Below are 46546 nucleotides of genomic sequence, written 5' to 3'. Positions count from 1 at the left end.
CAGCGCGTGGCTTTCAACGATGCGGGCCCGTCACCTCGGGACACCCCACAGGTACAGGAAGGAACGCATCGTGGCCGCACATCGCCCTGCTCAGCCCAGGGGCCGCGAACCCGCGGCGCCGGCCGCCGTCAATACTGACCGCGCAGGTGGCTCACGTCGCCCGCCGAGACGGCCCGCTCGCCGATGATCAGCCTGCCGCTGTCGTCGACGCCGGTGGCCGTGCCGGTGACCACGTCACCGCCGGGCAGTTCCGCGCGCACGTCGAGGCCGATGGTGGTGCAGCGGGTGCGATAGGCGTCGGCGAGGTCGGTGGTGTCCCAGCCGGCGTCCTGCCAGGCGGTGACCCGGCGGGCGAACTCGGTGAGGATCGCCGCGGCCAGCGCGGTGCGGTCGGCCTCGGGCAGCCCGGCCAGGCGCAGCGAGGTGGCGTGCGGGACGGGCAGTTCGTCTTCGGTGAGATCGACATTGAGGCCGATCCCGGTCACCACGCCGGGGGTGTCACCGGCCGCGACGAGCTCGGCCAGGATGCCGGCCAGCTTGCGCCCGTCCAGCAGCACGTCGTTGGGCCATTTCAGCTCGGGCTCCAGCCCGGTCGCCGAGCGCAGCGCGTCGACCACCGCCACGCCGGCCAGCAGTGGCAGCCAGCCCAGGATCGCGGGCACCACACCGGGCAGCCGGACCAGGATCGACATCGACAGCTGCGCGCGCGGCGGGCTCACCCATTCGCGCAGGTGCCTGCCCCGTCCGCTCACCTGCTCCTCGGCCAGCAGCGCCTGACGGTCGATGGAACGATCGACGGCGCGCAGGACCAGATCGGCATTGGTGGATCCGGTCGAGTCCACCACGTCGACGCGGTCGTAGAACGACGGTGCCGTCGCGGCGACGGAGCTGCGCAGACGCGGGGTATCGATCGGTGCCCTGTTCATTCCCGGCACGCTACTAGGCCCCGGCCGTGAACGATCACCACCGCCGCTAGCTGCGGTTTTCTCTACTGACCGGTAGCCGAGACTGCCGTAGTGCGCGGACGTGTCGGTGGCTACACTCGCAACCCATGACGAGTGTCCAGCAGCAGCCCGCCTCGGAATCGGCGGGCGCCCCCGATATCCACACCACCGCCGGGAAGCTGGCTGACCTGCGGAATCGGCTGGAAGAAGCGCAACACCCGATGGGTGAGGCCGCGGTCGACAAGGTGCATGCCAAGGGCAAGATGACCGCCCGCGAACGCATCCTGGCCCTGCTCGACGAAGGCTCCTTCGTCGAACTCGACGCCCTCGCCAAGCATCGCAGCGTGAATTTCGGCCTGGAGAACAACCGCCCGCTCGGTGACGGCGTGGTGACCGGTTACGGCACCATCGACGGCCGTGACGTCTGCATCTTCTCCCAGGACGTCACCGTGTTCGGTGGCTCCCTCGGCGAGGTCTACGGCGAGAAGATCGTCAAGGTCATGGACCTGGCGCTCAAGACGGGCCGTCCGCTGGTCGGCATCAACGAGGGCGCGGGCGCGCGCATCCAGGAGGGTGTCGTCTCCCTGGGCCTCTACGGCGAGATCTTCCACCGCAATGTGCAGGCCTCCGGCGTGATCCCGCAGATCTCGCTGATCATGGGCCCCGCCGCCGGTGGCCACGTGTACTCCCCCGCGCTCACCGACTTCGTGGTGATGGTCGACCAGACCTCGCAGATGTTCGTCACCGGTCCCGACGTGATCAAGACCGTCACCGGTGAAGAGGTCACCATGGAGGACCTGGGTGGCGCGCACACCCACATGACCAAGTCCGGTGTGGCCCACTACGTGGCCTCCGGCGAGCAGGACGCCCTCGACTACGTCAAGGACCTGCTCGGCTACCTGCCCAGCAACAACCGCGCCGAGGCGCCGCGGCACGAGCCCAGCGACCCGATCACCGGCGCGATCGAGGAATCCCTCACCGACGAGGACCTCGAGCTCGACACGATCATCCCGGACTCGCCCAACCAGCCCTACGACATGCACGAGGTCATCCGCCGTCTGCTCGACGACGACGAGTTCCTCGAGGTGCAGGCCGAGCGCGCGATGAACATCATCTGCGGTTTCGGTCGCGTCGACGGCCGCAGCGTCGGCATCGTGGCCAACCAGCCGACCCAGTTCGCCGGCTGCCTCGACATCGACGCCTCGGAGAAGGCCGCGCGCTTCGTGCGCACCTGCGACGCCTTCAACGTCCCGATCATCACCCTGGTGGACGTGCCCGGCTTCCTGCCCGGCACCGGCCAGGAATACAACGGCATCATCCGCCGCGGCGCGAAGCTGCTCTACGCCTACGGTGAGGCCACTGTGGGCAAGATCACCATCATCACCCGCAAGGCGTACGGCGGGGCCTACGACGTGATGGGTTCCAAGCACATGGGTGCCGATGTGAACCTCGCGTGGCCCACCGCGCAGATCGCCGTCATGGGTGCGTCCGGAGCCGTCGGTTTCGTCTACCGCAAGCAGCTCAAGGAAGCCGCCGCCAACGGCGCCGATGTCGACGCTCTGCGCCTCGAGCTGCAGAACGAGTACGAGGACACCCTCGTGAACCCGTACGTCGCCGCCGAGCGCGGATACGTCGACGCGGTCATCCCGCCCTCGCACACCCGGGGCCAGATCGTGTCGGCGCTGCGACTGCTCGAACGCAAGATGGTGAGCCTGCCGCCGAAGAAACACGGCAACATTCCGCTCTGAAAACGCGATATCCCGGATAGGCCGCGCACACTGGTTGCCAGGACGCAACTATTGATCGGCGCGCGCCTACCGGGAATGATCGCGGTTACCGCGCTGTGACATCGAAGCATCACGCTTCGTCCCGGGGCAGATCTCCCGGACGAGGCAGGAAGGATCTGGCACTGTGACAACTGTGGCAGAAGAGGACGTGTTGACCGCCGCCGAGCTGGAGCTCGCCGTCGAACCGCTCGTCGAAGAGGTCGAACTGTCTGTGAGCGCGGTGGCCGAGGTTCCCGCGGACGCCGTCGGCGAGCCGATGTTCCGCATCCTCAAGGGCGCCCCCACCGACCAGGACATCGCCGCGCTCGTGGCGGTGCTCGCCGCGGCCGCCGCCTCGGCGCCCGCGGGTGGCCAGGACGGCCCGCGCGACAGCTGGGGCACCGCGACGCTGATGCACCGGGGTACCTCCCCGTTCTCGCCGTACGCGTATCCGATGCTGTCGCACCTGCGCTGACGCGGGTGACCCGACTGGTTCTGGCGTCGGCGTCCCCCGCCCGGCTCGGAGTACTGCGCACGGCGGGCATCGATCCCGTCGTGCGGGTCTCCGGGGTGGACGAGGACGCCGTCGCCGCGGCGCTGCCCGCCGGTACGTCACCGGAGGGCATCGTCGTCGCCCTGGCCCGTGCCAAGGCGCTCGACGTCGCCGCCACGATTCCCGAACTCGCCGAGGACTGCGTGGTCGTCGGCTGTGATTCCATGCTGCTCGTCGACGGGCAGCTCCAGGGCAAACCGCACACCCCCGAGGTGGCGCGGGCGCGCTGGAAGGGCATGGCCGGACGCAGTGCCGACCTGCTCACCGGGCACTGCGTGCTACGCCTGCGCGCGGGCGAGATCGTCGCCGAGGCGGCCGAGTGCAGCGGTACCACCGTGCATTTCGCCGAGCCGGGCCCCGACGAGCTCGACGCCTACATCGCCACCGGCGAACCATTGCAGGTCGCCGGCGCGTTCACCCTCGACGGGCTGGGCGGCTGGTTCGTCGACCGCATCGACGGCGATCCCTCCAGCGTGATCGGGATCGGCCTACCGCTGCTGCGCAGGCTGCTCGAAGACGTCGGCGTCGGTGTCACACAGCTGTGGCGGGACGCGCGGGCCTGAGGGCGCGATCATCCGTTCTTCCCCAGCCGGTTGCGCGGCCCCGGCGGGCTGCGCGGCCACTTCCTCGCCGTAGGTGAGTTCCAGCCGGGCCGTGCACAGTTCCGGCTCGGTGAACGGGTGCAGCTGCACCCCGATCCGGCCGCGGGCGCCGTTGCGCTCGAGCACTTCGCGCATGAGTCCCAGATGCACGCCGCACACCACCTCGGAGTGCGAGCGGGCCAGTTCGCGCAGCGGGCAGGCGGTGAGGGTGATTCCCACGTGTTCGGCGGTCTCCCCGACCGGGTCCTTCTCCGGCGCGAAGCCCAGTTCCGACATCAGCGACATGGTGATGTCGCGCGCGTCGGCCAGCGATTCCACCGGCTGGGCGCCGATGTCCATCCGCGCGCCCCAGGCGCGGCCCGCCTCGACGGCGGCCGCCGAGCGGGTGATCGGATCGGGGCCGAGATGGTCGGCCAGCACCTGGGCCAGTTCCTGGTATCCCACCGATCGCTGGACCGCGCGATAGCCGATGCGCGGACGGCCGCGACCGCGGGGCGGCTGCTGGAACTGGCGCACCAGCGATTCGCGGGTGAGGACGTCGAGGTGGAAGCGCACGGTGGTGACGTGCTGTCCGGTGATCCTGGCCAGTTCCTGGGCGTCGAGGGGCTCGGTGGCGCCACGTAGGATCGCGAGCAGTCGCCGCCGCGGCCAAGAATCGGACATAGCTCACCCCTCCTCTCCAGAGACTTTATCGGACGCAAGTGCGCTTTATTCGTCCATTGTGTCGATTCGTGATGCGCCACCACACACTTACCATCGGCTGCGACCCAGCTACAGCCGCACCCACCCAACTCGCGTGAAGGACCACACCGTGCCCGTCGCCCCGGATCCGCACCCCGCCTTCGGTTCCTACGCAGCCCCGCATCGATTGGTAACCACAGAATGGCTGTCCGCAAACATCGGCGTGCCGGGTTTGAAGATCATCGAGTCCAACGATGACATCCTGCTCTATGACATCGGGCATGTCCCCGGCGCGGTCAAGATCGACTGGCGTGGCGATCTCAGCGACCCCGTGACCCGCGATTACATCGACGGACCGCGTTTCACGGCGCTGATGCGCGCCAAGGGCATCGCCCGCGACGACACCGTGGTGATCTACGGCGACCGCGGCAACGCCCAGGCCGCGCACACCGCCTGGATCTTCACCCTGTTCGGGCACGAGGACGTGCGCCTGCTCGACGGCGGCCGCGACGCGTGGATCTCCGAGGAACGCGACACCACGTTCGACCTGCCCCACCTGGTCGCGGGCGACTATCCCGAGGTCGAACGCGACGACAGCACCGCGCGCGCCTTCCGCCAGGAGGTGCTCGACCGGCTCGGCGCCCCGCTGGTGGACGTGCGCTCGGTCCAGGAGTACTCCGGCGAGCTCGAGGACAAGCCGCTGAAGCAGGAGTACGCGACGCTGCGCGGCGGTCACGTGCCGACCGCGGTCAACATCCCCTGGACATCGGCCGCGACTTCGGACGGAAGATTCCGCTCGCGCGCCGAGCTCGACGAGGTCTACGGGGAGCTGGCCGCGGCGGATCTGGTGGTCTACAGCCGGGTCGGCGAGCGGTCCAGCCACACCTGGTTCGTCCTGACCTTCCTGCTCGGCCGCAGGTCAGTGCGCAATTACGACGGGTCGTGGATCGAGTGGGGCAACTCGGTCGGACTACCCGTGACCCAGGGCGCCGAGCCGGGCGTGGCGAACCAGATGATTTGAAACATGTTCACATCACAGCCCGGCGCGTAGTGTGACCTGCGACCTACTCGACGGTAGGGCTAGCCGAGTTCGAGCTGGGTTGGCACACTGCCTACACTCGCCCGAGACGAAAGTTGTCGATCCCGGGCACGGGGCCTGTACGGCGACCCGTCCCCCGAAGCGACCAAAGAATGCACACAGGAGGCTCAGTGCCCAGCCATGCCAGCGCACGGATCACGAAGGTACTCGTAGCTAACCGCGGCGAGATCGCGGTCCGCGTGATCCGGGCTGCCAAAGACGCGGGAATCACCAGTGTCGCGGTCTACGCCGAGCCCGATGCCGACGCTCCCTTCGTGAAGCTCGCCGACGAGGCGTTCGCCCTCGGCGGTCAGACCTCGGCCGAGTCGTACCTCGTGTTCGACAAGATCCTCGACGCCGCGGCCAAGTCCGGCGCCGACGCGATCCACCCGGGTTACGGCTTCCTCTCCGAGAACGCCGACTTCGCCCAGGCCGTCCTCGACGCCGGGCTCATCTGGATCGGCCCCTCGCCGCAGTCCATCCGCGACCTCGGCGACAAGGTCACCGCGCGCCACATCGCCGAGCGCGCCAAGGCGCCGATGGCCGCCGGTACCAAGGACCCGGTCAAGAACGCCGACGAGGTCGTCGCGTTCGCACAGGAATACGGCGTTCCGGTCGCCATCAAGGCGGCGTTCGGTGGCGGTGGCCGCGGCATGAAGGTCGCGCACACCATCGAGGAGATCCCCGAGCTGTTCGAGTCGGCCACCCGTGAGGCCATCGCCGCCTTCGGCCGCGGCGAGTGCTTCGTCGAGCAGTACCTGGACAAGGCCCGCCACGTCGAGGCCCAGGTCATCGCCGACCAGCACGGCAATGTCGTCGTCGCCGGTACCCGCGACTGCTCGCTGCAGCGCCGCTTCCAGAAGCTCGTCGAGGAGGCGCCCGCGCCGTTCCTGTCCGACGACGTGCGCGCCAAGATCCACGACTCCGCCAAGCGCATCTGCCGCGAGGCCGGCTACTACGGCGCGGGCACCGTGGAGTACCTGGTGCAGGGCGAGACCGTGTCGTTCCTCGAGGTGAACACCCGTCTGCAGGTGGAGCACCCGGTCACCGAGGAGACCGCGGGCATCGACCTGGTGCGTCAGCAGTTCGCCATCGCCAACGGCGAAGAGCTCTCGATCAAGGAAGACCCCACTCCGCGCGGTCACTCCTTCGAGTTCCGGATCAACGGTGAGGACGCCGGTCGCGGCTTCCTGCCCGCCCCCGGCCCGGTCACCGTCTACTCCGAGCCCACCGGCCCCGGCGTGCGTGTCGACTCCGGCGTGGTCGCGGGCAGCGTCATCGGCGGTCAGTTCGACTCCATGCTGGCCAAGCTGATCGTCACCGGCGAGAACCGCATGCAGGCACTGCAGCGGGCCCGCCGCGCGCTGGCTGAGTTCCAGGTCGACGGTCTGGCCACGGTCATCCCGTTCCACCGCGCGATCGTCGAGGATCCGGCCTTCGTCGGCAACGGTGAAACCTTCGAGGTCTACACCAAGTGGATCGAGAACGAGTGGAAGAACACCGTCGAGCCGTTCACCCCCGGTGGCGCGCCCGCCGAGGACGACGAGGATCTGCCCCGGCAGAAGGTCGTCGTCGAGGTCGGTGGCCGTCGCGTCGAGGTGTCGCTGCCCGGTCAGTTCACCCTCGGTGGTGGCGCCGCCGGTTCGGCCGGTAACGGTGTCGTCCGCAAGAAGCCGAAGGCGCGCAAGCGCGGCGGCGCGGGCGGCGGCGCGGCCTCCGGTGACGCGGTCACCGCGCCCATGCAGGGCACCGTGGTCAAGGTCGCCGTCGAAGAGGGTCAGTCCGTCGAGGCGGGCGATCTGATCGTGGTGCTCGAGGCCATGAAGATGGAGAACCCGGTCAACGCGCACAAGGCCGGTGTGGTCACCGGGCTGTCCGTCGAGGCGGGTGCCGCGATCACCCAGGGCACCGTCCTGGCGGAGATCAAGTAGAACGTGGTCACGCGAAGGGCGCCGGTTTCCGACCGGCGCCCTTCGCTGTTTCCGGCCACGCCGGGATCGGTCCCGCTACCCGGCGTTGCGCTGGGGTCGCGCGGATGAACGGCGGTTGAAGACCACCGCCCCGCCAGCGCGTCCACCCGGTTCGGGCCTATCGTGAACGAGTGTCCAGCGCTGTCTCGAACGATCAGGATTCATCGACGCCCCCGGCCACCGTCGCCGAGGTGATCCAGGCGCGGCGCGCGTCGGGTCTGCGCGCGGACGGCCATCGGCTCGCCCTGGTGATCGAGGGTGGCGGCAGTCGCGGGGTGTACTCCAGCGGCATGGTGCAGGCGCTCGAGGAACTCGGGCTCGCGGGGATCTTCGACGCGGTCTACGGCACCTCGGCGGGTGCGATCAACGGTGCCTGGCTGCTGTGCGGGCGCGCGGCGACGGGGATGCGGTCGTGGACCGATCCGGCGATCATGCGCCGGGTGGTCGACCCCGTGCGGGTGCTGCGCGGACGGCCGGTCTTCGATCTGCACTACCTCGTGCACCGGGTCTACGACGGCATCGAGCCGATGGACTTCCCGGCGATCCTGGCCAACCCCACCACCCTGCACCCGATCGCGACGGATATCCGGACCGGGCAGTCGGTGGACCTCGCACCCCACATCGTCGACAAAACCACCCTGCTGACCGCGCTACGGGCCTCCGCGGGCCTGCCCCTGCTCGCCGGTCCACCCGTCCCCCTCGGCGACAGCAGCTACTTCGACGGCGGCCTCACCGAAACCGTCCCGATCCGCACGGCGGTCCGCGCGGGCGCCACCCACGCCCTGGTCCTGCGCACCCGCCGCACCGACGAACTCCGCCCACCCGCACCCCTGCTGCACCGCGTGGTCGGCGGCGGCTACATGCGCGCCGTCGCGCCCGGCGCCTACCGGGCCTGGTCGCAGCGCCCCGGCCAGCAGGCCGTCGAGGACCGCTTCCTGGCCGACCTCGGCGACCGCGTCCTCCAGATCCACCCGCCCGCCGCCGCCCCACCCGTCGACAGCGCCGCCCGCGACACCGACCTCCTGGCCCGCGCCCTCGACCTCGGCCGCACCGCCGTCCACACCCTCCTCGGCACCACCATCGACCCGACCCCGGCTCTGGACGCCTGAGAAGTCACCGCCGCCAGAGCAGGGTGATCCGCCTCCGGGACGGGGACGGGCGTCGTCGCGCGGAGCTCGGCCCTCTAGGCTGCTGGGCGTGGAACCGATCGAGATCAACGCGGGCGCCTGGTATCTGCGCGCCCTGCGGGCCGACGAGCGCATCGACGACCGGCCCGCCCTGGCCGACGGCGGCATCACCGATCCGGACTACGTGACGACCCGCTCGGCGCAGTGGGCCGACGAGACGCACTTCTCCTGGGCGGTGTGCGTGCCGACGACCGCCGAACTGGTCGCCGAGATCGGCGTGACTCCCGGCCCCGACGACACCGCGACCGTCACCGGCTGGGCCCGGCCGGGCGAGGACGAGGCCCTCGCGGCCGGACTCACCTCGGTCCACCGCTTCGTCGCGGGCGCCCTGGGACTCACACCCACCAGCTGAGGTCTACCCCTTCTCCCGCAGCAGCACCGCGTCCAGCGCGTCCACCGCGCGCTCCAGCTCCTCCTCGGTGACCGTCAGCGGCGGCCGGAACCGGATTCCGCGATCACCGGAACCGAGCAGCAGCACATGCTGACGTTCCCGCATCGCCGTCACCACCCGCTCCCGCAGGTCGTGGTCGGCCAGCGTGATCGCGCACATCAGCCCGCGGCCGCGCACCTCGCTCACCTTGTCCGGATGCGCGGCGGCGAGCTGGCCCAGCTGGTCGAGCAGGAACGCGCCGAGCGGGCCGACCCGCTGGATCACCCGGTACTGTTCCAGCACTTCGAGAATGCGTCGCGTGCGCACCATGTCGGTGAGATTGCCACCCCAGGTGGAGTTGAGCCGCGAGCTCACCCGGAAGACATTGTCGACGATCTCGTCCACGCGCCCACCGGCCATGATCCCGCAGACCTGGGTCTTCTTCCCGAACGCGACCACGTCGGGTTCCACCCCGAGCTGCTGGTAGGCCCAGGTCGTGCCGGTCATCCCGACCCCGGTCTGCACCTCGTCGAGGACGAACAGCGCGTCGTTGGCGTGACACAGCCGCTGCATCGCGCCGAGGAACTGCGGGCGCAGATGCCGGTCGCCACCCTCGCCCTGGATCGGTTCGGCGATGAAGCAGGCGATGTCGTGCGGATGCGCGGCGAAGGCCCGCTCGGCCTGGGCCAGCGATGCGGCCTCGAGCGCCGCGATATCGGGTCCGGCGAAGGTGTGCGGGGTGTCGATGCGCGGCCAGTCGAACTTCGGGAAGCGCGCGGTCTTGACCGGATCGGTGTTGGTGAGCGACATCGTGTAGCCGCTGCGGCCGTGGAAGGCGCCGGTCAGGTGCAGCACCTTGGTACCGAGTTCAGGTGCGCGACCGTGCAGTTCGTTGTGCCGCGACTTCCAGTCGAAGGCCACCTTCAGCGCGTTCTCCACCGCCAGCGCACCGCCGTCGACGAAGAACAGATGTGGCAGCCGGGGATCGCCGACGACGCGGGCGAAAGTCTCCACGAAGCGGGCCATCGCGACGGTGTAGATGTCGGAGTTGCTGGGTTTGTTCATGGCGGCCGTGGCCAGCTCGGCGCGGAAACGCTCGTCGCCGGCCAGCGCGGGATGGTTCATCCCCAGGGCATTGGAGGCGAAGAAGCCGAACATGTCCAGATAGGCGGTGCCGTCGCGTTCGTCGATGAGCGTGCGGCCATGCGACTTGTGCAGGTCGAGCACAAGATCGAAGCCGTCCGCGAGGATGTGCGAGGACAGGATTTCACTGACCCGGTTGGCGGGGGTGACCGCCGCGCCGGGGCGCTCCAGTTCGATGGTCACACTGCCGAGGATACGCAAATATTTACGGAACCTCTACGCAATGGCGGAACAATTACGAAGAATCGTTACCTGTCATAGAATGTCTGCAGAATGATGGTGCTGCGCGTGCGCACATTGGCGGTGGCCCTGATCTCGGCGAGCAACTGCTCGAGATGCCGCGGCGAGGCCACCCGCACCAGCAGGACGTAACTCTCCTCGCCCGCCACCGAGTGGCACGCCTCGATGCCGGGAATGTGCTGCAACAATGCGGGCGCGTCATCGGGCTGGGAGGGGTCGAGAGGAGTGATCGCGACGAACGCCGACAACAGGTGCCCGAGCGCCTCGGGATCGACATGGGCCGCGTATCCGCGGATCACCCCGCGCGCTTCGAGTCTGCGCACCCGCGACTGCACCGCCGAGACCGAGAGGCTGGCCTTCTCCGCCAGATTCGACAACGTGGCGCGACCATCGGCCATCAGTTCCCTGATCAATAGTCGGTCGATGTCGTCGAGCTGGGGTCTAGCCGGTGAATCCGCCATCAGCGAAGGCTAACCCAGCGCGGGGGTTGCGCGGGGAAAACTTCTTTCTGTTCCCCACCGAAATTCGCCGAACTTTTCCGTGAGTCGTACCAACCAGCAGAAGGTGAGCAAGATGATCGACACCGTGACCGAGCACTTCTCCGAACAGCTGGCGCTGCGGGCCAGGGCCCTGCTGCACGGACTCGGCGCGAGCGTCCCCGAACCCGGTGCCCTGCAGGCCCGCACCCCGATCTCCGGTGGCGTCCTGCTCTCGCTGACCCCCGACACGCCCACCACCGTCGACACCGCGATCGGCCGCGCCGCCGGGGCGTTCCAGGGCTGGCGCACGGTCCCGGCACCGGTGCGGGCCGCGCTGGTGCGCAGACTCGCCGAGCTACTCGTCACCCACCAGCGTGAGCTGGCCGAACTGGTGACGCTCGAGGCGGGCAAGATCGGCGCCGAGGCACTGGGCGAGGTGCAGGAGATGATCGATGTCTGCGAGTTCGCGATCGGCCTGTCGCGCCAGCTCTACGGCGCGACAATGCCTTCCGAGCGCCCCGGGCACCGGCTCATGGAGACCTGGCATCCGCTCGGCGTGGTCGGGGTGATCTCGGCGTTCAACTTCCCGGTGGCGGTCTGGGCGTGGAACACCGCCATCGCGCTGGTCTGCGGGGACACCGTGGTGTGGAAGCCGTCGGACACCACCCCGCTGACCGCGCTGGCCTGCCACACGCTGCTGCGTCGCGCGGCGGTCGAGGTGGGCGCCGATCCCGAAGTGCACCAACTGGTTCTGGGCGGCGCGCAGGTGGGCGCGGTGCTGGTCGACGATCCGCGCGTGGCGCTGCTCAGTGCCACCGGCTCGGTGCCGATGGGTGCCGCGGTGGCGCCGCGGGTGGCGGCCCGCTTCGGCCGCTGTCTGCTGGAGCTGGGTGGCAACAACGCCGCGATCGTCGCGCCCAGTGCCGATCTGGATCTGGCGGTGCGCGGCATCGTCTTCGCGGCCGCGGGGACGGCGGGTCAGCGGTGCACCTCGCTGCGCCGGTTGATCGTGCACCGCTCGATCGCCGACGAGCTGGCCGAGCGGCTCGTCGCCGCGTACAACCAGCTGCCCGTGGGCAATCCGCTCGACGACGGCGTGCTCGTCGGGCCACTGATCAGCGAACGCTCCTACACCGCGATGCAGGAGGCGCTCACGCGCGCCGAAGCCGACGGTGGCGAGAACCTGTGCGGTGGCGAACGCGTCGAGATCATCGGCCCCGACGCCTATTACGTGCAGCCCGCCGTGGTACGCATGCCCACCCAGACCGCGCTCGTGCGTGAGGAGACCTTCGCGCCGATCCTCTACGTGCTCACCTATGACGACATCGACACCGCCATCGCGCTCAACAACGATGTGACCCAGGGCCTGTCGTCGGCGATCTTCACCCGCGACCAGCGCGAGGCGGAGCTGTTCCTGGCCGAATCCGACTGCGGCATCGCCAATGTCAACATCGGCACCTCCGGCGCGGAGATCGGCGGGGCCTTCGGCGGTGAGAAGCACACCGGCGGCGGGCGCGAATCCGGGTCCGACTCCTGGAAGGCCTATATGCGCCGGGCCACCAATACCGTCAACTACTCCACCGAGCTGCCGCTGGCCCAGGGCATTCATTTCGGCTGATCAGCCAGCCGATTTCGCCATTCCCGCCACCACGTGTACAGTGGTGTTTACGACGCGGGATGGAGCAGCTCGGTAGCTCGCTGGGCTCATAACCCAGAGGTCGCAGGTTCAAATCCTGTTCCCGCTACTACGACGAAGGCCCCGGAGTTTCGACTCCGGGGCCTTCGTCGTTTCCGGGCCCGCTAGCCGGCGCCCAGACGCAGCGTCCAGTTGCCCCGGTGATGCAGCCGGGTGATACCGGCGGGCGGAACATCGATGCGCCAGAACGACTTCGGGGGCGCGTCGAGCACCACCAGCAGCGCGGCCCTGATCACCGCGGGATGGGTCACCGCGATCGTGTCGTGTCCGGCCGAGGCGATCTCGGCCAGCCAGAACCGCACCCGTTCCACCAGGTCGGTCACCGATTCGCCACCGTGCCCGCGGAATTCCGGGTCGGTCAGCCAGGCGAAGAGCTGATCCTGTGCCAGCGCGCCCATCTCGCTGCCGCGCCACGAGCCCGCGTCCAGATCCCGTAATCGGTCGTCCTGCTCGCCGACCAGTCCCAGCGCCTCGGCGGTCGCGCGGGCCCGTCGCTCCGGGCCGGTGCGCACGCGCGCGCCGGTCAGCGGCGAACAGCCGCGCAGCGCGGCCAGCCCCGACTCGTCCAGGGGTTCGTCAACAGGGAATCGCGCCTTCCGTACCGCCTCGGTAAGGCCATGGCCGACCAGGTCGACTCTCAGCACCGTTTGCACGAGAGTTCAGCGTAGCTGCGGCACGGATCATGGTGTGACCCCGCACACCCTTCGCGCCGGGGGACGTTCGTGACCAGCGTTTTCGCGGTTCACCGGATCTGTCGGTGGGCCGGTGCACACTGGAACCCATGGATCGCTTCTCCCCCGCCACCGCGCAGTGGTTCGACGGCGCCTTCGCCGGGCCCACCGCCGCGCAGCTCGGCGCGTGGAAAGCCATCGCCGACGGGGAGAACACGCTGGTCATCGCGCCCACCGGGTCGGGAAAGACGCTGTCGGCGTTCCTGTGGGCGATCGATCAGCTGGCCACCCGTGAACCACCGGAGACGCCGGGTACCTCCGTGCTCTACGTGTCGCCGTTGAAGGCCCTGGCCGTCGACGTGGAGCGCAATCTGCGGGCGCCGCTGGTGGGTGTCACCCAGACGGCCAAACGGCTCGGCCTGGAGCCGCCGGCGATCTCGGTCGGCGTGCGTTCCGGCGACACCACCCCGGCCCAGCGCCGCGCCATGCAGCGCACCCCGCCCGACATCCTCATCACCACGCCCGAGTCGCTGTTCCTGCTGCTCACCTCCGCCGCGCGGGAAACCCTCGCCCGGGTGCACACGGTGATCGTCGACGAGGTGCACGCCATCGCGGGCACCAAGCGCGGCGCGCATCTGGCGTTGTCGCTGGCCCGGCTCGACCAGCTCACCGAGCGCCCGGCCCAGCGCATCGGGCTCTCGGCGACGGTGCGGCCCGCCGAGGAGGTGGGGCGGTTCCTGGTCGGTTCGGCGCCCATCACCATCGTGCGCCCGCCCGCGCCCAAGACCTTCGACCTGTCGGTGCGGGTGCCGGTGGCGGACATGACCGCGCCCGAGGAGTCCGATCAGCCCGGGTCCATCTGGCCACATGTCGACGAGGCGATCGTCGACCTGGTGCTCGACCACCGTTCCTCGATCGTGTTCGCGAACTCGCGGCGCCTGGCCGAACGGCTCACCGCCCGGCTCAACGAGGCCTACGCGACACGGCTGGGCGAGCCGGTGGAGACCGAGCACGCGCCACCCGCCCAGCTGGGTCCCTCGACCGAGGTCATCCACGGCGCCGATCATCTGCTGGCCAGGGCTCATCACGGGTCGGTCAGCAAGGAGCAGCGCGCGATCATCGAGGACGATCTCAAGAGCGGGCGGCTGCGCTGTGTGGTCGCCACGAGCAGTCTCGAACTCGGCATCGACATGGGCGCGGTGGATCTGGTGGTGCAGGTCGAGGCGCCGCCGTCGGTGGCCAGCGGGTTGCAGCGGGTGGGGCGGGCCGGGCATCAGGTGGGTGAGGTGTCGCGGGGTGTGCTGTTCCCCAAGCATCGCACCGATGTCATCCACTGCACCGTCGCGGCCCAGCGCATGCTCACCGGCGAGATCGAACTGCTCCAGATCCCCACCCACCCGCTCGACATCCTGGCCCAGCAGACCGTGGCCGCCTGCGCGCTGGAACCCCTCGACGTGGACGGCTGGTTCGACACCGTCCGCGCCACCGGCAGCTACGCCGCCCTCCCGCGTTCGGCCTACGAGTCCGTGCTCGACCTGCTGGCCGGGCGCTACCCCTCCGACGAGTTCGCCGAGCTGCGCCCCCGCGTGGTGTGGGACCGCGACGCGGGCACCCTCACCGGCCGTCCCGGTGCCCAGCGCCTGGCCGTCACCTCCGGCGGCGCCATCCCCGACCGTGGCATGTTCGCGGTGTTCATGGTGGGCGAAAAGGCTTCGCGGGTGGGCGAACTCGACGAGGAGATGGTCTACGAGTCGCGCGTGGGCGATGTCTTCGCGCTCGGGGCCACCAGCTGGCGCATCGAGGAGATCACCTTCGACCGCGTGCTCGTCTCCCCGGCCTTCGGCCTGCCCGGCCGCCTGCCGTTCTGGCATGGTGACGGTTTGGGCCGTCCCGCCGAACTGGGCGCGGCGCTGGGTGAATTCGTGCGGTCGGCGGGTCAGGTGCCTGCCGATGATCTGACGCGCATCGTCGCGGGGATGGGCGCGGAGGCGGCGGTGGCCGAGCTGGGCAAGCCCGCGATGCGGCTCGATCAGATGGTGCGGACCGCCGGGCTGGACCAGAACGCGACGGCGAATCTGGTGGGGCTGCTGGAGGAACAGCGCGGGGCGACGGGACAGTTGCCGACGGATCGCACCTTGATCGTCGAGCGATTCCGGGACGAGCTCGGGGACTGGCGGCTGGTGCTGCACTCGCCGTTCGGTACCCCGGTGCACGCGCCGTGGGCGCTGGCGGTGGGTGCGCGCTTGCAGGAACGGTTCGGGGTGGATGCCGCGCCGACGGCCTCCGACGACGGCATCGTGGTGCGGCTGCCCGACACCACCGACGAACCGCCCGGCGCGGAGCTGTTCGTCTTCGAGCCCGACGAGATCGACGACATCGTCACCGAGCAGGTCGGCGGTTCGGCACTGTTCGCCTCCCGCTTCCGCGAATGCGCTGCCCGCGCGCTGCTGCTGCCGCGCCGCGACCCGGGCAAACGCGCGCCGCTGTGGCAGCAGCGCCAGCGCTCGGCCCAATTGCTGGATGTGGCACGCAAATTCCCGCAATTCCCGATCCTGTTGGAGACCGTGCGCGAATGCCTGCGCGACGTCTACGACCTGCCCTCGCTGCGCGACCTGCTGACCAGACTGGCCCGCCGCGAGATCCGCCTGATCGATGTCGAGACCGCCACCCCGTCCCCGTTCGCCAATGCCCTGCTGTTCTCCTACATCGGCCAGTTCCTCTACGACGGCGACAGCCCCCTGGCCGAACGCCGCGCCGCCGCCCTCGCCCTGGACTCCAGCCTGCTCGCCGAACTCCTCGGCCGCGTGGAACTGCGCGAACTCCTCGACCCCGCCGTCCTCACCCTGACCGAACGCGAACTCCAGCGCCTCACCCCCGAACGCCATGCTCGCGACGCCGAGGGCCTGGCCGACCTGCTGCGACTCCTCGGCCCCCTCACCCCCACCGAAGCCGCCGCCCGCTGCGTCCCGCGTTCCGGGAGCACCACGGCGGAGGCCGGCCCGGCTACGCTCGCCGATTTCGACGCACCGGCCTGGTTCGCGGAACTGCGGGATTCCCGCCGCGCACTGGAGGTTTCGTTCGCGGGGAAGACATGGTGGGTGGCGATCGAGGACGCGGCACGACTGCGTGACGCGCTCGGCGTGCCCCTGCCGATCGGGGTGCCGCAGGCATTCATCGAACCGGTGCCCGATCCGCTCGGTGACCTCGTCGGCCGCTACGCCCGCACCCACGCTCCCTTCACCACCACCGACGTGGCCGCCAGATTCGGTCTCGGCACGGCGGTGGCGACCACCGCACTGCACCGGCTGCTGGCCGAGAAACGCGTGGTGGAAGGGGAATTCACCCCCGAGACCGCGGGCACCGAATGGTGTGACGCGCAGATCCTGCGCCGGCTGCGCCGCCGCTCCCTGGCCGCGGCCCGGCACGAGGTCGAGCCGGTCGCCACCGCCGCCTTCGCCCGCTTCCTGCCCGCCTGGCAGCATGTCGGCTCCGGCGAACTGCGCGGTATCGACGGCGTGGCCACGGTCGTGGAACAGCTCGCGGGCGTGCCGATTCCGGCTTCGGCCTGGGAGTCACTCATCCTGCCGATGCGCGTGCGCGACTACAGCCCGGCCTACCTCGACGAACTCATGGCCACCGGCGAGGTGATCTGGTCCGGCCACGGCGCCATCACCGCCCGCGACGGCTGGATCGCCCTGCACCTGGCCGACCAGGCCCCCTTCACCCTGCCCCCGCCCGACCCGATCGACCCCACCGACACCCAACTGTCCCTGCTGGCCGCGATGGGCGCCCAGTTGGAGCCACGCCCCCGGCCTGCCCCACCGGTCGACCTCGACAGTGCGGAACCCGTTACCCAGGGCACCACCACACATCGCGAAGTCCGTCGCCCCGGCGATCCGCCCGACACCGAGGCCACTCCCGCGAGCCGGGCCCGCAGCACCCCGACACACATCGCGCGCCCGACCAACACCGATGCCAGCCCCGCGAGCCGGGCCCGCAGCAGCCGGTCGCACATCGCCGGTCCAGCCGATGCCGAGGCCGGCCTCGATCCGGTGCGTGCGGACACCGCGCCGGTCGCCGGGGACGCGGCGGTGGTCTCCCTGCCGCCCACGCTCAGTGGCGGCGGCGCGTACTTCTTCCGCCAGCTCTCCGACGCCACCGGCCTGCTCGACGACAAGGCCGCCGGGGACGCGCTCTGGCAGCTGGTCTGGGCCGGATACGTCTCCGGTGACACCTTCGCCCCGGTGCGCGCACTGCTCTCCGGCACCGCCCGCTCCACCACCGCGCACCGCACGCCGCGTCGTGCGCCACGCGGTCGTGCCTATCTGCCCCGCGCCGCGATGCCGACCCGCTCGGGTCCGCCCTCCCTCGCCGGGCGCTGGTCCATCCTCCCGGAACGCGTGCAGGACAACACCGTTCGCGCCCACGCCACCGCCGACCAGCTCCTCGAACGCTACGGCGTGCTCACCAGGGGCTCTGTCCAGAACGAGGGCGTGCCGGGTGGGTTCGCACTGATGTACCGGGTGCTCACCGAATTCGAGGACCGGGGCCGCTGCCGGCGCGGCTATTTCGTCGACACCCTCGGCGGCGCCCAGTTCTCCACCACCGACACCGTCGACCGGCTGCGCTCCTTCGACACCGACCGCAGTACCGTCCGCGCCGAGACCACACTGGCGCTGGCGGCCTGCGATCCCGCGAACCCGTATGGCGCCGCGCTGCCGTGGCCCAAGGGCGAGGCCGATGGCGGGCACCGGCCGGGCCGCAAGGCGGGCGCGCTGGTGGTACTCGTCGGCGGCGAACTCGTGCTCTACCTCGAACGCGGCGGCAAGACCCTGCTCACCTTCACCGAGGACCCCGGCCTGCGCCGGGCGGGGGCCATGGCGCTGGCCGGGCTGGTCCACGAGCGGCGCGTGGAGTCACTGGTGATCGACAAGGTGAACGGTGACACCGTGCACGGCAACACCTTCGCCGATTTCCTCGTGGAAGCCGGTTTCGCGGTCACCCCGCGCGGCCTGCGACTACGCAGGCAGGTGTAGCCGGATGCCCGAGGGCGACACCGTCTTCCGCACCGCCGAGCGGCTGCGCACGGCCCTGGCCGGAACCACCCTGACCCGCAGCGACTTCCGGGTTCCCCGCTTCGCGACCGTCGATCTGGTGGGCGAGCTGGTCACCGAGGTCGGCAGCTACGGCAAACACCTGTTCATCCGCACCGACCGGGCCAGCATCCACAGCCATCTCAAGATGGAAGGCGAATGGCGGGTGTTCCACTGCGGCCAGCGCTGGACCAAGCCTCGCGTCACCGCCCGCGCGGTGCTGTCCAATGACGAGGTCGAGGCGGTCGGGTTCTCGCTGGGCATCCTCCAGGTGCTGCCGCACGCGGAGGAACACACCGTCATCGATCACCTCGGTCCCGACCTGCTCGGCGAGAACTGGGACCCCGCGCAAGCCCTGCACCGGCTCAGCGAATACCCCCGTCGCGCAATCGGTCTCGCCCTCCTCGACCAGCGGAACCTGGCGGGTATCGGCAATATCTACCGCAGCGAGATCTGCTTCCTGCGCCGCGTGCACCCCGCCGCCCCGGTCGGCGACATCCCCGATCTGCCCGCCCTGGTCGACGAATCGCACCGCGTCCTCACCAAAGCCGCCCACCAACCGCCCTGGCGGCCCATGGTCTACGGCCGCACCCGCCGCCCGTGCCCCCGCTGCGGCACCACCATCGTCTCCCGTCTCCTCGGCGAAGACGACCCCGCCGACCGCATCACCCAGCGCGAACGCGGCATCTACTTCTGCCCGCGCTGCCAACCGGAACCCGCCACGACGCGCTGAGCCATTGCGTCGCACCGGCACCACGACGCATCACCGATCCTGCGGCACCGGCTCCAGCAATTGCGGCCGGGGTTCGGGCGCCGCCGCCCGCAACGCGTCGGCGGAGATGTCATCGGGCTGGGTCTGCGACTCGATCTCCGCGCGCACCCGCGCCTGGTACGTGGTCACCTCCCGGTCGATATCGTCGCTGTCCCAGCCGAGTACCGGCGCCACGAGATGGGCGACCTGTTCGGCGCAGTGCGCTCCCCGGTCGGCGTATTCGATCGAGATGCGGGTGCGGCGGGCCAGGATGTCGTCGAGGTGCAGAGCGCCCTCGGCGGCCGCCGCGTAGACAGCTTCGACCTGCAAGTAGGAGGGCGCGTCGGTGATCGGTTGCAGGAGTTCGGGTTTGCCCGCCGCGTAGGCGAGCACCTCGTCGACCAGCGAGCCGTAGCGATCGAGCAGGTGGGTCATCCGGTACGGGTGCACGCCGTACTGTTCGGCCAGCTGCACGGTCTGGTTGACCAGTGCGAAGTAGCCGTCGGCGCCGAGCAGCGCCACCTTCTCGGTGATCGAGGGCGAGACCCGGGCCGGAATGTCCTGGGCCGCTTCGTCCATCGCGTCGGCGGCCATGACCCGGTAGGTGGTGTACTTGCCGCCCGCGATGCTCACCAGGCCGGGCGCGACCCGGGCGACCGCGTGTTCACGCGAGAGCTTGGAGGTCTCGTCGCTCTCCCCGGCCAGCAGCGGGCGCAGCCCCGCGTAGACGCCGTCGATGTCGGCGTGGGTGAGCGGGGTGACCAGCACCTCGTTGACCCGGGTGAGCAGATAGTCGATGTCGGCCTTGGTGGCGGCCGGATGCGCGAGGTCCAGATTCCAGTCGGTGTCGGTGGTGCCGATGATCCAGTGCGCGCCCCACGGGATGAGGAACAGTACCGAGGTGGCGGTGCGCAGGATGACGGCGGCATCGCTGACGATCCGGTCGCGCGGCACCACGATGTGCACACCCTTGGACGCTCGCACATGGAATCGCCCGCGTTGATGCGACAGACCCTGCACCTCGTCGGTCCACACGCCCGTCGCGTTGATCACCACATTCGCCCGCGCCTCGCCGGTGCGCCCGTCCTCGGTGTCGCGCAGCTTCACTCCGACCACCCGGTCGGCCTCGCGTAAGAGCCCGACGACCTGGGTGGAGGTGCGGATGACCGCGCCGTAGTGGGCGGCGGTGCGGGCCACGGTCATGGTGTGGCGGGCGTCGTCGACGACGGTGTCGTAGTAGGTGACACCGCCGATCATCGAGTTCCGGCGCAGGCCCGGCGCCAGTCGCATCGCGCCGTGCCGGGTCAGATGACGCTGGCCCGGAACGGATTTCGCGCCGCCCATGGTGTCGTAGAGGGTGAGCCCGGCGGCGACATACGGCCGCTCCCAGACGCGGTGGGTCAGCGGGTAGAGGAAGCGCAGCGGCTTCACCAGGTGCGGGGCCAGCGTCGACAGGGCCAGCTCCCGCTCCTTCAGCGCCTCCCTGACCAGCCCGAACTCGAGCTGTTCGAGATAGCGCAGGCCACCGTGGAACATCTTCGACGACCGGCTCGAGGTACCCGAGGCGAGATCGCGCGCCTCCACCAGCGCCACCGACAGGCCGCGGGTCGCGGCGTCCAGCGCGATGCCCGCGCCGACCACGCCACCGCCGATGACCAGCACGTCGAACTGTTCTTTCCCCAGCCGCTCCCAGGCCGCGCGGCGATGCTCGGGGCCGAGCTGCGCCGCACCGCCGCGGTCGCGTTTCGCACCGGCCACCAACTCGCCGGGATGGAGGAACGGGAACTCCGGTGTCTGCGCCATGCTCGACTCCTCGCCACCGGCCCGGTGGGCCGGTTCCAGTCGACAGTGTGGGTGCACGACGCGGTCGGGCGCCGCTGGGTACAGGCTAAACGTAGTGCCCGGTGGGCGCCGGGGGCCGCATCCGCGGGCCGCCGGGGCCGCACGCGTCGCACCGCAGTCCGCCACCCCGGTGGGTCCGGTTGGGTAACCTGCGGGGATGCGTCGCTATGTGGCCGCCATCGATCAGGGCACGACTTCGAGTCGGTGCATCGTCTTCGACCGGCACGGCCGGATCGTGGGAACCGCACAGCGGGAGCACCGCCAGATCTTCCCGAAACCCGGTTGGGTGGAACACGATCCGGTCGAGGTGTGGCGCAATACCGAGTGGGTGCTCGGCGCCGCGCTGGGCAACAGCGGCTGTTCGGCGGGCGACCTCGCCGCCATCGGAATCACCAATCAGCGCGAGACCACCGTGGTGTGGGACCGGGCCACCGGCGAGCCGGTCTACAACGCCATCGTCTGGCAGGACACCCGCACCGACCAGCTGTGCACCGAACTGGCGGGTGAGCAGGGCCCGCAGCGCTACGCCGAACGCACCGGACTGCCGCTGTCGACCTATTTCGCCGGGCCCAAGCTGCGCTGGATTCTCGACAATGTCGACGGCGTGCGGGCCCGCGCGCAGGCCGGTGACCTCTGTTTCGGCACCATGGACAGCTGGGTGCTGTGGAAACTCACCGGCGAGCACCTCACCGATGTCACCAATGCCTCGCGCACCATGCTCATGGACCTGCGCACGCTGCGATGGGACGCGCAGATCTGCGCGGAATTCGACATCCCGATGTCACTGCTGCCGGAAATCCGCAGTTCCTCGGAGGTCTACGCCGAGATCACCGCCGGACCGTTCGCGGGTGCGCCGGTGGCGGGCATCCTCGGTGACCAGCAGGCGGCCACCTTCGGGCAGGCGTGCCTGTCGCCCGGGGAGGCCAAGAACACCTACGGCACCGGCAATTTCATGCTGCTCAACACCGGCACCACCCCGGTGATCAGCAAGCACGGGCTGCTCACCACCGCCTGCTATCAGCTCGGCGACCAGCCCGCGGTCTACGCGCTGGAGGGTTCGATCGCCGTCACCGGCTCGCTGGTGCAGTGGCTGCGCGACAACCTGGGCATCATCGGCTCGGCCGAGGAGGTGGAACCGCTGGCCCGCAGCGTCGACGACAACGGCGGTGCCTACTTCGTGCCCGCCTTCTCCGGCCTGTTCGCCCCGCGCTGGCGCCCCGACGCGCGCGGGGTGATCGCCGGGCTCACCCGTTTCGTCACCAAGGCCCATCTGGCCAGGGCCGCACTGGAATCCACCGCCTTCCAGACCCGCGAGGTGGTCGACGCCATGCGCGCCGACGCCGCCGCCCAGCAGCTCGACCTGGAACTGACCACCCTCAAGGTCGACGGCGGCATGACCGGCAACGACCTGCTCATGCAATTCCAGTCCGACATCCTCGACGTCCCCGTCGTGCGCCCGGTCGTCCGCGAGACCACCGCCCTCGGCGCCGCCTACGCCGCGGGCCTGGCCGTCGGCTACTGGACCGGCCTCGACGACCTCCGCGCCAACTGGACCGCCGACCACACCTGGACCCCCACCATGCCCGACCCCGAACGCACCCAGCGCTACACCGAATGGAACAAGGCCGTCGAACGCACCTACAACTGGGCCTGACTCACCCCGCGAACCACCCCGGGATCAATGACTTCCGAGGTCGATCGTCAGGATCTTGACCACGGCGTGCACATCGCCGCGATCGCCTTCGGTCGTGTCGTTGCAGTACTGATAGTCGATTCGACCGGCACCGCTGATCTCGTAGTGGATCGTGCGCGAGTAGCCGACCCCCTTGGGACCGTGGTGCTTACCCCGGAGCACTGTCGAGGACCCGACGCGCGGCGGTTGTCCCGGGGCGATACGCTCCTGGCTCGGGGTCGCCGTCAGACATCGCCGCTCGACCGTGGCGCATCCACTTCGACGAAGTCGGACTCCGGGGCAGACCCGAGATGCACGGCACGCCGCGTCTCGTCACGCATCACAGCGGCGGTCGTGACCCACGCGTGGAGCACTTCACGCAGCGGTGCCGGATCCTCCGAAGCCACGGTCATCACTACCGCATTCCGGATCTCCGCCAGCGCTTCGGCCCGATCATCGGCATCGAATTCGGCCAGCCATGCCAACCCGCCCAGCTCCACCGGCGATGGCGATGACGTGCGTGCGAGGACTGCCTCCACGGCGAACAGCTGAGTGGTCACGGCCGCAGCCTCGTGCAACGCGGTGATGCGCTGTGCCGCGAGCATGATCAGCACCGAACCGTCGGTATCCCGCAGCGAGGCCGACGAGCGCTTGGCTTCATCCAGGAACTCGCGGCGTCGAGCGCCCGCTAGATCACTCACCTGATACATCGACATGCCACGATAATACCAGGATTATGGCATTGTCCGGCTAGCCCGCTGCCGTGGCCAGGCGGGTGATGGCTTCGGTGAGGGTGGGTTCGTCGGCGGTGGTGAAGCACATGCGCAGCGAGTGGCGGTAGGAGTCGGAGACGGCGAAGGCGGCGCCGGGGACGTAGGCGACGCCGGATTCGAGAGCGGTGGGGAGCAAGGTGGAGGTGTCGGTGCCGTCGGTGAAGTCGGCCCAGACGAACATGCCGCCGGTGGCGTCGGTGCAGCGGACGCGGTCGCCGAAGGTGGCGCGGGTGGCGGTGACCAGGGCCTTCGCCCGGGCGGCGTAGGTGGCGCGGATGGTGGCGACGTGGGCGTCGAGCCAGTCGGTATCGGTGAGCAGGGTGGCGGCGACCTGGTGGGTGAGGGCGGAGCCGCAGAGGTCGGCGCCCTGCTTGAGCAGTTCCACGGCGCGACAGACACGCTGCGGGGCGGTCATCCAGCCCACCCGCAGGGCGGGGGCGAGGATCTTGGAGACGCTGGACAGGCGGATCACCTGCGGCGAGTAGGACGCGACGGGGGCCGGGGCGGGCTGGTCGAACCAGAGTTCGCCGTAGGGGTCGTCCTCGATCACCCAGAAGCCGTGTGCCTCGGCGAGTTCCGCCAGCCGCTGCCGCCGCCGCGGCGACAGGGTGACACCACCGGGATTGTGGAAATTGGACACGGTGTGCACCACGGCGGGGCGTTCACCCGCGGCGAGCAGATCCTCCAGGACGTCCAGCCGCAGGCCGTCGTCGTCGAGCGGCACCGCGACGATGCGCGCACCGGCGGCCCGGAACACTTGCAGCGCACCGACATACGCCGGATCTTCCACGATCACGAGCGCGCCGGGATCGAGCAGCACCTCGGCCAGCAGCGACAGCGCCTGCTGCGAACCGTGGGTGACGAACACTTCCTCGACCGGCACCGACCGCCCGATCCGCGTGGACTCGCGGGCGGCGAGCACCTCGCGCAAGGCGGGCCAGCCGGGCGACTCGGTGTACTGCAGCACGGCCGGGTCGGCGAGCGCGGCCTGAGTGGCGGCGGCGATGCGCTCGCGCGGCATGAGCGCGGCGTCGGGCAGCCCACCCGCCAGGCTGATGACATCGGCGCGCGCGGTGAGTTTGAGCAGGTCACGAATCGCCGAGCTCTGCAGACCGGCGAGCTTGCCCGCCAGAGCGGGAGTGGTCGGCGACATGAGAACCTCCGGGTACGCCAGGGGACGCGATGCCCCACCATCGCATATCGCTGACCATGATGTGAAATTCCCGTCCCGGAATTTGAGATGCTACCGGGTCATGATGTGCTTGACCTGCCACTTCCCATCGATGTTGGAGGTGATGATCACCTGCGGGTAGGTGATCACCTCGCCGTCGGGATGCCATTCGCTCAGATCCACGTCGTACTGGCCCGGCAGGGTCTCGCGGATCTTCACACAGTGCTTGGCGCCGACCGGGATCTTGGAGTCGATGGCGCGCTGCAACCGGTCGGCCTGGGAGATGTCGCCGTCGGGCGAGGCGAACTCGCGCACCTTCGTGCCGGAACGCTCGACGTAGAAGGCGTACTGGAAGCCGAGGATCGCGCGGGCACCCGAGGTGGTGTCACCGGGACCGTTGCTCACCGTGATGGCCGGGTCGGTGGAGGCCGGGCACTCGAAGCCGGGAATCTGCGCGGCGGTGGTCGGCGCCGCGGTGGGCCCCGGATCCTCGCCGCCGCCCCGCTTGACCAGGGCGATCGTCGCCACCAGCGCGACCACGATGAGAACCGCCGCCACGGCACCGCCGATGAGCCACGGCAGCCGCTTGTCGGTCTCCTTCTCCTCGCTGACCGGCGCGACCGGGGTCTTGGGCGCCAGGCGCCGCGCGATCGGGTCGTCGGCCCAGGACAGGCCGGGCTCGGCGGGCGGCTTGGGGACGCCACCGTCGTCGTCCGGGCTGTTCCACCAGGCTTTTTCCTCGTCCTTGCGCTCCACGGGGGGGAGCGGCGGACGCGGCGTCTCCGGGGCGGACATCCGGACGGTCTCCGGCGCGGGCTGACGCACGATGTCGGCGTCGGGTTCCTGACGCGGCGCGGGCCGGTCGCGCCGGATCACCTCGGTGAGCTCACGGCCCGAGGCCACCGGCACCGAGTCACCGAACGGCGAGGCGTCGCGCTGCGGCGGCGCGGGCGGCGGAGTGGCTACGGCGTCACCGAACACCGACGTGGGTGCCGAACGCGGCGGCGTGGGCGGCACCGGAGGGCGGGCGGGCGGCTGCGCCACCGGCGGACCCGGCGGCGGCGCGACGGGCGGCGGACCGGAGACGGGCGCGCCGAACGGGCCCGGCGCACCGGCGGGCGGACCGAACGGACCGGGCGCGGCCGGTTGCCAGCCACGCTCGGGTAGCGCACCGGGCGCAGGCGGTGGCGTCGCGGCTACCGGACCACCGAACCCGGTGGACGCGTCGTCGACCGGTGGGCCGAATTCCCCGAAATCGTTCTCGTCACCTTCGGTGCCCAAGACCAATCCTTTCCCCAGGACACACGTGTGGGGCGGTCGTCAGCCGACCGCCCCACACGTCGTAGGTGTGTGTCAGTACTGGAGCGAGCCACCCCACTGAGTGGTGACACCAGCGACGTTCACCGTCTGAAGCAGCTCCCCCGGCACCGGCAGTGTAGCCTTCGCTGCCGCCTCGAGCGCGGCGGTGCCGCCCGGCTGCGCCTTGATCCAGTTCTCGACCGCCGCCTTGGCCAGATTGGCCTGGGTGGTGTCGAGAACGGTCACGGTGGTGTTGTCGGCCCGGCCGTCGCCACCGTTGAAGGTGGTGACCTTGACCGAGTTCTCGCCGACGTACTCCACCGAGACACCGGCGTCACCGAAACCGCCACCGGGCGCCCGGTAGCCGATGGTGCCGACGTAGCCGTGCTCGTTGTTGTAGTGGTGCGTGTTGGCGAGCAGACCGGGGACCAGACCACCGGCGTCGACGGTCGCGCCGACTTCCTGGTGCGGGCCTTCCATCTCGACGACCGGCGCGGCGGGCGCGTTCTCCAGACGCGGCGCCTGCCACGCGGGTTCCTGCGGCTCCTGCACCAGGGTCTCGCGCGACTCGCCCTCGGAGCCCTCACCGGCGGTGCCCTGATCGGACGGCACGCTCGGCTGGGTCTGCGACGGCTGCGCGGGCGTGGTGGCGCCCGGCTGCTCCGGCGTGGTGGTCTTCTCCTCGCCCGGGGTGGTGGCGCCGGTCTCCGGGTGCACCGCGGGCTGGGCCTGGTTGCCCTGGGACTGACCGGGGACCGGCAGCGGCGCGACGCGCGGGGTGGTGACACCCGGCTGCGACGGCGTGACCTTGGCGGGGGTGTCCTCTTCCGGCTCACCGGGGCCGGGAGTGGTGACACCCGGCTGGGCCGGGGTCGGCTTGGTCTGACCCGGCTTCGCCTTCTCCGGGGTCTCGGTGGTCTCTTCCTCGGGGACGCCGTTCTCCGGCGTCTCCTGGCTTTCGGTGCCCGGCTGCGCAGGCGCCGGGGTGGCGGGTGTGGACGGCTGGTCACTGGGGACCGCGCCGGCCGGCGCCGCAAGAAGGGTTGCCACGGCGGCCGCGGCAGCCAGGGGCAACGACGTGCTGGCCATCGCTCGCTGCGCCCGACTCGGCTTACGATGCTTCACTTTTCGCTAATCCCTTTCCCGGAGGGAATCCCCCACTGCTCCACCACGCGACCTGAACAGATCGCGCCTCGGCCGTGAGTCAACCACATGAGCGCGGGACAGGCAACGCAGCAGTAGCTTTCCCGGCACGGCGAACCCGGCCTGCGAGGATCCTTGTCGAACAAGACAATTCGAAACCCGGCCGCTCAGTGATCCGTCTCACATTCCGGGCGGTCCGCTCAGTCCAGATCGTCGTGGCGCATGAGCAGGCGACCGGCCTCGGTCACCGAACCCGTCAGCGACGGATACACCGAGAAGGTCTGTGCCAGATCGGTGACGGTGAGGTTGTTCTGCACCGCCAGCGCGATCGGCAGGATCAGCTCCGAGGCGATCGGCGCGACCACCACACCACCGATCACCACACCGGTGGCCGGGCGGCAGAAGATCTTGACGAAACCGCGCCGCAGCCCCGACATCTTCGCGCGCGGATTGGTGTTCAGCGGCAGCATCACCGTGCGCGCGGGCACCTCACCGTCGTCGATGGCGGTCTGGCTGACGCCGACCGTCGCGATCTCGGGCCGGGTGAACACCGCCGAGGCCACCGTCTTGAGCCGGATCGGGCTCACACCCTCGCCCAGCGCGTGATACATCGCGATGCGGCCCTGCATGGCCGCCACCGAGGCCAGCGGCAGCAGCCCGGTGCAGTCACCGGCGGCATAGATTCCGGGCACCGAGGTGCGCGAAACCCGGTCGACGCGAAGGTATCCGCCGCGATCGAGTTCGATACCGACCCGGTCCAGACCCAGCTCACCGGTGTTGGGGGTGGAGCCGACAGTCATCAGCGCGTGCGAACCGGTGACGGTGCGCCCGTCCGACAGCTTCACCACGATGCCCTCGGCGGTGCGTTCCACCGCGTCGGCGCGCGCGTGCTTGACCAGCTCGACACCGCGCTCGGCCAGGGCTTCCTCGAGCACCAGGGCGGCGTCGGCGTCCTCGCCGGGCAGCACGCGGTCGCGACTGGACACCAGCTTCACCCGCACACCCATCTCGGTGTAGGCGGAGACGAATTCGGCACCGGTGACGCCGGAACCGACCACCACCAGCGTCTCGGGCAACTCGTGCAGGTCGTAGAGCTGGCGCCAGTTCAGGATGCGCTCGCCGTCGGGTTCGGCGCCCGGCAGCACGCGCGGGCTGGCACCGGTGGCGACGAGCACCACCTCGGCCTCGAACTCCTCGGTGCTGCCGTCGGCGAGCGTGGCCTTGACCCGGTGCGCCAAACCGGCGGCGGGCCCGGTCAATTCGCCGCGACCCGCGAGCAGCCGCACGCCCGCGGCCTGCAACTTGGCGCGGATATCGGAGGACTGGGCCAGCGCGAGCGCCTTGACGCGCCCGTTGACCTCGGGCAGATGCACCTGCGCCTGGCTGGCGTCGATGGTGATGCCCAGGTCACGCGCGCGGCGCAGATCGGTGCGCAACCCGGTGGAGGCGATGAAGGTCTTGGACGGCACGCAATCCCACAGCACACAGGCGCCACCGATGCCGTCGGCGTCGACCAGGGTCACCGAGGCCCCGTGCTGAGCGGCCACCAGTGCCGCCTCGTATCCCGCCGGTCCGCCACCGATGATCGCAATCCGTGCCACAGTCACTCCTGTGCTCGTTGGCGGCGCGGGCGCCGCAGGTCGCGGGCCGGGCCGCGAAGGCTCGTCGGGCTCGCCCTTGTGGGGGTCACCCTGGGTGTCGAGGTTCATCATTTCAGGTGGACTGTGTCGGCATCGCGTCGGCTCGGTGAACAAGTTCGGCGTGTTCGCCGAGTGTGACCGTCAGCCGATCTGGGTGGGAGACGGGGATTCCGCTGCTGTTATTGGCTACAGTTCCTCAGGTGCCGATCTATGCCGCTTACGGGTCCAACATGGACTCGACGCAGATGCTGGAGCGCTGCCCGCATTCGCCCATGTCCGGGACCGGGTGGCTGGAAGGTTGGCGCCTGACCTTCGCCGGTGACGACATCGGCTGGGAAGGGCCGTTGGCCACCGTCGTCGAGGATCCGGGCTCCCGGGTGTTCGTCGTGCTCTACGACGTCTCCCCCGAAGACGAGGAGAGCCTGGATCGCTGGGAGGGCTCGGACTTCGGCATCCACAAGAAGATCCGGATCCGCGTCACCGGCACCCAGGGTGAGTCCCGGCTGGCCTGGCTCTATGTGCTCGACGCCTACGAGGGCGGCCTACCCTCGGCCCGCTACATCGGCGTCATAGCCGACGCGGCCGAAAAGGCGGGCGCCCCCGAGGACTACGTCCACGCGCTGCGCACCCGCAACAGCAAGAACGTGGGCCCCGGGGCTTAGCCGCCTCCCCGCGAATTCTGGCCAGACCGACCGGCCGCTGACCTCGCGTCGGCGGCCGTCGGTTTCGCGGTGACCGGGTCAGCCCGTCCCCGGTGAGTTACCCATGTGCTCTCGTGCTGCTGTTCATGCCTGGAGGACGATGTTCGTCAAGGTTCGCACGCCGACCGCCAGGGCTCTCTCGTCGATGTCGAAGGTCGGCTGGTGCAGGTCGAGTTGTTCGCCGGTGCCCGACCAGACGCCCAGGCGGCCCATGGCGCCCGGCGCTTCCTCCAGGTACCAGGAGAAGTCCTCGCCGCCGCCGGACTGGGGGGTGTCGGCGAGCGCGTCCGGGCCAAGGGCCAGCACGGCGTTCTCGAACATCAGGGCCGAGGTGGGGTCGTTGACCACCGGCGGCACGCCGCGCTTGTAGTTGAGCTGGTAGCGCACGCCGGTGGGGGCCAGCAGGCCGTCGATGATCTCGCGGACCAGCGGCTCCAGCAGCAGCCAGGTGGCGTGGTCGCCGGTGCGGACCGTGCCGGTGAGCATGCCGGTCTGCGGAATCGCGTTGGGCGCCTTGCCCGCGCTGACCGCGCCCCACACCATGATCGTGCTGGTCCGCGGGTCGACCCGGCGGCTGAGCAGCCCGGGCAGCCCGGTGATGACGGTGCCGATGGCATAGACCAGATCGCTGGTCAGATGCGGGCGCGAGGTGTGCCCGCCGGGCGAGTCCAGCACCAGTTCGACGGTGTCGGCGGCCGAGGTGATCGCCCCGGTCCGTAAACCCACCTTGCCGACTTCGAGGCGTGGATCGCAGTGCAGGGCGAAGATGCGGTCCACCCCGTCCATGCCCCCCGCGGCGACCACGTCGAGGGCACCACCGGGCATGACCTCCTCGGCGGGCTGGAACACCAGCCGCACGCCGACCGGCAGGTACGCCTCGGCCTCGGCCAGCGCCAGCGCGGCACCCAGCAGCACGGTGGTGTGCGCGTCGTGGCCGCAGGCGTGCGAGACGCCGGGCACGGTGGAGGCGAAGCTCAGGCCGGTGAACTCCTGCATCGGCAGGGCGTCCATGTCGGCGCGCAGCGCGATGCGCGGGGCGTCGGTGGGGCCCAGGTCGCAGAGCAGGCCGGTGCCGCCGGGCAGCGTCTGCCAGGTCAGGCCCGCCTTGCTCAGCCAGCCGGCGACGAACTCCGTGGTGGCGAACTCCGCGCGCGAGAGTTCGGGGTTGGCGTGGATGTGTCTGCGCCATTGCACCAGGTCACCGGTGTGTTCGGCCAGCCACGCGTCGACGATCTCGGTTCCCGGCATCCCGTCTCGTTCGGCGTCCGGCATGGTCGGGACCACCGTGGTCGCGCGCGTCACCGCGGTGACGCCCAGCGCGACCGCGTCCGCCTCGGCGTGGGTGGTGCCCGGATGGCCGGAGATGCTCACCGAATGTCCTCCTGTCGTTCGACCAGAGTGTGCAACAACCTGTCCCTGTGTACTTCATCGCGTGCCACCGCGACAGCGGTACGCGCCAGTGCGAGTGCGCCGTCGAGCACCGCGCGGTCGGCCGAGGCGTTCACCGCGGCGGCGGCGAACTCCGGCTGATGGGTCACCGCGCCACCGGCGTCGATGCCGATCACCGGGTGTATACCGGGGATGACATTGGTGACGTTGCCCATGTCGGTACTGCCGAGCGGACGCAGACCCTCGAGTTCGGGGGCGATCGGCAGCCGTCCCAGGCCGGTGATCTGCGCGCGATACAGCGCCGACAGCGCCGGATCGGGCGTGAGCTCGGTGTAGGTGGGCGCGAGCGTCCGGATCTCGTGGGTGCAACCGGTCGCCAGGGCGCCCGCCTCGAAGCACGCCTTCGCTCGGCGCATCAGGTCGTCGAGGGACACGGCATCGGTCGCGCGCAGATAGTAGAGCAGTTCCGCCCGCCCGGGCACGATGTTGGGGGCTACGCCACCGTCGGCGACTATACCGTGCAGTTGCTGGCCCGGCCGCAGGTGCTGGCGCAGCAGACCCAGCGCGACCTGCGTCAAGGTCACCGCGTCACCGGCGTTGCGGCCCAGTTCGGGCGCCGCGCTGGCGTGCGCCTCACGGCCGTGGAAGGTGATGGCCAGATCGGCCAGCGCCAGCGAGCGCGCGCCGACGATGTCGCTGGGGCCGGGGTGCACCATCAGCGCCATCGCGATGTCGTCCAAGGCGCCGGCCTCCAGCATGAGCACCTTGCCGCCGCCGCTCTCCTCGGCCGGGGTGCCGAGCACGACCACGGTCAGGCCCAGCTCGTCGGCGACCTCGGCCAGTCCGAGCGCGGCGCCGACCGCGGTCGCGGCGATGATGTTGTGCCCGCAGGCGTGCCCGATCTCGGGCAGCGCGTCGTATTCGGCGCAGAGGCCGACGGTGAGCGGGCCGCTGCCGTAGACGGCGCGGAAGGCGGTGGGCAGCCCGGCCACGCCGGTGGTGACGGCGAAACCCCGCGCGACCAGCGGTTCCAGGATCTTGGCGACGCTGCGGGTCTCGGCGAAGGCGAGTTCCGGTTCGGCGTGGATCGCGTGCGAGAGCGCGATCAGCTCGTCGGAGGCCGCGCGGATCGCGGTATCGGCCGCGGTGGCCGAGAATTCGCCGGTGCGCGAGGGTGCCATACCAACCAGTCTCGCATCAGTCCTAGTTCCGGGCGCACCGGCGAGGCGGCTCAGCTGCCGAAGGGCAGGTTCTCCGGGGTGACCGGGGTGGCCAGCGCGGCCAGTGCCTCGGCGTGCAGATCGGTCTTGATGATCGGGGTGATCGGCTTGCGCAGGCTGGTCAGCGCGGCGGCGCGGGCGATGGCGGTCGAGAGCACCTCGTCGGCCTCGGCCTTGGCGTCGACGATGCCCGCGGCGATCGCCTCGTCGGCGGCGAAGCGGTGGCCGGTGGTCATCGCCCGCACGCACACCTGGTTGGCGAGCCGGTTCTTCAGCAGGCCGTTCATGCCGACGGTGAAGGGCATGCCCAGGTGCACCTCGGGCAGCGACCAGAAGCCGCGGTCACCTCGCATCACCCGGAAGTCGTGCGAGGTGGCCAGCATGGCACCGGCGCCGAAGGCATGACCGTTGATCGCGGCGACGGTGGGCATCGGGAAGGTCAGCAGGCGGGTGTAGAGGGTGTGCACCCGGTCGAGGTAGCCGTGGATCTTGTCCAGGTTGCCGAAGACCCAGTCGGTGTCGAGACCGTTGCTGTAGAACTTGCCGGTCGCGACCGTCACCAGGGCGGCGGGGCCTTCCGCGGCCTCGACCTCGTCGAGGGCGGCGTGGAAGGCGTCGATCCAGCCCGGCGAGAAACGGTTCTCGTTGTCGGTCTCCCCCTCGTTCCCGAGGTACAGGACGAACACATCACCAGAGCGCTCCAAATACGGCATGCAGGGAAGAATAAACGCCGCTGGCAGCCACCCCTTACTCGCGGGTAGCAAGCGCGGGGGCGACAGGTCGCGCCGCCCGCCCATAGACTTCCCCCATGCTTGCCGAACAGGCCGCTCAGGCGATCGCCGAACGTACGGGAGTGCCGCGTCATCGCGTGGCCGTGGTGCTGGGATCGGGGTGGCAGGCGGCGGCGGCCGAGATCGGCGCGCCGCGCGCCTCGATCGCCATGCCGGAGTTACCCGGCTTCGGCACACCCACCGCCCAGGGCCACGGCGGCATGGTCCACTCCCTCCAGGTCGACGCCACCGACGTCCTGCTGCTGATGGGCCGCCAGCACCTCTACGAGGGCTACACGCCCCAGCAGGTGGTCCATCCGGTGACCGCCGCGATCGCCGCGGGCGCCGAGATCGTGCTGCTCACCAATGCCGCGGGCGGTATCCGCCCCGGCCTGCGAGTCGGCGAGCCGGTGCTCATCGCCGATCACCTCAACCTCACCGCGCGCACCCCCCTCGAAGGCGCGCGCTTCGTCGACTTGGTCGACGCCTGGGACCCCGAACTGCGCGCGCTGGCCAGAGAACTCGACCCGAGCCTGAGCGACGGCGTCTACGCCGGGCTCACCGGCCCGCAGTACGAGACGCCCGCCGAGATCCGCATGCTGGCCACCCTCGGCGCCGACCTGGTCGGCATGTCGACGGTGCTCGAGGCGATCGAGGCGCGCTCGCGCGGGGCGCGGGTGCTGGGCATCTCGCTGGTCACCAATCTGGCGGCGGGCGTCACCGGCGAGCATCTCTCGCACGCGGAGGTATTGGCCGAGGGCCAGGCGGCGGCACCCCGGCTCGGCAAGCTGCTGCGCGGAATCCTGGAGCGGGTGTAGATGCTGCGTTTCGGGACGGCGGGCCTGCGCGGACCGCTGGTGGACGGTCCGGACGGGATGAACGTGGCGACGGTGTCACGGGCGACGGCCGGGCTGGCCGCCTGGCTGCGCGAGCGCTGCCTCGGCGGCGGCGCGGTGGTCGTCGGACGCGATGCCCGGCACGGCTCGGCCGAATTCGCCACCGCCACCGCCGAGATCTTCACGGCCGCGGGCTTTCCGGTGACGCTGCTGCCCGAACCCGTCCCCACCCCGGTCGTGGCCTTCGCGGTGCGCGAACTCGGCGCGGAGGCCGGGGTGCAGATCACCGCCTCGCACAATCCGCCCACCGACAACGGCTACAAGGTCTACCTCGACGGCGGCTCCCAGCTCATCGCCCCCGCCGACACCGAGATCGAGCGGTGCATCGAGCAGGTCACCGAGCCGATCGCCCGCGAACCCGTCGCCGTGTCCGGCGCCGAGCTGGTCGAGCGCTACCTGGCCCGCGTCGCCGCCCTGCCCCGGCTGCTCGGCGGCCCCGGCGAACGGGCCGACGTGCGGATCGCGCTCACCGCGCTGCACGGCGTCGGCGGCGAACTCGCGGTGCGCGCCCTGGCCGCGGCCGGGTTCACCGACGTGCACGTGGTCGACGAGCAGTACGCGCCCGACCCCGACTTCCCCACCGTCGCCTTCCCCAACCCCGAGGAACCCGGCGCCGCCGACCTGCTGCTCGCGCTGGCCGCCCGCGTGGACGCCGATCTGGCCATCGCCCTCGACCCCGACGCCGACCGCTGCGCCCTCGGCGTCCCCGGCCCCGACGGGTGGCGGATGCTGCGCGGCGACGAAACCGGCGTCCTGCTGGCCGATTACGTGCTGCGCACCCGGCCCGCCGACCCGCTGGTGGCCACCACGCTGGTGTCCTCGCGGATGCTGAGCAAGCTCGCCGCCGCCCGTTCGGCCCGCTACGCCGAGACGCTGACCGGCTTCAAATGGCTGGCCAGAGCGGGCGAAGGGCTGGTCTACGCCTACGAGGAGGCCATCGGCCACTGCGTCGACCCGTCGACCGTCCGCGACAAGGACGGCATCTCCGCCGCCGTCGCCGCGGCCGACCTGGTCGCCCTGCTCACCGCCGAGGAGGGTTCCCTGCTCGGCGAACTCGACTCCTACGCCGTCGAATTCGGCCTGCACAGCGGCGGCCAGGTCTCCCTGCGCCTGCCCGACCAGGCCGCCGCGACCGCCCGCACCGCCGCCCTGCGCGCCACCCCACCCAGCGAGATCGCGGGCACCCCGGTGAAGTTCATCGACCAGTCCCAGATCCGCGGCCGCCTGCGCACCGACGCCCTGATCTTCGAGGCCGACGACTTCCGCCTCGTCGTCCGCCCGTCGGGCACCGAGCCCAAACTCAAGTGCTACCTCGAGGTCTTCACCCCGGCCCCCGACCACGCGGCCCTGCCCGAGGCCCGACGCCGTGCCGCGCACCGTCTGGCCGAGCTCGAAACGTTCTGCCACACCCTGGCGAACGAGTAAGGACCGGCCATCGTGCGATGCTCGCAATGCGGTGAGACCAAGCTCTAACCATCTGGAGTTGTTCGCGCGGCCGCGATGAGGCCGTGGGTTCAGCGGGGGCCGAATTGGCGGTCGCCCGCGTCGCCGAGGCCGGGGACGATGTAGGCGTTCTCGTTGAGTCTCTCGTCGACGGCGGCGGTGACCAGGCGGACCGGCAGGCCCGAGTCGGCCAGGGCGGCAATGCCTTCGGGGGCGGCGACCACGCAGACGGCGGTGATGTCGGTGGCGCCGCGGGCGGCCAGGAGTTCGAGGGTGTGGCGCATGGAGCCGCCGGTCGCGAGCATCGGGTCGAGGACGAACACCGGCAGGCCGGTCAGGTCCTCCGGCAGCGATTCCAGGTAGGGCACCGGCTGATGGGTCCGCTCGTCGCGGGCGATGCCGACGAACCCGACCCGGGCCTGCGGGACCAGATCGGCGGCCGCGTAGACCATGCCCAGGCCCGCGCGCAGCACCGGAACCAGCAGCGGTGGGGCGGCCAGCCGCACGCCCTCGGTCACCGCGACCGGCGTGTCGATGGGCTCGCGCAGCACGGGCGCGTCGCGCAGTGCCTCGTACATGAGGATGCCGGTGAGGTCGCCCAGAGCATTGCGGAAGGTGGCGTTGTCGGTGCGCGCGTCGCGCATGGTGCTGAGCAGCGTCGCGGCGAGTGGATGGTCGACAGTGTCGGTGCGCATGAAAAAACGATAGGGTCGCCAGGCGCTGCCGGTGTGGCCGCTGGGGAAATTTTCGGGTCCGAGGGAACCGAATGCGGCGGCGGCGCGTCCAAACTGATGAATGACGTACTCTGCCCGGAAACTCGAGGATTGGGGGAAGTTCGATGCGGAAGATGTCGGCGGATGCCGAGGGCATCGTCGCCTACAGCGCACAAGCCGGAACGATATCCACGGAACTGGCGACGGCGGCGGCCGGTGCGGTGGCCTCCGATCCCACGCTGCTCGGCCCGATCATGGGTTTGATCGGCGGTGACTTCGTCACCGCCTACTCCGCGGCGCACGCGGGCCACGTGGCCTCGATCGCGCAGCTCTCGGCGGTCATGGCGAGCATGGGTGCGGCCACGGCCAGCGCGGCAACCACCCTCGTCGACACCGACCTGAACAACGCCGCCCCGCTCACCGCGGCCACCGGCGACCTGGGTGCGGGCGCATGATCGACCTCTCCGGCCTGGCCCAGCCGCTGGCCGACCTGCTCTCGAGTTTCGGCACCGGCGTCCTCGGCAACGGCGGCGCCTCCGACGGCCTGCGGGCCACGTCGACCAATCTCGACCAGATCTATCAGCTCGGCCGCAACAGCATCAACAACGTCAACACCGCCTGGGACGGCCAGGCCGTCGACGCGGCCACCGCCAAGGCGCTGCGCGTGCAGAACTCCTCGGCCAACCTGTCCGACAACGGCACCGGCATGGCGACCGTGCTCGACCAGGCCGCCGCCTACGTGCAGACCGGGCAGAAGGAACTCGACACCATCGTCCAGTCCTTCCTCACCGATGTCTCCGCGCTCAGCCCCACCCTGGGCACCCCGGTCGGCCTGGCCGCGGTGGTGAGTTCGGCGATCGACCACATCGGCCAGGGCCTGGGCGTCGTCGGCCGGGTGCAGGACGAGCTGGGCACCCAGACCGCCGCCATCCAGGAACTCACCCCGGCACCGTCGAGCACGTCGCTGGCCAGCGTGTCCAGCGGCGCGACCAACCTGGCGTCCACCGCGAGCTCGAGCCTGCTGTCCACGGCGGCGAGCACGGGCGGTTCGCTGCTCAGCACGGTCGGTTCGTCGCTGTCGTCGGTGATGAGCTCCTCGACCACCAGCGGCTCGAAGACCACCACCCAGGGCACCACGAACGGTTCCAAGACCACCACCACGCCCGGCACCACCACCGGGTCCGCGGGCGACGGCACCGGCGTCAAGATCACCCTGCCCGACGGCAGCGTGGTCGAGGCGCCCAACGAGAAGGCCGCCACCGCGGTGCGCTCGGCCATCAGCGCCTGCGGCACGCCGTACGTCTGGGGCGGCAACGACCCCAACTCGGGTATCGACTGCAGTGGTCTCACCAAGTACGCCTACGGCGAGGCGGGCGTCGAACTGCCCCGGCTCGCCCAGGAGCAGCACATCGGACATCCTCAGGTTTCCCCCGGTGACCTGCAACCGGGCGACCTCGCCGTGTGGGACGGCCACGTCGCCATGGTGGTCGGCAACGGGCAGCTCGTCGAGGCCGGCGACCCGGTCTCGATCAGTTCCATCCGAACGGAGAACAGTGGTATGGAGTTCTACGGCTTCTACAGGCCGACCGAATGACCGGCGCGCCGATGCCCGAGGTTCCCAATGTGGAGACCGCGGTCAGCAGCAACAGGTCGGGCACCATCTCGGTCCGCGCGACCAGCATGGGCATGCCGATCGCGATCAAGTTCGAGCGCAGCGAATACCAGTACGGTGCGCAGGCGCTGGCCGATGAGATCCTGCGCCTGACCAAGCGCTCGACCATCGCCGCGGCCGCGCGGCTGCGCGAGGTCTACAGCGAGCAGGCCGGCATCCCCGATCAGCTGCTGGACAAGATGAACCTGCCGACCAGGCGCCAGGCGGTCGAGGAACTCGACCGCATCGATGACGCCGACACCGGCCAGACGAGTTGGATGAGGCCGCTGTGAGCGCGGAAATGGACGCCCTGGTCGCCGGGGTCACCGGAAAGCTCGAGGCGCTCGAGGCCGCGCTCTACGGGCTCAAGCAGGTCAACGGGCGTTTCACCACCGAGGACGGGCTGGTCACCGCCGAGGTGAACAGCGACGGCGCCCTGGTCGCGCTGTCGCTGGACGAGGGCATCACCGCCCTGGCTCCCCCGGAGGCCGCGCAGCTGATCCTCTCGGCCTGCAGGCAGGCCACCGAGACCGCCGGTGCCGAGCGTTCCAACATCATTGCGACACTGAACGAATCGCTCACCGGAGGCGCCGCGCAGCCCGCGGAGCGATTAGCACCCGGGCCGGATAGTGCCCAGCGCTGAAGCTCGATAGGCTTCGCGTCATGGCTTCTGGAGACATCGTCCCGATCGAGCTCGGTCTGACCGATGGCGATCTCGTCACCCTGTGGGCTCCGCGCTGGCGCGACGGTGACGACGAGTGGGAGGCGTTCCTCGGTCACGAGGACGACCTCTACGGTTTCGAGTCGGTGGCGGAGCTGGCGGCGTTCATCCGCACCGACTCCGACAACGATCTCGTCGAGCATCCGTCGTGGGCGGTGATCGCCGGGTTGTCGGCGGCCGAACTGGAGCCGGAGGAGAACTTCAGCTTCGACCTGGTCGCCGTGCCCGAGCTGGCCGCGGGCGACCCCGATGCCGAGGTGGTCGGCGAGCTCGAGGACACCCTGGCGATGGTGCGCAATATCGGCGAGGTGTGCGAGCTCGACGTGGTCACCAAGTTCTTCGGTGACAACCCGGTGCTCGAGACCCTGGCCGGCGGCGTGCACACCTACGCCGGCCGCGACGGCGAGGAGCTGTGGGACCAGCTCGGTGCCGCCATCGTCAAGGGCTGGGACGACGTGCTCGACGCGATCGACGGCGTGGTCACCACGCCCGAGGTCGACGCGGCCGCGGTCGCTGTCGCCGAGGCGGAGCTGCTGGCCGCCGAGGAGAACGAGGTCGACGCCGACGACGTCGCCGAGGAGGACGAGGAGTTCGAGAACGTCGACCTCACCGCCGACGACGAGGACGACGACGAGGACGAGTCCTTCTGGCACGAGGTCGGCATCGACCCGGTCAAGATCGTCACCTCCGACGGCGAGCACTACACCCTGCGCTGCTACCTCGACGACGAGCCGATCTTCCTCGGTGACGGCCGCAGCATCACGGTCTTCGGCTCCGAGCGCGCGCTGGCCCGCTACCTGGCCGACGATCACGAGCACGAGCTGGCCCGGGTCTCCACCTTCGCCGAGGTGCAGACCGCCGCGGTCGACGGTTCGCTCGAGATCGAGGTGACCGACGAGAACGTCTACGTGCTCACCGGCCTGGTCGACGACCTCGCCGAGGGCCCGGAGGCGGTCGACATCGAACAGCTCGACCTGGCGGTGGAGCTGATCACCGACGCCGCCGACTACGCCGGTGACGACAGCGTGGAAAAGGCGCTGGCGTCGTCGAATCCGCTGGGCTGGTACGTCTCCTACCTGCTCAACCCGGACCCGAACCGGATGGCGCCGAACCCGCCGTTCGCTGGCGAGGCCCAGTCCTTCCGTGACCTGCAGCGTGCCTTCGAGGCGCGGCTGGTCAGCGAGTAGGACCCGACGAACGCGGGGGCGGTGCCGATCCGGCGCCGCCCCTGATCGCGTTCTCAGCCGAGCAGGACCGCGTAACCCGGCTTGATCACCTCGTCGATGATCTTCAGCCGGTCCGGGAACGGGATGAACGCCGACTTCATGGCGTTGATGGTGAACCGTTCCAGATCGCTCCAGCCGTAGCCGAAGGTGTCGACCAGTTTGAGCATCTCCTGGCTCATGGTGGTGTCGCTCATCAGCCGGTTGTCGGTGTTGACGGTGACGCGGAAGCGCAGCCGGGCCAGCAGGTCGAAGGGATGCTTGTCCAGCGAGGGCACCGCGCCGGTCTGCACATTCGACGAGGGACACAGTTCCAGCGGCACCCGCATATCGCGCACGTAGTTCGCTACCAGGCCCAACCGGGCGTCCTCGACGGCACCGGGAACGCTGATGTCGTCGGTGATCCGCACCCCGTGGCCGAGCCGGTCGCACCCGCAGAACGCCAGCGCCTCGTGGATCGAGGGCAGCCCGAAGGCCTCGCCCGCGTGAATCGTGAAGTGCGCGTGGTTGGCTCGCAGATATTCGAAGGCGTCGAGGTGGCGGGTGGGCGGGAACCCGGCCTCGGCGCCCGCGATGTCGAATCCGCCCACGCCCGCGTCCCGGAAACGCACCGTGAGCTCGGCGATCTCGCGCGAACGGGCCGCGTGGCGCATGGCGGTGAGCAGACAGGTCACCCGGATGGCGTTGCCCTGTTCGGCCGCGATGGCCTCGCCCTCCCGGAATCCGGCGAGCGTGTGCTCGACGACCTCGTCGAGGGTGAGCCCCTTCTCCAGGTGCTGTTCGGGCGCGAACCGCACCTCGGCGTAGACCACCCCGTCGGCGGCCAGGTCGATCGCGCATTCCCTGGCGACCCGGCGCAGGCCCTCGGGTGTCTGCATCACGGCGACGGTGTGGGCGAAGGTCTCCAGGTACCGCTCCAGCGAGCCGCTGTCGGCGGCGTCACGGAACCAGGCGCCCAGGCTCGCGGCGTCGGCGGCGGGTAGCTGGTCGTAGCCGCAGTCCGCGGCGAGCTCGAGCACCGTCGCCGGGCGCAGACCACCGTCGAGGTGATCGTGCAGCAGGGCCTTGGGCGCTTGTCGGATCGAAGCGAGGTCGAGGGGCATCGGTCCAGTCATACGGAAACGTTAGCTGGGAGTCCGCGTCCCCGCGACGCATCCGCGGCTACCCGATCCGCTCGAGCACCAGCTCGCCCGGTTTGCCGTCCGGGTCGGCCTCGATCGTCACCGTGCCGTCGAGCACGCGCAGCGCGTCGGCGAAGGCGTCGGGGGTGTCGGTGTGCAGGGTGAGCAGCGGCTGACCGGCCACGACGGTGTCGCCGGGCTTGGCGTGCATCTGCACCCCGGCGCCCGCCTGCACGGCCTCGCCCTGCCTGGCTCGGCCCGCGCCGAGGCGCCACGCGGCCAGCCCGACACCCATCGCGTCCAGGCGCGTGAGCACCCCGTCCTCGGTCGCCCGCACGATCTCGGTGTGCCGCGCCACCGGCAGCGTCGCGTCCGGATCACCGCCCTGCGCGACGACCATCGCCCGCCAGTGGTCCATCGCGCGGCCGTCGGCGAGGACATCGGCGGGGTCGACATCCAGCCCGGCCAGCTCGACCATCTCGCGGGCCAGCGTCAGCGTCAGCTCGACCACGTCGGCCGGTCCCCCGCCCGCCAGCACCTCGACCGATTCGGCCACTTCGAGCGCGTTGCCCGCCGTGCGCCCGAGCGGGGTGTCCATGGCGGTGAGCAGCGCGACCGTGCGCGTTCCGGCGTCGCGGCCGAGTTCGACCATGGCGGTGGCGAGCTCTCTGGCCTCCTCGACGGTCTTCAGGAAGGCCCCGCAACCCACCTTGACGTCGAGGACCAGCGCCGCCGTCCCCTCGGCGATCTTCTTACTCATGATCGAGCTCGCGATCAGCGGGATCGACTCGACCGTCCCGGTGACATCGCGCAGCGCGTAGAGCCGCTTGTCGGCGGGCGCCAGATCGGCACCGGCCGCGCACACCACCGCGCCGATCGCCGGGTCGGCGAGGATCTCGCGCATCCGCGTCACGCTGACATCGGCCCGCCAGCCGGGGATCGACTCGAGTTTGTCCAGCGTGCCGCCGGTGTGCCCGAGCCCGCGCCCGGACAGCTGCGGCACCGCCGCCCCGCAGGCCGCCACCAGCGGGGCCAGCGGCAGGGTGATCTTGTCGCCGACGCCGCCGGTCGAATGCTTGTCGACGGTGGGCCGGGGCAGATCGGTGAAGTCCATCCGGCTGCCGGAGGCGATCATCGCCGCCGTCCACCGGGCGGTCTCGCGCCGGGTCATCCCCCGCCACAGGATCGCCATGGCCAGCGCCGACATCTGCTCGTCGGCCACGATCCCCCGGGTGAACCCGTCCACCACCCAGTCGATCTGCTGGTCGGTGAGCTCCCCACCGTCGCGCTTCCCCCTGATGATCGATACCGCGTCCAGTCCGCCTCCCCGCGCCTTCAGGCCAGACCCAGGAGCGGATCGGCTCACACCGGCGACCGGCGGCAGGTGGGTAGAGCGTTCGTTCGTCCCCGGCGAGTTACCCATGTGCACACTAAATCAGTGGTTACCGGCCTTTGTCAGTCCGACCGGCCGCCAGATCGTCGGGCCCGAACGCGGAGGGCAGCAGCGCGCCCAGCGTCAGCGGGCCCTCGCCGTGCGCAACGAGCAGGTCCGCGCCGCCGTGCTCGAACAGCAGCTGGCGGCACCGCCCGCAGGGCATCAGGATTTCCCCCCGGGAATCGGTCACCGACACCGCGATGAGACGGCCGCCACCCGTCGCAAATAAGTTACCGACGAGTACACATTCGGCACACAGCGTTAGTCCATATGAGACATTTTCCACATTGCATCCGCTCACAATTCGGCCGTCCGCGGTGAGAGCAGCGGCGCCGACCGGGAATCCCGAGTAAGGCGCATACGCCTGATGCATAGCCTGAATTGCCTTGTCATGCAAGGTATTCCACTCGATTTCGGACATCAAGAACCTCCAGCCGATCCCGCCGAACGCGTCGGCGAACGGGCCTGCGCACCAGTATCCGACAAGGAGAAAGGTAAACCTAACTCGGCCGTTTCGCACGCAACGCGCGGCACGCCGAATTAGTTCCGCGAAACAGAGAGGATTAGAGTTCACCGAAGATCGGTTCAGGTTCCCGGCGGCGGGCCAGCGCTCGAGAACACAGCGCAGCCACCTGGGCATTTGCCTCTCCACGCATGCCGGCGTCGGATCTGTGACCGGGTCCATCAACGACGTTGGAGGCACCGCACTCTATGAGCACGATAGAAGCTCCGGCTCCGGCCCAGCCGAAGCGTAAGACGCTGTACCGCGGCGACCCGGGCATGTGGTCGTGGGCGCTGCACCGGATCACCGGTGTCATGCTGTTCTTCTTCCTCTTCGTCCACGTGCTGGACACCGCGCTGGTCCGGGTCAGCCCCGAAACCTACGACCACGCGATCGAGCTCTACAAGACGCCGCTGGTCGCCCTCATGGAGATGGGCCTGGTCGTCGCGGTGCTCTACCACGCGCTCAACGGCGTCCGCCTGATCCTGGTCGACTTCTGGGCGCAGGGCCCGCGCTTCCAGAAGCAGATGCTGTGGGTCGTGCTGACCATCTGGGTTCTGGTCTCCGCCGCCGGCGTCGGCCGCCAGTTCTTCTACCTGCTGACGGAGCACTGATATGTCTGCACCTGTCCTCGGCAAGTCCTACGACCGCCCCGCCAGCCTGGACGCCCCCCGCTCCCCCCGGGGCACGACCAACGGCAACTTCGAGAAGTACGCGTGGCTGTTCATGCGCTTCTCCGGCCTGCTGCTGATCGTGCTGGTGATCGGCCACATGTTCATCATGCTGATGATCGACGGTGGCGTGAACCGGCTGAACTTCGCGTTCATCGCCGGCCGCTGGTCCAGCCCGTTCTGGCAGTTCTGGGACCTGACCATGCTCTGGCTGGCCCAGCTGCACGGCGGCAACGGTCTGCGGACCGTCATCGATGACTACTCCCGCAAGGACTCCACCCGGTTCTGGCTCAAGACCGTCCTCGCGGTCTCGATGATCCTGGTGATGAGCGTCGGCACGTACGTCATCTTCACCTTCGACCCCAACATCACCGGTTAGGAACAGGCCACCTCGCATGAGTGAATCCCGTCCGATTCAGGAGCATCGCTACGACGTCGTCATCGTCGGCGCCGGTGGCGCGGGCATGCGCGCGGCGATCGAGGCGGGCCCCCGGGCTCGCACCGCGGTCCTGACCAAGCTGTACCCGACCCGCAGCCACACCGGCGCGGCCCAGGGCGGCATGTGCGCCGCACTGGCCAACGTCGAAGAAGACAACTGGGAATGGCACACCTTCGACACCGTCAAGGGTGGTGACTACCTGGTCGACCAGGACGCCGCGGAGATCATGGCCAAGGAGGCCATCGACGCGGTGATGGACCTGGAGAAGATGGGCCTGCCGTTCAACCGCACGCCCGAGGGCAAGATCGACCAGCGCCGTTTCGGTGGCCACACCCGTGACCACGGCAAGGCGCCGGTGCGTCGCGCGTGTTATGCCGCCGACCGCACCGGTCACATGATCCTGCAGACGCTCTACCAGAACTGCGTCAAGCACGACGTCGAGTTCTACAACGAGTTCTACGTGCTCGACCTGGTGATGACCGAGTCCGAGCGCGGCCCCGTCGCCACCGGCGTCGTCGCCTACGAGCTGTCCACCGGCGAGATCCACGTCTTCCACGCGAAGTCGATCGTGTTCGCCACCGGCGGCTCGGGCCGCATGTACAAGACCACCTCGAACGCGCACACGCTGACCGGTGACGGCATGGCGATCGTGTTCCGCAAGGGCCTGCCGCTCGAGGACATGGAATTCCACCAGTTCCACCCGACAGGTCTCGCGGGCCTGGGCATCCTCATCTCCGAGGCGGTCCGCGGTGAGGGTGGCATCCTGCGCAACGCCTCCGGCGAGCGCTTCATGGAGCGCTACGCCCCCACCATCAAGGACCTCGCCCCGCGTGACATCGTCGCCCGCTCGATGGTGCTCGAGGTGCTCGAGGGCCGCGGCGCCGGGCCGAACAAGGACTACGTCTACATCGACGTGACCCACCTCGGCGAGGACGTGCTCGAGGAGAAGCTGCCCGACATCACCGAGTTCGCCCGCACCTACCTGGGCGTGGACCCGGTGACCGAGCTGGTGCCGGTCATGCCGACCTGCCACTACGTCATGGGCGGTATCCCGACCAAGATCCGTGGCGAGGTGCTGCGCAACAACACCGACGTGGTCCCCGGCCTCTACGCCGCCGGTGAGTGCGCCTGCGTGTCCGTGCACGGCGCCAACCGCCTGGGCACCAACTCGCTGCTCGACATCAACGTCTTCGGCCGCCGCGCAGGCATCGCCGCCGCGGAGTACGCCAACCGCACCGAGTTCGTCGAGATGCCGGAGAACCCGGCGCTGATGGTGCAGGACTGGCTGGCGCTGATCCTGTCCGACCACGGCAACGAGCGGGTGGCCGACATCCGCACCGAGCTGCAGTACTCGATGGACATGAACGCCGCGGTGTTCCGCACCGAGGACACCCTCAAGCAGGCCCTCACCGACATCCACGCGCTCAAGGAGCGCTACACCCGGATCACGGTGCAGGACAAGGGCAAGCGCTACAACAGCGACCTGCTCGAGGCCGTCGAGCTGGGCTTCCTGCTCGAACTGGCCGAGGTCACCGTCGTCGGCGCGCTCAACCGCAAGGAATCGCGCGGCGGCCACGCCCGCGACGACTACCCGAACCGTGACGACGTCAACTTCATGCGGCACACGATGGCCTACAAGGTCGGTCCGGAGCTCATCTCCGATATCCGCCTCGACTTCAAGCCGGTGGTGCAGACCCGCTACGAGCCGATGGAGCGTAAGTACTGATGACTGCTGTAGCCGAACCCGTCACCCAGAAGCCCGCGCCCGTTCCCGAGGGCTCGGTCATGGTCACCGTCAAGGTGGCCCGGTTCAGCACCGAGAACGACAAGGGCGCCTACTGGGATTCGTTCCAGGTGCCGGTCCTGTCGACCGACCGATTCCTCAACGTGCTGATCTACATCAAGTCCTATCTGGACGGCACCCTCACCTTCCGGCGCTCCTGCGCCCACGGTGTGTGCGGTTCGGACGCGATGCGGATCAACGGCGTGAACCGGCTGGCCTGCAAGGTCCTGATGAAGGACCTGCTGCCCAAGGGCGACAAGACCCTCACCATGACCGTCGAGCCCATCCGCGGCCTGCCCGTGGAGAAGGACCTCGTCGTCGACATGGAGCCGTTCTTCGACGCGTTCCGTGCCGTCAAGCCGTACCTGATCACCTCGGGTAACGAGCCCACCCGCGAGCGCATCCAGTCCCAGCACGACCGCGCCCGCTTCGACGACACCACCAAGTGCATCCTGTGCGCCTGCTGCACCACCTCCTGCCCCGTGTACTGGAGCGACGGCAGCTACTTCGGCCCGGCCGCGATCGTGAACGCCCACCGCTTCATCTTCGACAGCCGCGACGAAGCCGCCCGCGAGCGCCTCGACATCCTCAACGACGTCGAAGGCGTCTGGCGCTGCCGCACCACCTTCAACTGCACCGACGCCTGCCCCCGCGGCATCGAGGTCACCAAGGCCATCCAGGAAGTCAAGCGAGCCCTCCTCTTCGCCCGCTGACCTCCCCCGGTCCTGCCGAAGGCCGCCTTCATCTTCCGATGAGGGCGGCCTTCGCCGTTCGCGGGCGGCAGCAGGGCTTTCACGCTCAGGTGGCCAGTGTTCCGACCACCAGTGCGGGGAGGGTGATCAGGTAGGCGATCGCGCTGTAGCGGAATACCTTGTCGGACACGGGGCCACCGCCGCGGCCGGTGAGGGCCTGCAGTGGGCTGGTGGAGTCGTTGTCGCCGCCGTCTTCCAGGGTCGACGCGCATGCCAACAGGAGCGTGTCGGCGGTGATGAGCAGCGGCCACAGTGTGGGTGGGGCGGCGAATCCGGCGAAGATCAGCGGTCCGAACACGATGGCAGGCAGCAGGCCCAGGGTGATTGCGCTGAGGATGACGCCGAGGATGGC

42 protein-coding genes, 1 tRNA gene and 2 pseudogenes (1 of these 45 cut by a window edge) are annotated in these 46546 nt (G+C 69.9%); 25 read left to right on the top strand and 20 right to left on the bottom strand.

Translation table 11 applies throughout. The features are described from left to right. Window positions 1-128: 128 nt before the first annotated feature. The gene (locus ACWEMY_RS03580) at window positions 129-926 is read right to left on the bottom strand and encodes a biotin--[acetyl-CoA-carboxylase] ligase (RefSeq protein WP_452388720.1); all 798 of its coding nucleotides are present in this window, start codon (window positions 924-926) and stop codon (window positions 129-131) included. 125 nt (window positions 927-1051) lie between these two features. Here ACWEMY_RS03580 and ACWEMY_RS03575 point away from each other — a divergent pair, with 125 nt between their 5' ends. From ACWEMY_RS03575 to ACWEMY_RS03565, 3 genes are all read left to right on the top strand, one after another. Then, window positions 1052-2692: an acyl-CoA carboxylase subunit beta gene (locus ACWEMY_RS03575; RefSeq protein WP_452388719.1), complete on the top strand. Its 1641-nt coding sequence runs from the start codon at window positions 1052-1054 to the stop codon at window positions 2690-2692. A 163-nt stretch (window positions 2693-2855) separates the two neighbouring features. Continuing rightward, window positions 2856-3185, top strand: a complete 330-nt coding sequence (locus tag ACWEMY_RS03570) for an acyl-CoA carboxylase epsilon subunit (protein WP_452388718.1) — start codon at window positions 2856-2858, stop codon at window positions 3183-3185. A 5-nt stretch (window positions 3186-3190) separates the two neighbouring features. Further along, window positions 3191-3826 carry a Maf family protein gene (locus ACWEMY_RS03565; protein WP_452388717.1) on the top strand — a complete coding sequence of 212 codons (636 nt, stop codon included), beginning with the start codon at window positions 3191-3193 and terminating at the stop codon, window positions 3824-3826. Here the strand turns inward: ACWEMY_RS03565 and ACWEMY_RS03560 are convergent. Further along, on the bottom strand, window positions 3752-4528 hold the full coding sequence (locus tag ACWEMY_RS03560) for a helix-turn-helix transcriptional regulator (protein ID WP_452388716.1): 777 nt from the start codon (window positions 4526-4528) through the stop codon (window positions 3752-3754). The two genes, ACWEMY_RS03565 and ACWEMY_RS03560, sit on opposite strands and share 75 nt — an antisense overlap. A 148-nt stretch (window positions 4529-4676) precedes the next feature. Here ACWEMY_RS03560 and ACWEMY_RS03555 point away from each other — a divergent pair, with 148 nt between their 5' ends. The 4 genes from ACWEMY_RS03555 to ACWEMY_RS03540 all read left to right on the top strand — a co-directional run bounded on the left by ACWEMY_RS03555 (window position 4677) and on the right by ACWEMY_RS03540 (window position 9133). Continuing rightward, a complete protein-coding gene (locus ACWEMY_RS03555) occupies window positions 4677-5567 on the top strand; it encodes a sulfurtransferase (RefSeq protein ID WP_452388728.1) in 891 nt (296 codons plus the stop codon). 188 nt (window positions 5568-5755) lie between these two features. Further along, entirely contained in the window at window positions 5756-7555 is a 1800-nt protein-coding gene (locus ACWEMY_RS03550) for an acetyl/propionyl/methylcrotonyl-CoA carboxylase subunit alpha (RefSeq protein WP_452388715.1), read from the top strand. A gap of 170 nt (window positions 7556-7725) precedes the next feature. Beyond that, window positions 7726-8703 (top strand): patatin-like phospholipase family protein, encoded by a 978-nt coding sequence (locus ACWEMY_RS03545; protein ID WP_452388714.1) that lies wholly within the window; start codon window positions 7726-7728, stop codon window positions 8701-8703. Window positions 8704-8791: 88 nt separating this feature from the next. Continuing rightward, the gene (locus ACWEMY_RS03540) at window positions 8792-9133 is read left to right on the top strand and encodes a hypothetical protein (protein WP_375934807.1); all 342 of its coding nucleotides are present in this window, start codon (window positions 8792-8794) and stop codon (window positions 9131-9133) included. 3 nt (window positions 9134-9136) lie between these two features. Here ACWEMY_RS03540 and lat read toward each other — a convergent pair whose 3' ends face one another. Both lat and ACWEMY_RS03530 read right to left on the bottom strand, forming a co-directional pair. Continuing rightward, entirely contained in the window at window positions 9137-10477 is a 1341-nt protein-coding gene (lat, locus tag ACWEMY_RS03535; protein WP_375934804.1) for an L-lysine 6-transaminase, read from the bottom strand. Between the two features lie 65 nt (window positions 10478-10542). Further along, complete coding sequence (locus ACWEMY_RS03530; RefSeq protein WP_452388713.1) at window positions 10543-10995, bottom strand: Lrp/AsnC family transcriptional regulator; 453 nt, start codon at window positions 10993-10995, stop codon at window positions 10543-10545. Window positions 10996-11107: 112 nt separating this feature from the next. Between ACWEMY_RS03530 and amaB the strand changes: the two genes are divergently transcribed. Together amaB and ACWEMY_RS03520 are read left to right on the top strand one after the other, a co-directional pair. Beyond that, on the top strand, window positions 11108-12631 hold the full coding sequence (gene amaB / locus ACWEMY_RS03525) for an L-piperidine-6-carboxylate dehydrogenase (RefSeq protein WP_452388712.1): 1524 nt from the start codon (window positions 11108-11110) through the stop codon (window positions 12629-12631). A 53-nt stretch (window positions 12632-12684) separates the two neighbouring features. Continuing rightward, window positions 12685-12758: transfer RNA gene (locus ACWEMY_RS03520), tRNA-Met, on the top strand. A gap of 55 nt (window positions 12759-12813) precedes the next feature. Here ACWEMY_RS03520 and ACWEMY_RS03515 read toward each other — a convergent pair. Further along, window positions 12814-13362, bottom strand: a complete 549-nt coding sequence (locus ACWEMY_RS03515) for a histidine phosphatase family protein (RefSeq protein ID WP_375934798.1) — start codon at window positions 13360-13362, stop codon at window positions 12814-12816. A gap of 128 nt (window positions 13363-13490) precedes the next feature. Between ACWEMY_RS03515 and ACWEMY_RS03510 the strand changes: the two are divergent. The 3 genes and pseudogenes from ACWEMY_RS03510 to ACWEMY_RS03500 form a co-directional block, all read left to right on the top strand. Further along, window positions 13491-17165, top strand: a pseudogene (locus tag ACWEMY_RS03510) (ATP-dependent helicase); the annotation flags it as partial. Between the two features lie 312 nt (window positions 17166-17477). After that, window positions 17478-18416 (top strand): annotated as a pseudogene (locus tag ACWEMY_RS03505) (Lhr family helicase); the annotation flags it as partial. A 4-nt stretch (window positions 18417-18420) separates the two neighbouring features. Further along, a complete protein-coding gene (locus tag ACWEMY_RS03500) occupies window positions 18421-19206 on the top strand; it encodes an Fpg/Nei family DNA glycosylase (RefSeq protein WP_452388711.1) in 786 nt (261 codons plus the stop codon). A 30-nt stretch (window positions 19207-19236) separates the two neighbouring features. Here the strand turns inward: ACWEMY_RS03500 and glpD are convergent, their stop codons facing one another. After that, a complete protein-coding gene (gene glpD / locus ACWEMY_RS03495; protein WP_452388710.1) occupies window positions 19237-21027 on the bottom strand; it encodes a glycerol-3-phosphate dehydrogenase in 1791 nt (596 codons plus the stop codon). 196 nt (window positions 21028-21223) lie between these two features. Here glpD and glpK point away from each other — a divergent pair, with 196 nt between their 5' ends. Then, a complete protein-coding gene (gene glpK / locus ACWEMY_RS03490) occupies window positions 21224-22720 on the top strand; it encodes a glycerol kinase GlpK (RefSeq protein ID WP_452388709.1) in 1497 nt (498 codons plus the stop codon). Window positions 22721-22744: 24 nt separating this feature from the next. Here glpK and ACWEMY_RS03485 read toward each other — a convergent pair whose 3' ends face one another. The 6 genes from ACWEMY_RS03485 to ACWEMY_RS03460 all read right to left on the bottom strand — a co-directional run bounded on the left by ACWEMY_RS03485 (window position 22745) and on the right by ACWEMY_RS03460 (window position 28725). Next, window positions 22745-22921, bottom strand: a complete 177-nt coding sequence (locus ACWEMY_RS03485) for a hypothetical protein (protein WP_452388708.1) — start codon at window positions 22919-22921, stop codon at window positions 22745-22747. A gap of 62 nt (window positions 22922-22983) precedes the next feature. Then, window positions 22984-23454, bottom strand: a complete 471-nt coding sequence (locus ACWEMY_RS03480) for a hypothetical protein (protein ID WP_452388707.1) — start codon at window positions 23452-23454, stop codon at window positions 22984-22986. A 34-nt stretch (window positions 23455-23488) separates the two neighbouring features. Then, window positions 23489-24664: an aminotransferase-like domain-containing protein gene (locus ACWEMY_RS03475; protein WP_452388706.1), complete on the bottom strand. Its 1176-nt coding sequence runs from the start codon at window positions 24662-24664 to the stop codon at window positions 23489-23491. Between the two features lie 90 nt (window positions 24665-24754). Further along, entirely contained in the window at window positions 24755-25963 is a 1209-nt protein-coding gene (locus tag ACWEMY_RS03470; protein WP_452388705.1) for a hypothetical protein, read from the bottom strand. A gap of 72 nt (window positions 25964-26035) precedes the next feature. Beyond that, window positions 26036-27070 (bottom strand): hypothetical protein, encoded by a 1035-nt coding sequence (locus tag ACWEMY_RS03465; RefSeq protein ID WP_375934779.1) that lies wholly within the window; start codon window positions 27068-27070, stop codon window positions 26036-26038. A 254-nt stretch (window positions 27071-27324) separates the two neighbouring features. Then, window positions 27325-28725, bottom strand: coding sequence for an NAD(P)H-quinone dehydrogenase (locus ACWEMY_RS03460; RefSeq protein ID WP_452388704.1), 1401 nt, complete (start codon window positions 28723-28725; stop codon window positions 27325-27327). Between the two features lie 239 nt (window positions 28726-28964). Between ACWEMY_RS03460 and ACWEMY_RS03455 the strand changes: the two genes are divergently transcribed. Then, window positions 28965-29426, top strand: a complete 462-nt coding sequence (locus ACWEMY_RS03455) for a gamma-glutamylcyclotransferase (RefSeq protein WP_375934777.1) — start codon at window positions 28965-28967, stop codon at window positions 29424-29426. A 123-nt stretch (window positions 29427-29549) separates the two neighbouring features. Here ACWEMY_RS03455 and ACWEMY_RS03450 read toward each other — a convergent pair whose 3' ends face one another. The 3 genes from ACWEMY_RS03450 to ACWEMY_RS03440 all read right to left on the bottom strand — a co-directional run bounded on the left by ACWEMY_RS03450 (window position 29550) and on the right by ACWEMY_RS03440 (window position 32787). Then, the gene (locus ACWEMY_RS03450; protein WP_375935722.1) at window positions 29550-30713 is read right to left on the bottom strand and encodes an amidohydrolase; all 1164 of its coding nucleotides are present in this window, start codon (window positions 30711-30713) and stop codon (window positions 29550-29552) included. 119 nt (window positions 30714-30832) lie between these two features. Then, a complete protein-coding gene (locus tag ACWEMY_RS03445) occupies window positions 30833-32035 on the bottom strand; it encodes a M20 family metallopeptidase (protein WP_452388703.1) in 1203 nt (400 codons plus the stop codon). 50 nt (window positions 32036-32085) lie between these two features. Then, window positions 32086-32787, bottom strand: a complete 702-nt coding sequence (locus ACWEMY_RS03440; protein WP_452388702.1) for an enoyl-CoA hydratase-related protein — start codon at window positions 32785-32787, stop codon at window positions 32086-32088. Between the two features lie 95 nt (window positions 32788-32882). Here ACWEMY_RS03440 and ACWEMY_RS03435 point away from each other — a divergent pair, with 95 nt between their 5' ends. Together ACWEMY_RS03435 and ACWEMY_RS03430 are read left to right on the top strand one after the other, a co-directional pair. Then, window positions 32883-33662, top strand: coding sequence for a purine-nucleoside phosphorylase (locus tag ACWEMY_RS03435; RefSeq protein WP_452388701.1), 780 nt, complete (start codon window positions 32883-32885; stop codon window positions 33660-33662). Beyond that, on the top strand, window positions 33663-35165 hold the full coding sequence (locus tag ACWEMY_RS03430; RefSeq protein WP_452388700.1) for a phospho-sugar mutase: 1503 nt from the start codon (window positions 33663-33665) through the stop codon (window positions 35163-35165). Between the two features lie 89 nt (window positions 35166-35254). Here ACWEMY_RS03430 and upp read toward each other — a convergent pair whose 3' ends face one another. Then, on the bottom strand, window positions 35255-35878 hold the full coding sequence (gene upp / locus ACWEMY_RS03425; protein WP_452388699.1) for a uracil phosphoribosyltransferase: 624 nt from the start codon (window positions 35876-35878) through the stop codon (window positions 35255-35257). Between the two features lie 152 nt (window positions 35879-36030). Between upp and ACWEMY_RS03420 the strand changes: the two genes are divergently transcribed. The 5 genes from ACWEMY_RS03420 to ACWEMY_RS03400 are packed head-to-tail and all read left to right on the top strand — an operon-like array spanning window position 36031 to window position 39455. Continuing rightward, a complete protein-coding gene (locus tag ACWEMY_RS03420; protein ID WP_452388698.1) occupies window positions 36031-36351 on the top strand; it encodes a hypothetical protein in 321 nt (106 codons plus the stop codon). Continuing rightward, entirely contained in the window at window positions 36348-37490 is a 1143-nt protein-coding gene (locus tag ACWEMY_RS03415) for an NlpC/P60 family protein (RefSeq protein ID WP_452388697.1), read from the top strand. The genes ACWEMY_RS03420 and ACWEMY_RS03415 overlap by 4 nt, the downstream gene beginning before the upstream one ends. Before the next feature lie 11 nt (window positions 37491-37501). Next, window positions 37502-37840 (top strand): hypothetical protein, encoded by a 339-nt coding sequence (locus ACWEMY_RS03410; protein WP_452388696.1) that lies wholly within the window; start codon window positions 37502-37504, stop codon window positions 37838-37840. Beyond that, window positions 37837-38190, top strand: coding sequence for a YbaB/EbfC family nucleoid-associated protein (locus tag ACWEMY_RS03405; RefSeq protein WP_375934749.1), 354 nt, complete (start codon window positions 37837-37839; stop codon window positions 38188-38190). The genes ACWEMY_RS03410 and ACWEMY_RS03405 overlap by 4 nt, the downstream gene beginning before the upstream one ends. 20 nt (window positions 38191-38210) lie before the next feature. Beyond that, a complete protein-coding gene (locus ACWEMY_RS03400) occupies window positions 38211-39455 on the top strand; it encodes a primosomal protein (RefSeq protein WP_452388695.1) in 1245 nt (414 codons plus the stop codon). Between the two features lie 53 nt (window positions 39456-39508). On the opposite strand, the gene ACWEMY_RS03395 is transcribed toward ACWEMY_RS03400, so the two are convergent. Genes ACWEMY_RS03395 through ACWEMY_RS03385 form a run of 3 tightly spaced genes read right to left on the bottom strand, consistent with a single transcriptional unit; the run spans window position 39509 to window position 42468 of the window. Then, complete coding sequence (locus tag ACWEMY_RS03395; RefSeq protein WP_452388694.1) at window positions 39509-40606, bottom strand: adenosine deaminase; 1098 nt, start codon at window positions 40604-40606, stop codon at window positions 39509-39511. Window positions 40607-40652: 46 nt separating this feature from the next. After that, entirely contained in the window at window positions 40653-42035 is a 1383-nt protein-coding gene (locus tag ACWEMY_RS03390; RefSeq protein ID WP_452388693.1) for a thymidine phosphorylase, read from the bottom strand. A 19-nt stretch (window positions 42036-42054) separates the two neighbouring features. After that, entirely contained in the window at window positions 42055-42468 is a 414-nt protein-coding gene (locus tag ACWEMY_RS03385) for a cytidine deaminase (protein WP_452388692.1), read from the bottom strand. A gap of 290 nt (window positions 42469-42758) precedes the next feature. Between ACWEMY_RS03385 and sdhC the strand changes: the two genes are divergently transcribed. The 4 genes from sdhC to ACWEMY_RS03365 are packed head-to-tail and all read left to right on the top strand — an operon-like array spanning window position 42759 to window position 46155. After that, window positions 42759-43163, top strand: coding sequence for a succinate dehydrogenase, cytochrome b556 subunit (gene sdhC, locus ACWEMY_RS03380; RefSeq protein ID WP_278265052.1), 405 nt, complete (start codon window positions 42759-42761; stop codon window positions 43161-43163). Window position 43164: 1 nt separating this feature from the next. Next, on the top strand, window positions 43165-43599 hold the full coding sequence (locus tag ACWEMY_RS03375; protein WP_278265051.1) for a succinate dehydrogenase hydrophobic membrane anchor subunit: 435 nt from the start codon (window positions 43165-43167) through the stop codon (window positions 43597-43599). Between the two features lie 34 nt (window positions 43600-43633). Next, window positions 43634-45385, top strand: coding sequence for a succinate dehydrogenase flavoprotein subunit (sdhA, locus tag ACWEMY_RS03370; RefSeq protein WP_375935719.1), 1752 nt, complete (start codon window positions 43634-43636; stop codon window positions 45383-45385). Beyond that, window positions 45385-46155, top strand: a complete 771-nt coding sequence (locus ACWEMY_RS03365; RefSeq protein ID WP_375934732.1) for a succinate dehydrogenase iron-sulfur subunit — start codon at window positions 45385-45387, stop codon at window positions 46153-46155. Before sdhA ends, ACWEMY_RS03365 begins: the two co-directional genes overlap by 1 nt. 85 nt (window positions 46156-46240) lie before the next feature. On the opposite strand, the gene ACWEMY_RS03360 is transcribed toward ACWEMY_RS03365, so the two are convergent. Beyond that, window positions 46241-46546 carry the 3' portion of a hypothetical protein gene (locus ACWEMY_RS03360; RefSeq protein ID WP_452388691.1) on the bottom strand. Its footprint extends 84 nt past the window's final position, so only the last 306 of its 390 coding nucleotides appear in the window; its start codon lies off the right edge, out of view — the gene reads right to left on this strand; its stop codon occupies window positions 46241-46243.

The organism is Nocardia sp. NPDC004415, from assembly GCF_053602435.1.
This window is presented reverse-complemented; position numbering and strand designations above follow the sequence as displayed.

Bases quoted from the DNA above. Each gene is read 5' to 3' on its own strand.
- ACWEMY_RS03580 (WP_452388720.1), bottom strand. From the start codon at position 926: ATGAACAGGGCACCGATCGATACCCCGCGTCTGCGCAGCTCCGTCGCC.
- ACWEMY_RS03575 (WP_452388719.1), top strand. From the start codon at position 1,052: ATGACGAGTGTCCAGCAGCAGCCCGCCTCGGAATCGGCGGGCGCCCCC.
- ACWEMY_RS03560 (WP_452388716.1), bottom strand. From the start codon at position 4,528: ATGTCCGATTCTTGGCCGCGGCGGCGACTGCTCGCGATCCTACGTGGC.
- ACWEMY_RS03530 (WP_452388713.1), bottom strand. From the start codon at position 10,995: ATGGCGGATTCACCGGCTAGACCCCAGCTCGACGACATCGACCGACTA.
- amaB (WP_452388712.1), top strand. From the start codon at position 11,108: ATGATCGACACCGTGACCGAGCACTTCTCCGAACAGCTGGCGCTGCGG.
- ACWEMY_RS03500 (WP_452388711.1), top strand. From the start codon at position 18,421: ATGCCCGAGGGCGACACCGTCTTCCGCACCGCCGAGCGGCTGCGCACG.
- glpD (WP_452388710.1), bottom strand. From the start codon at position 21,027: ATGGCGCAGACACCGGAGTTCCCGTTCCTCCATCCCGGCGAGTTGGTG.
- glpK (WP_452388709.1), top strand. From the start codon at position 21,224: ATGCGTCGCTATGTGGCCGCCATCGATCAGGGCACGACTTCGAGTCGG.
- ACWEMY_RS03480 (WP_452388707.1), bottom strand. From the start codon at position 23,454: ATGTCGATGTATCAGGTGAGTGATCTAGCGGGCGCTCGACGCCGCGAG.
- ACWEMY_RS03475 (WP_452388706.1), bottom strand. From the start codon at position 24,664: ATGTCGCCGACCACTCCCGCTCTGGCGGGCAAGCTCGCCGGTCTGCAG.
- ACWEMY_RS03465 (WP_375934779.1), bottom strand. From the start codon at position 27,070: ATGGCCAGCACGTCGTTGCCCCTGGCTGCCGCGGCCGCCGTGGCAACC.
- ACWEMY_RS03450 (WP_375935722.1), bottom strand. From the start codon at position 30,713: ATGCCGGGAACCGAGATCGTCGACGCGTGGCTGGCCGAACACACCGGT.
- ACWEMY_RS03445 (WP_452388703.1), bottom strand. From the start codon at position 32,035: ATGGCACCCTCGCGCACCGGCGAATTCTCGGCCACCGCGGCCGATACC.
- ACWEMY_RS03440 (WP_452388702.1), bottom strand. From the start codon at position 32,787: ATGCCGTATTTGGAGCGCTCTGGTGATGTGTTCGTCCTGTACCTCGGG.
- ACWEMY_RS03435 (WP_452388701.1), top strand. From the start codon at position 32,883: ATGCTTGCCGAACAGGCCGCTCAGGCGATCGCCGAACGTACGGGAGTG.
- ACWEMY_RS03430 (WP_452388700.1), top strand. From the start codon at position 33,663: ATGCTGCGTTTCGGGACGGCGGGCCTGCGCGGACCGCTGGTGGACGGT.
- upp (WP_452388699.1), bottom strand. From the start codon at position 35,878: ATGCGCACCGACACTGTCGACCATCCACTCGCCGCGACGCTGCTCAGC.
- ACWEMY_RS03420 (WP_452388698.1), top strand. From the start codon at position 36,031: ATGTCGGCGGATGCCGAGGGCATCGTCGCCTACAGCGCACAAGCCGGA.
- ACWEMY_RS03415 (WP_452388697.1), top strand. From the start codon at position 36,348: ATGATCGACCTCTCCGGCCTGGCCCAGCCGCTGGCCGACCTGCTCTCG.
- ACWEMY_RS03410 (WP_452388696.1), top strand. From the start codon at position 37,502: ATGCCCGAGGTTCCCAATGTGGAGACCGCGGTCAGCAGCAACAGGTCG.
- ACWEMY_RS03400 (WP_452388695.1), top strand. From the start codon at position 38,211: ATGGCTTCTGGAGACATCGTCCCGATCGAGCTCGGTCTGACCGATGGC.
- ACWEMY_RS03395 (WP_452388694.1), bottom strand. From the start codon at position 40,606: ATGACTGGACCGATGCCCCTCGACCTCGCTTCGATCCGACAAGCGCCC.
- ACWEMY_RS03390 (WP_452388693.1), bottom strand. From the start codon at position 42,035: ATGGGTAACTCGCCGGGGACGAACGAACGCTCTACCCACCTGCCGCCG.
- ACWEMY_RS03385 (WP_452388692.1), bottom strand. From the start codon at position 42,468: ATGTCCGAAATCGAGTGGAATACCTTGCATGACAAGGCAATTCAGGCT.
- sdhC (WP_278265052.1), top strand. From the start codon at position 42,759: ATGAGCACGATAGAAGCTCCGGCTCCGGCCCAGCCGAAGCGTAAGACG.
- ACWEMY_RS03375 (WP_278265051.1), top strand. From the start codon at position 43,165: ATGTCTGCACCTGTCCTCGGCAAGTCCTACGACCGCCCCGCCAGCCTG.
- ACWEMY_RS03365 (WP_375934732.1), top strand. From the start codon at position 45,385: ATGACTGCTGTAGCCGAACCCGTCACCCAGAAGCCCGCGCCCGTTCCC.